At 37.5% G+C, this 57,671-nt stretch carries 51 protein-coding genes (1 of these 51 running past the window's edge); 13 read left to right on the plus strand and 38 right to left on the minus strand.

From position 1 onward, the window contains the following. Nucleotides 1-59: 59 nt before the first annotated feature. The 10 genes from hisIE to ICG50_RS02075 all read right to left on the minus strand — a co-directional run bounded on the left by hisIE (nt 60) and on the right by ICG50_RS02075 (nt 10,385). Nucleotides 60-653 carry a bifunctional phosphoribosyl-AMP cyclohydrolase/phosphoribosyl-ATP diphosphatase HisIE gene (hisIE, locus tag ICG50_RS02030; protein WP_187659243.1) on the minus strand — a complete coding sequence of 198 codons (594 nt, stop codon included), beginning with the start codon at nt 651-653 and terminating at the stop codon, nt 60-62. Beyond that, nucleotides 650-1,402 (minus strand): imidazole glycerol phosphate synthase subunit HisF, encoded by a 753-nt coding sequence (gene hisF, locus ICG50_RS02035; protein ID WP_187659244.1) that lies wholly within the window; start codon nt 1,400-1,402, stop codon nt 650-652. The genes hisIE and hisF overlap by 4 nt, the downstream gene beginning before the upstream one ends. Continuing rightward, a complete protein-coding gene (gene hisA, locus ICG50_RS02040) occupies nt 1,396-2,109 on the minus strand; it encodes a 1-(5-phosphoribosyl)-5-[(5-phosphoribosylamino)methylideneamino]imidazole-4-carboxamide isomerase (protein WP_187659245.1) in 714 nt (237 codons plus the stop codon). The genes hisF and hisA overlap by 7 nt, the downstream gene beginning before the upstream one ends. Continuing rightward, nucleotides 2,106-2,684: an imidazole glycerol phosphate synthase subunit HisH gene (gene hisH / locus ICG50_RS02045; protein ID WP_187659246.1), complete on the minus strand. Its 579-nt coding sequence runs from the start codon at nt 2,682-2,684 to the stop codon at nt 2,106-2,108. Before hisH ends, hisA begins: the two co-directional genes overlap by 4 nt. Beyond that, on the minus strand, nt 2,681-3,772 hold the full coding sequence (hisB, locus tag ICG50_RS02050) for a bifunctional histidinol-phosphatase/imidazoleglycerol-phosphate dehydratase HisB (RefSeq protein WP_187659247.1): 1,092 nt from the start codon (nt 3,770-3,772) through the stop codon (nt 2,681-2,683). The genes hisH and hisB overlap by 4 nt, the downstream gene beginning before the upstream one ends. Next, nucleotides 3,769-4,782 (minus strand): histidinol-phosphate transaminase, encoded by a 1,014-nt coding sequence (gene hisC / locus ICG50_RS02055; RefSeq protein ID WP_187659248.1) that lies wholly within the window; start codon nt 4,780-4,782, stop codon nt 3,769-3,771. The genes hisB and hisC overlap by 4 nt, the downstream gene beginning before the upstream one ends. Continuing rightward, nucleotides 4,775-6,064, minus strand: coding sequence for a histidinol dehydrogenase (hisD, locus tag ICG50_RS02060; protein ID WP_187659249.1), 1,290 nt, complete (start codon nt 6,062-6,064; stop codon nt 4,775-4,777). Before hisD ends, hisC begins: the two co-directional genes overlap by 8 nt. A gap of 15 nt (nt 6,065-6,079) precedes the next feature. Next, the gene (hisG, locus tag ICG50_RS02065) at nt 6,080-6,937 is read right to left on the minus strand and encodes an ATP phosphoribosyltransferase (protein WP_187659250.1); all 858 of its coding nucleotides are present in this window, start codon (nt 6,935-6,937) and stop codon (nt 6,080-6,082) included. Between the two features lie 260 nt (nt 6,938-7,197). Beyond that, nucleotides 7,198-8,337 carry a lycopene cyclase family protein gene (locus tag ICG50_RS02070; protein WP_187659251.1) on the minus strand — a complete coding sequence of 380 codons (1,140 nt, stop codon included), beginning with the start codon at nt 8,335-8,337 and terminating at the stop codon, nt 7,198-7,200. Further along, nucleotides 8,337-10,385, minus strand: a complete 2,049-nt coding sequence (locus tag ICG50_RS02075) for a TonB-dependent receptor plug domain-containing protein (RefSeq protein ID WP_187659252.1) — start codon at nt 10,383-10,385, stop codon at nt 8,337-8,339. The genes ICG50_RS02070 and ICG50_RS02075 overlap by 1 nt, the downstream gene beginning before the upstream one ends. Nucleotides 10,386-10,469: 84 nt before the next feature. Here ICG50_RS02075 and ICG50_RS02080 point away from each other — a divergent pair, with 84 nt between their 5' ends. Then, on the plus strand, nt 10,470-11,117 hold the full coding sequence (locus tag ICG50_RS02080) for a metal-dependent transcriptional regulator (protein ID WP_187659253.1): 648 nt from the start codon (nt 10,470-10,472) through the stop codon (nt 11,115-11,117). A 2-nt stretch (nt 11,118-11,119) separates the two neighbouring features. After that, complete coding sequence (locus tag ICG50_RS02085; RefSeq protein WP_187659254.1) at nt 11,120-11,938, plus strand: ZIP family metal transporter; 819 nt, start codon at nt 11,120-11,122, stop codon at nt 11,936-11,938. Here the strand turns inward: ICG50_RS02085 and ICG50_RS02090 are convergent. From ICG50_RS02090 to ICG50_RS02110, 5 genes are all read right to left on the minus strand, one after another. Continuing rightward, nucleotides 11,935-12,060: a FeoB-associated Cys-rich membrane protein gene (locus ICG50_RS02090; protein WP_187659255.1), complete on the minus strand. Its 126-nt coding sequence runs from the start codon at nt 12,058-12,060 to the stop codon at nt 11,935-11,937. The two genes, ICG50_RS02085 and ICG50_RS02090, sit on opposite strands and share 4 nt — an antisense overlap. A gap of 45 nt (nt 12,061-12,105) precedes the next feature. Continuing rightward, entirely contained in the window at nt 12,106-14,340 is a 2,235-nt protein-coding gene (locus ICG50_RS02095; RefSeq protein WP_187659256.1) for a TonB-dependent receptor family protein, read from the minus strand. Between the two features lie 84 nt (nt 14,341-14,424). Continuing rightward, a complete protein-coding gene (gene feoB / locus ICG50_RS02100) occupies nt 14,425-16,530 on the minus strand; it encodes a ferrous iron transport protein B (RefSeq protein ID WP_187659257.1) in 2,106 nt (701 codons plus the stop codon). Between the two features lie 6 nt (nt 16,531-16,536). Next, nucleotides 16,537-16,773, minus strand: a complete 237-nt coding sequence (locus ICG50_RS02105) for a FeoA family protein (protein ID WP_187659258.1) — start codon at nt 16,771-16,773, stop codon at nt 16,537-16,539. A 74-nt stretch (nt 16,774-16,847) separates the two neighbouring features. Next, a complete protein-coding gene (locus ICG50_RS02110; RefSeq protein WP_187659259.1) occupies nt 16,848-17,522 on the minus strand; it encodes an SCO family protein in 675 nt (224 codons plus the stop codon). A 140-nt stretch (nt 17,523-17,662) separates the two neighbouring features. Here ICG50_RS02110 and ICG50_RS02115 point away from each other — a divergent pair, with 140 nt between their 5' ends. Continuing rightward, a complete protein-coding gene (locus ICG50_RS02115) occupies nt 17,663-19,714 on the plus strand; it encodes a M13 family metallopeptidase (protein ID WP_187659260.1) in 2,052 nt (683 codons plus the stop codon). Nucleotides 19,715-19,735: 21 nt separating this feature from the next. On the opposite strand, the gene ICG50_RS02120 is transcribed toward ICG50_RS02115, so the two are convergent. Genes ICG50_RS02120 through ICG50_RS02135 form a run of 4 tightly spaced genes read right to left on the minus strand, consistent with a single transcriptional unit; the run spans nt 19,736 to nt 23,565 of the window. Beyond that, nucleotides 19,736-19,981, minus strand: a complete 246-nt coding sequence (locus ICG50_RS02120; RefSeq protein WP_187659261.1) for a CBU_0592 family membrane protein — start codon at nt 19,979-19,981, stop codon at nt 19,736-19,738. Further along, the gene (locus ICG50_RS02125; protein WP_187659262.1) at nt 19,978-20,781 is read right to left on the minus strand and encodes a Rossmann-fold NAD(P)-binding domain-containing protein; all 804 of its coding nucleotides are present in this window, start codon (nt 20,779-20,781) and stop codon (nt 19,978-19,980) included. The genes ICG50_RS02120 and ICG50_RS02125 overlap by 4 nt, the downstream gene beginning before the upstream one ends. Further along, nucleotides 20,781-23,162, minus strand: a complete 2,382-nt coding sequence (locus ICG50_RS02130) for a M28 family peptidase (protein WP_246448707.1) — start codon at nt 23,160-23,162, stop codon at nt 20,781-20,783. The genes ICG50_RS02125 and ICG50_RS02130 overlap by 1 nt, the downstream gene beginning before the upstream one ends. Nucleotides 23,163-23,214: 52 nt before the next feature. After that, entirely contained in the window at nt 23,215-23,565 is a 351-nt protein-coding gene (locus ICG50_RS02135) for a hypothetical protein (RefSeq protein ID WP_187659263.1), read from the minus strand. 362 nt (nt 23,566-23,927) lie between these two features. Between ICG50_RS02135 and ICG50_RS02140 the strand changes: the two genes are divergently transcribed. The 3 genes from ICG50_RS02140 (at nt 23,928) to ICG50_RS02150 (ending at nt 25,414) form a co-directional block, all read left to right on the plus strand. After that, nucleotides 23,928-24,260, plus strand: coding sequence for a single-stranded DNA-binding protein (locus ICG50_RS02140; protein WP_187659264.1), 333 nt, complete (start codon nt 23,928-23,930; stop codon nt 24,258-24,260). Between the two features lie 83 nt (nt 24,261-24,343). Then, nucleotides 24,344-24,784 (plus strand): HRDC domain-containing protein, encoded by a 441-nt coding sequence (locus tag ICG50_RS02145; protein ID WP_187659265.1) that lies wholly within the window; start codon nt 24,344-24,346, stop codon nt 24,782-24,784. A gap of 201 nt (nt 24,785-24,985) precedes the next feature. Continuing rightward, complete coding sequence (locus ICG50_RS02150; protein WP_187659266.1) at nt 24,986-25,414, plus strand: hypothetical protein; 429 nt, start codon at nt 24,986-24,988, stop codon at nt 25,412-25,414. 251 nt (nt 25,415-25,665) lie between these two features. On the opposite strand, the gene ICG50_RS02155 is transcribed toward ICG50_RS02150, so the two are convergent. The 4 genes from ICG50_RS02155 to metG are packed head-to-tail and all read right to left on the minus strand — an operon-like array spanning nt 25,666 to nt 29,599. Further along, nucleotides 25,666-26,187, minus strand: coding sequence for a ferritin (locus tag ICG50_RS02155; RefSeq protein ID WP_187659267.1), 522 nt, complete (start codon nt 26,185-26,187; stop codon nt 25,666-25,668). A gap of 29 nt (nt 26,188-26,216) precedes the next feature. Continuing rightward, complete coding sequence (locus tag ICG50_RS02160; RefSeq protein ID WP_187659268.1) at nt 26,217-26,840, minus strand: CatA-like O-acetyltransferase; 624 nt, start codon at nt 26,838-26,840, stop codon at nt 26,217-26,219. Nucleotides 26,841-26,844: 4 nt separating this feature from the next. Then, on the minus strand, nt 26,845-27,531 hold the full coding sequence (locus ICG50_RS02165) for an HAD family hydrolase (RefSeq protein ID WP_171221139.1): 687 nt from the start codon (nt 27,529-27,531) through the stop codon (nt 26,845-26,847). A 10-nt stretch (nt 27,532-27,541) separates the two neighbouring features. After that, nucleotides 27,542-29,599, minus strand: coding sequence for a methionine--tRNA ligase (gene metG, locus ICG50_RS02170; protein ID WP_187659611.1), 2,058 nt, complete (start codon nt 29,597-29,599; stop codon nt 27,542-27,544). 166 nt (nt 29,600-29,765) lie between these two features. Between metG and ICG50_RS02175 the strand changes: the two genes are divergently transcribed. The 3 genes from ICG50_RS02175 (at nt 29,766) to ICG50_RS02185 (ending at nt 33,408) form a co-directional block, all read left to right on the plus strand. Further along, on the plus strand, nt 29,766-30,662 hold the full coding sequence (locus tag ICG50_RS02175) for a S66 peptidase family protein (RefSeq protein ID WP_187659612.1): 897 nt from the start codon (nt 29,766-29,768) through the stop codon (nt 30,660-30,662). Between the two features lie 79 nt (nt 30,663-30,741). Beyond that, complete coding sequence (locus tag ICG50_RS02180; RefSeq protein WP_187659269.1) at nt 30,742-31,101, plus strand: YraN family protein; 360 nt, start codon at nt 30,742-30,744, stop codon at nt 31,099-31,101. Between the two features lie 129 nt (nt 31,102-31,230). Continuing rightward, nucleotides 31,231-33,408, plus strand: coding sequence for a M12 family metallo-peptidase (locus ICG50_RS02185; RefSeq protein WP_187659270.1), 2,178 nt, complete (start codon nt 31,231-31,233; stop codon nt 33,406-33,408). Nucleotides 33,409-33,457: 49 nt separating this feature from the next. On the opposite strand, the gene mfd is transcribed toward ICG50_RS02185, so the two are convergent. After that, complete coding sequence (gene mfd / locus ICG50_RS02190) at nt 33,458-36,820, minus strand: transcription-repair coupling factor (protein WP_187659271.1); 3,363 nt, start codon at nt 36,818-36,820, stop codon at nt 33,458-33,460. Between the two features lie 3 nt (nt 36,821-36,823). Beyond that, nucleotides 36,824-37,450: a hypothetical protein gene (locus ICG50_RS02195; protein WP_187659272.1), complete on the minus strand. Its 627-nt coding sequence runs from the start codon at nt 37,448-37,450 to the stop codon at nt 36,824-36,826. 186 nt (nt 37,451-37,636) lie between these two features. Between ICG50_RS02195 and ICG50_RS02200 the strand changes: the two genes are divergently transcribed. After that, nucleotides 37,637-38,575, plus strand: a complete 939-nt coding sequence (locus tag ICG50_RS02200; RefSeq protein ID WP_187659273.1) for an L-threonine 3-dehydrogenase — start codon at nt 37,637-37,639, stop codon at nt 38,573-38,575. A 53-nt stretch (nt 38,576-38,628) separates the two neighbouring features. Here ICG50_RS02200 and ICG50_RS02205 read toward each other — a convergent pair whose 3' ends face one another. The 3 genes from ICG50_RS02205 to ICG50_RS02215 all read right to left on the minus strand — a co-directional run bounded on the left by ICG50_RS02205 (nt 38,629) and on the right by ICG50_RS02215 (nt 40,526). After that, nucleotides 38,629-39,213 (minus strand): globin family protein, encoded by a 585-nt coding sequence (locus ICG50_RS02205; RefSeq protein WP_187659274.1) that lies wholly within the window; start codon nt 39,211-39,213, stop codon nt 38,629-38,631. 18 nt (nt 39,214-39,231) lie between these two features. After that, entirely contained in the window at nt 39,232-39,660 is a 429-nt protein-coding gene (locus ICG50_RS02210) for a hypothetical protein (RefSeq protein ID WP_187659275.1), read from the minus strand. A gap of 371 nt (nt 39,661-40,031) precedes the next feature. Then, nucleotides 40,032-40,526, minus strand: coding sequence for a nuclear transport factor 2 family protein (locus tag ICG50_RS02215; protein ID WP_187659276.1), 495 nt, complete (start codon nt 40,524-40,526; stop codon nt 40,032-40,034). Between the two features lie 103 nt (nt 40,527-40,629). Between ICG50_RS02215 and ICG50_RS02220 the strand changes: the two genes are divergently transcribed. Beyond that, on the plus strand, nt 40,630-42,213 hold the full coding sequence (locus ICG50_RS02220) for a L,D-transpeptidase family protein (RefSeq protein WP_187659277.1): 1,584 nt from the start codon (nt 40,630-40,632) through the stop codon (nt 42,211-42,213). 164 nt (nt 42,214-42,377) lie between these two features. Here the strand turns inward: ICG50_RS02220 and ICG50_RS02225 are convergent, their stop codons facing one another. Together ICG50_RS02225 and ICG50_RS02230 are read right to left on the minus strand one after the other, a co-directional pair. Then, nucleotides 42,378-43,715 carry an ammonium transporter gene (locus ICG50_RS02225; protein ID WP_171221129.1) on the minus strand — a complete coding sequence of 446 codons (1,338 nt, stop codon included), beginning with the start codon at nt 43,713-43,715 and terminating at the stop codon, nt 42,378-42,380. Between the two features lie 232 nt (nt 43,716-43,947). Then, nucleotides 43,948-44,892: a hypothetical protein gene (locus tag ICG50_RS02230; RefSeq protein WP_187659278.1), complete on the minus strand. Its 945-nt coding sequence runs from the start codon at nt 44,890-44,892 to the stop codon at nt 43,948-43,950. Between the two features lie 332 nt (nt 44,893-45,224). On the opposite strand from ICG50_RS02230, the gene ICG50_RS02235 reads away from it, so the two are divergent. Further along, nucleotides 45,225-45,818, plus strand: coding sequence for a 2OG-Fe(II) oxygenase (locus ICG50_RS02235; protein ID WP_187659279.1), 594 nt, complete (start codon nt 45,225-45,227; stop codon nt 45,816-45,818). 321 nt (nt 45,819-46,139) lie between these two features. Continuing rightward, nucleotides 46,140-46,886 carry a hypothetical protein gene (locus ICG50_RS02240; protein WP_187659280.1) on the plus strand — a complete coding sequence of 249 codons (747 nt, stop codon included), beginning with the start codon at nt 46,140-46,142 and terminating at the stop codon, nt 46,884-46,886. A 38-nt stretch (nt 46,887-46,924) separates the two neighbouring features. Here the strand turns inward: ICG50_RS02240 and ICG50_RS02245 are convergent, their stop codons facing one another. The 8 genes from ICG50_RS02245 to ICG50_RS02280 all read right to left on the minus strand — a co-directional run. Then, a complete protein-coding gene (locus tag ICG50_RS02245; protein ID WP_246448708.1) occupies nt 46,925-47,695 on the minus strand; it encodes an HNH endonuclease in 771 nt (256 codons plus the stop codon). A gap of 24 nt (nt 47,696-47,719) precedes the next feature. Then, nucleotides 47,720-48,628 carry a hypothetical protein gene (locus ICG50_RS02250; protein ID WP_187659282.1) on the minus strand — a complete coding sequence of 303 codons (909 nt, stop codon included), beginning with the start codon at nt 48,626-48,628 and terminating at the stop codon, nt 47,720-47,722. Then, nucleotides 48,625-51,132, minus strand: a complete 2,508-nt coding sequence (locus ICG50_RS02255) for an ATP-binding protein (protein ID WP_187659283.1) — start codon at nt 51,130-51,132, stop codon at nt 48,625-48,627. The genes ICG50_RS02250 and ICG50_RS02255 overlap by 4 nt, the downstream gene beginning before the upstream one ends. Beyond that, entirely contained in the window at nt 51,132-52,349 is a 1,218-nt protein-coding gene (locus ICG50_RS02260; RefSeq protein WP_187659284.1) for a DNA cytosine methyltransferase, read from the minus strand. The genes ICG50_RS02255 and ICG50_RS02260 overlap by 1 nt, the downstream gene beginning before the upstream one ends. A 70-nt stretch (nt 52,350-52,419) precedes the next feature. Then, a complete protein-coding gene (locus ICG50_RS02265) occupies nt 52,420-52,680 on the minus strand; it encodes a hypothetical protein (RefSeq protein WP_187659285.1) in 261 nt (86 codons plus the stop codon). A 337-nt stretch (nt 52,681-53,017) separates the two neighbouring features. Beyond that, the gene (locus ICG50_RS02270) at nt 53,018-55,033 is read right to left on the minus strand and encodes a M13 family metallopeptidase (RefSeq protein ID WP_187659286.1); all 2,016 of its coding nucleotides are present in this window, start codon (nt 55,031-55,033) and stop codon (nt 53,018-53,020) included. 55 nt (nt 55,034-55,088) lie between these two features. Further along, the gene (locus ICG50_RS02275; RefSeq protein WP_187659287.1) at nt 55,089-57,074 is read right to left on the minus strand and encodes a TonB-copper family protein; all 1,986 of its coding nucleotides are present in this window, start codon (nt 57,072-57,074) and stop codon (nt 55,089-55,091) included. Between the two features lie 58 nt (nt 57,075-57,132). After that, nucleotides 57,133-57,671: the 3' portion of a FixH family protein gene (locus ICG50_RS02280; protein WP_187659288.1), read on the minus strand. It continues 316 nt past the right edge of the window; the window shows 539 of its 855 coding nt (coding positions 317-855); its start codon lies off the right edge, out of view; it ends in the stop codon at nt 57,133-57,135.

Raw genomic sequence — 57,671 nt, forward strand, 5'->3', positions numbered from 1 at the left:
AGGTAATTTTTAAAGAAATGATAAAGATTTGTTATTGTTTGATAGTCTGAAAACTGATTTTATTTATTCTTCATTCTGTCTTTTAAAACGGTTTCAACATTTTTCAATCCAAAACCTTTTGCTTTGAGTAATATTAAATAATGAAACAGCAAATCTGCCGCTTCACCTATAAATAAATCGGCATTATCGTCTTTGGCTTCTATGACTAGTTCGACTGCTTCTTCGCCTACTTTTTGAGCAATTTTATTGAGTCCTTTTTGGAAGAGTGAAGCAACATAAGAGTCGGAATTTTGAGTTTTAATTCGATTTTCAATAATTTGTTCCAATTGATTTAAAAACGGAAGTTGGGCTTCTTCCGCAAAACAAGAAGTTGTTCCGTTGTGACACGTTGGTCCGTTTGGAATGACTTGAATGAGTAATGCATCTTGGTCGCAATCTTCTTTAATAGAAACAACTTTTAAAAAATTTCCAGAAGTTTCGCCTTTGGTCCACAACCTTTTTTTGCTGCGGCTGAAGAATGTCACGATGTTTTCTTCTTGAGTTTTTTGCAAAGCTGCTTCGTTCATATAACCTAACATCAACACTTGTTGCGTTTGGTTGTCTTGAATAATCGTTGGAATCAATCCGTTATATTTTGAGAAATCTAAGGTCATCTGATGGGTATGTTTTGGGTTTTTAAAATGTTTTTTAAAGTAGCAATCGGTACTTCATTAAAGTGAAAAATACTCGCTGCTAATCCCGCACTGACTTCGGTTTTGGTGAATAAATCGATAAAGTCCTCTGCATTTCCTGCACCACCGGAAGCAATAACCGGAATGGAAACTGCTTCACTAATAGCGTTTGTAATTTCCAACGCAAAGCCGTTTTTCGAACCATCGTTGTTCATTGAGGTTACTAACAATTCTCCGGCACCGAGTGCTTCTACTTTTTTGCCCCAATCAACCGCTGGAATTCCGGTCGATTCCGTGCCACCTTTGATAAAAACAAACCAGTCATTTCCGATTTTTTTGATATCAATGGCGACGACCAAACTTTGGCTTCCGAATTCATTTGATATTTGAGTAATCAAACTCGGATTTAAAACGGCAGCAGAATTAATACTGACTTTATCCGCACCGGATTGCAACAACAATTTAGCGTCTTCTACCGATTGAATGCCGCCGCCAACGGTGAAGGGGATATTGATTTCTTTAGCCAATTGCGTAACCATTTCGGCCAAGGTTTTTCTTTTTTCCAAAGTCGCGCTGATGTCTAAAAACACCAATTCGTCGGCACCGTTTTTCGAATAAAAAGAAGCCAATTCCACAGGGTTTCCGGCGTCTTTTAGCGATAAAAACTGAACGCCTTTCACGACACGTCCGTCTTTAATATCCAAACACGGAATGATTCTTTTTTTTAACATAATTCGCGTAGATTTTTGATTTTAATAGTGCCTTCATATAAAGCTTTTCCGATGATGGCGCCTTCGCAACCCATATTTTTCAGTAATTCTAAATCGGACAAATAGGTCACACCGCCACTGGCAATTAGATTCACTTTTGTCTTTGATAAAATATCAATGTACAATTTATTAGAAGTGCCTTGAAGCATGCCGTCTTTTGAAATGTCGGTGCAGATTGCGGTCGAAATGCCTTTGGAAACATAGTTAGAAATGTATTCTATAACATCCAGTTCAGACGTTTCCAGCCAACCATTCGTTGCAATTTTTCGGTTGAAACAGTCTGCGCCTAAAATGATTTTATCGTTTCCGAATTCGTTTAACCAACTTAAAAACTCCATTGGATTTTTAACAGCAATACTTCCACCACTAATTTGATTGGCGCCGTTTTCAAAAGCAATTTCAACGTCTTTCCGTTGTTTTAATCCGCCGCCGAAATCTATTTTTAAATTGGTTCTCGAAGCGATTTCATAAAGCACTTTGTGGTTGATAATTTGGCTGGACTTTGCGCCGTCTAAATCGACTAAGTGTAAATATTGAACACCGTTGTCTTCAAAATATTTAGCGACTTCCAAAGGATTTTCATTATAGATTTTTTGCGTGGCATAATCGCCTTTGGTCAAACGGACACATTTGCCGTTGATGAGGTCTATGGCCGGTATGATTCTCATAATTTCAGAAAGTTTAGTAATAATTGTTCGCCCACACTCGAAGATTTTTCGGGGTGGAATTGGGTTGCATAAAAATTATCCTTTTGCATCGAAGCGCTGAACGGCAATATATATTTGCAAATGGCAGATGTTTCTTTACCGATTTCTGCATAATAACTGTGGACAAAATAGAAATTCCCTTCTTTAGAAATTCCTTTGTATAGCACTGAATCTAAACCAAAAATGTTGTTCCAACCCATGTGTGGCACTTTTAATTTGGGCTCAAATTTCTTGACTGTAGCTTCAAAAATACCTAGACATACTGTATTTCCTTCTTCCGAAAATTGACACAATAATTGTTGTCCGAGGCAAATGCCTAAAACGGGTTGCGTGAGGTTTTTGATGACTTCATCCAAGCCTTTTTCTTTGAGGTATTGCATAGCGGAACTTGCTTCGCCAACACCGGGAAAAATTACTTTTTCGGCTTGTTGTAAAAGCGTTTTTTCATCGGTTACGATACACGAATAACCCAATCTTTCGATGGCATTTTTGACCGAAGTGATGTTGCCTGCGTTGTATTTTACTATCGCTATCATAAGATTCCTTTGGTGCTTGGGATATTGTTTGTGCCGTCTTTTTGAACCGCCATTTTTATCGCTTTGGCAAAGGCTTTGAAAATCGATTCTATTTTGTGGTGTTCATTTTCTCCTTCTGCTTTGATGTTTAGATTGCATTTGGCGCCATCGCAAAACGATTTGAAAAAGTGGGAGAACATTTCGGTAGGCATTTCACCAATTTTTTCTCTATTGAATTGGGCTTCCCAAACCAACCAGGAACGACCGCCAAAATCTAATGCCACTTGTGCTAAACAATCATCCATGGGCAACAAAAAACCATAGCGATTAATCCCTTTTTTCGAACCTAAAGCTTGGGCAAAAACATCACCCAAAGCAATCCCGACATCTTCAATCGTGTGGTGTTCGTCGACATACAAATCACCTTTGACCTTAATAGTCAAATCGATATTTCCGTGTTTGGCTATTTGGTCGAGCATGTGGTCAAAGAAGCCTAAGCCGGTGTTGAGGTTACTTTTTCCGTTGCCGTCCAAATTGATTTCGACTGAAATTTCGGTTTCTTTTGTGGTTCGAATGAGTTGTGCTGTTCGAGGTTGTGCTTTTAAAAATTGGTAAATGGCTTCCCAAGAAGCAGTAGTCAAAACCGCTTGTTCATTGGCTTCAGTCGAAATATAAATCGCCTGACTGCCTAAGTTTTGGGCCAATTGGATATCAGTCATTCGATCACCAATAACAAAAGAGTTTTTCAAGTCATAATTGCCTTTTACATATTGTTGTAACAATGCCGTTCCGGGTTTTCGCGTGGGCAAATTTTGCTCCGGAAAGGAAACATCAATAATCACATCCGAAAATCGAATCCCTTCGTTTTCAAAGGCTTTGAGCATTTTGTTATGCGCCGGCCAAAAAGTGTTTTCAGGAAATGAATCCGTTCCCATACCGTCTTGGTTGGTAACCATCACTAACTCGTAATCGAGTTCTTTGGCAATACGCGATAAGTATTGAAAAACTTGAGGATAAAACTCCAGTTTTTCCAAAGAATCGACTTGAAAATCAATCGGTGGCTCGAGGATTAACGTGCCGTCTCGGTCTATAAATAATACTTTTTTCATGACATTACTAAATTTAAAGCATACAATAATTGTTGGTTTTCTCTCGGTGTTCCAATGGTAATTCGAATAGTGTTTTGAACCACCGAGCTTCGGTTACGCGTGATGATTTGTTGTTCGATTAAACTGTTGTAAATGGCGGTGGCATTTTCCATTTCGACTAATAAAAAATTGGCTTCCGACGGATAAATTTTGGTTACAAAATCTAATGCTAAAAGTGATTCTTTAAGCAATTCCCGTTCGGATTTTATCAGTTGTACGTTTGATTTGAAATTGGCTTCATCGGCTAGTGATTTTACTGCAGCTTCTTGGTTTAACTGACTCACATTGTAAGGCGGTTTTACTTTATTCATGATCGAAATGATGGTTTCATTCGCATAAGCAGTTCCAACGCGAACCGCTGCTAAACCTCGGGCTTTGCTAAAGGTTTGAGATACAATTAAATTGGGATATTGTTTAATCTTGGAAACCAAAGAAGGTTGTTCGCTAAAGTCGATGTAAGCTTCGTCTAAAAAGACAATTCCTTTAAAGTTTTCGATAATGTACTCCAGATTTTCTATGGAATTTCCGGTTGGATTGTTGGGTGAACATATGTATAACACTTTGGCATTTTGGGCTAAAATGGCTTCAGTATCCAACTGAAAATTTTCAGTGAGCGGAATTGAAATAATTTCCAGGTTATTGATGTTCGCATACACTTCATACATGCCATACGTTGGCGGACAAATGATGATTTTATCTTCGTTGGGTTCGCAAAATACCCGTTGCACTAAATCAATGATTTCGTCACTTCCGTTTCCGATAAGAATATTTTCAAGGCCTACTTTCTTCTGACTACTCAAGATTTGTTTCAAGCGCCCTTGGTAAGGATCGGGATAGCGATTTAAGTTGCCGAACGGATTTTCATTGGCATCCAAAAAGATCCCTTGATTGCTTTTATATTCATCTCTCGCACTCGAATATGGCGTGAGCGAAAGAATGTTTTTCCGAATTAAATAGTTGATATTATCCATTTTGTAATTTTTTTAATCGGATGGAAACCGCGTTTTTGTGAGCGTCTAATTGTTCGGCTGCCGCCATGAGTTCAATCGTTGGCCCAAGGTTTTGTAGACCTTTGGAAGCCAGTTTTTGAAACGTGATTTTTTTGACAAAACTGTCTAATGAAACGCCGCTGTAATTCTTGGCATAACCATTGGTTGGTAACGTGTGATTGGTGCCGCTGGCGTAATCTCCGGCGCTTTCACAACTGTAATTGCCAATAAAAACCGAACCGGCATTTTCGATTAAACTGATTTTGTTTTCGGCATCTTCAATGGCTAAAATCAAATGTTCCGGTGCGTAAAAGTTGCTGAACTCGATTCCGGTTTGGATGCTTTGAAAAACCAGTGCCCGACTATTTTCCAAAGCTTTTTCTACAACCGATTGTCGTGGTAAGAATGCTTTTTGTTTTTCGATGGCTGAACTTACTTTTGAGACAATAGCCTCGGAATTGGTGACCAAAATCACCTGACTGTCACCACCATGCTCGGCTTGCGAAAGCAAATCGGAAGCTACAAATTCAGGCTCACAAGTGTCATCGGCAATGACCAATAACTCACTTGGTCCGGCAGGCAAATCGATGGCTAAGCCTAATTGTTGTGAGTATTGTTTGGCCGCAGTGACATATTGATTTCCCGGACCGAAAAGCTTATCGACTTTCGGAATTTCATCGGTTCCCAATGTCATAGCCGCTATGGCTTGGATGCCGCCAACTTTGTAAATTTGAGTTACACCGGTCAATTGCGCCGCATATAAAATTGCCGGATTGATATTGCCGGTTTTGTCTGGTGGCGAACACAAAATGATGTTTTTACAACCTGCAATTTTAGCCGGAATCGCCAACATTAAAACCGAAGAAAAAAGCGGTGCGGTTCCGCCCGGAATGTAGATGCCTACCGTTTCTATGGCGCGACTTTCTCTCCAACAAAATACGCCCGAAGTGGTTTCGATTTTGGTTGGGATTTCCTTTTGGGATTGGTGAAAACGTTTGATGTTTTCGGCTGCGATTTGAATGGCATTTTTTAAGTCAGTTGGAATTTCGGCCACGGCTTTTTCTATTTCAGCTGTTGAAATGGCTACATTTTCAATCGATATACCGTCGAAATAATTGGTATACTTTTTTACGGCAGTAGAACCGTTTTTTTGAATGTCGTTAAAAATGGATTTTACGGTTTCGTTTAAATCGGCTGTAGGAACGGTTTGGCGTTTGGCCAATGCTGACCATTGTTCGGGAGTTGGATTTATGTAAGTTTTCATGTGTTTTGAATTGAATTATCGAATCATTTTTTCTATCGGAATGATGAGAATGCCTTCGGCACCTAGATTTTTGAGTTGTTCTATGATTTCCCAATAATCGTCTTCTCGAATGACCGAATGCAAACTGCTCCAATCTTTGTTGACCAACGGTAAAATGGTAGGCGATTTCATTCCGGGAAGCAAGGAACAAATATTTTCAACAGCTGAATTGGGAGCGTTTAGTAAGATGTATTTGTTTTGTTTGCCTTCGCGAACCGATTGAATTCGGAATAATAATTTGTTGAGAATGGCTTGGATTTCTTGCGTTAGATTTGGATTAGAAATTAAAACGGCTTCGCTTTTAGTAACGGTTTCAACTTCTTTTAAACCATTCATCAACAGTGTACTTCCGGTGCTGACAATGTCGAATACGGCATCGGCTAGACCAATGCTGGTGGCGATTTCGACGCTGCCGCTGATTTCTTCGATGAAAACATTAATGTTCTTTTGGGCAAAAAAATCAATTAGGATTTTAGGATAACTGGTGGCGATTCGTTTGCCTTGGAAATAACTTAAATCGGTATAGATTTCGTCTTTCGGAATGGCTAAGGACATGCGGCAACCCGCAAAACCTAGTTGCTGAATCACTTTTACTTCTTTGCCTTTTTCCCAGACTTCATTTTCGCCTAAAATGCCAATATCGGCAACGCCTTGTTCTACGTATTGTGGAATGTCATCATCGCGCAGGAATAGGATTTCGACCGGGAAATTTTGGGCAACGGCTTTGAGTTTTCGTTCGCCATTGGAAATTTTGATACCGCATTCTTCGAGCAGTTGAAGCGACTTTTCACTTAATCGGCCACTTTTTTGAATCGCAATTTTTAAAGTACTCATTTTTTAATTGGGAATAAAATCTGAGTATATCGCGAAGTGTATAAATACAAAAAACCCGTCTTGATATACTCAGACGGGTTTTTAATTATGTTTTTGGATTAGCTACAATACATCATTAACTCGCCTGGTTGCAAGAATGATGATGATGTAATTGTGCTATAATCGTGTTCATTATTATTTATTTGATGTGACAAAACTAAAGAGAACTTTTGGAACCTGCGTTGTTTTTTATAAAGTTTAACATTTGTTCAGTAGAGAGATTACCGCATAATTCTGCGGAGCAATGCTTTAATGAAAAGCATTTTCGGGCATTTCCAAATGACTTGTAAATCTTCCCAAAAAGAGGTTTCCTCATCTAAAAACTTAAAGATAACCGTGGCATTTCCTTTTTCAAACATCGCCGAAAAAATGGTTGAACCTAGATGGTTTTTTTGGTCTAAAATATCTAAAAGAAGCAAATCATAAAACCAAAATTTATCGGCTTTGTGAAATTTAGTCAAGTTGGTTTCTTTAGACAAAAATTGAACCAAAGCTTGTGATTTTTTGACCGTATTTTTAAAAGTATAACCTGTACTGGCTTTCGTCCAACCGCCGGCTGAACCAATATTGAGCATGTTTTTCGAATTGTGTTGCCAAAACGGATAACATGTCATCGGGATATTGCCTTGTTCTTTTTCGATGATTTCGTAATCGGTTATACCGAGTTTTTGGATGTAGTTTTGGATTTCGGTTTCGTACTCGACTTTTGACAACAAATCTTTCGAGAACAAAGTGTATTCCAACAAAGCTTCGGTTTCGGATGTTGGCAAGACGTACATAAATCGAGTATTGCCTTTTTGCTCCACCGAAAAATCCATGAAAGTTGCACAATCGGGATTGAAAACGGCTTCTTTGCTTTTGATAAACCAACCTATAAAATGTTGGTGTAAAAAAGGATATTTGGTTTGAGTTTTAACCAATTCCGGATTGAAAATGGAATTGAAAATTTGGTTACAAGTAAAACTTTCTGAATTTGTTTTGACTACGCAATGATGTCCCAATTCTTGAAAATCGATTACTTTTTGATTTAAAAAAGTGATGTTTTCTTCTTTGGAAATCAGTTCGAAAACACGATTGTAAAAATCCAATCCTTTGACCATTTTGTATTGGTACGGATTTAGATTTAGTTGTCTTTCAAAGTACTCGTTTTTGAACCAAGCGGCGTTCCATTGGGCGGAAGCCAAATCATCATACAGACCTTTATCATCCCAAAAACACCAAGTTCTGTCGTTGGTTTTTTTTGAATTCTCGTCAATTAAAAGAATGGATTTGTCTTTGAATTTTCCGGAAAGGACCATTTCATAAACCGTCATCAAAGCGGATAAACCGGCGCCGGTAAAAATGTAATGGTAGTGTTTCATTAATAAAGTGTATATCTCAATCCCAGAAATCCTCTGATGCCTTGATTGGGTGCGTAAACGTAACTCGGGTCAAAGGTTAGCGCATAAGGATTTGACGGTGTTGCCATCACATTTCCGTTGGCATCGTAATCGACATTTTCGTCAAAAGGATCTTCTGCTCTGGCAATTAGAAACGGATTTCCTTTGTTGGGCGTCCAATTCAATATGTTTTTGATTCCCGCGTAAAGTTCAAAATTACGGAATTTTTTATAAGTAAATTGGATGTTCTGCAAACTCCACGGTTTTGAATAGTCATCTCTTGGATCAAGCGGTCCCAAAAGTGGCAATCGCATCGGGCCATAAAGATTTCCGGTGTAATCAATCGACAAGAACCAATCGGGAATGTCGTAGGTTAAAGCCCAATTCACACTGTACTTTTCGGTTAAAACCGGTTGGGTTGCGACACCATTTTTTACATTTTTTGGATCTAAAACCGTGAACCCGATTATGGCTTTAAATCCATAAGGTGTAACCAAATCAACATTGCCGCTGATACCAAAGGCTTCTGAGTAACCATTCAGGTTTTGGTAAATAATTTGGTTCGGATTAGTGTCATAATCCGGGATGATTTGATTGGTGAAATAAGTGTACCAAGTGGATAACTCAATTCCCAGGAAAGTGGCGTTGTCAAACCTGAATTTTTTTAGGTAATTGAAATTGACGTTATACGACTTTTCGGGAGCTAAGTTTTCGGTAATTACTACTTCTCTCGAACCGGTCAAAGCGGCGTGTTCTTCGGTAAATAAATTGACAATTCTAAATCCGGTTCCGGCATTGATTCTGAAAACGTCATTCTTGGTCGGATTCCATTTGTAGGCGATGCGTGGCGTGAAAATGTGCCCGTGATTGTTGTTGTAATCATATCTTGCACCCAAAAGCAAATGGTGTTTTTCGGCTAATTTTATTTCGTCTTGCAAAAATGCACTGTAAATATTAGTCTTTTCGGCAGTAATTGTTGCGGTTGTATTGTCGTTATAATATTGGTGTCGAATGGCTGCGCCTAATAATAAATTGTGATTTTTCAATTTTTTGTCCCAAAGGTATTGTCCGAAAGCAATTTTTTGCTGCGCCAAATACAAAGTCGTTCCGTAAACCGAATTCTGGTCATGCGACGTAGCCGAAAAAGTTAAAAACATATCTTCCTTGGTTGGCAATTGGTATTTGCTCAACAACTCAAATCTTGTCGTATAAATGCTTTCTCCATAAACTTCGTTGCCACCGCGGTAACTTTTGTTCCATTGCATTTCGCCACCCCAACGATCTTCGTAAAAAAATCTTCCGGCGATGGTAAATTCTTTTTGATTCTTTCTGTTGAAATTCCATTTGTTAAAAATCGAGATTCTTTCCTGAAGCGTCACATCGGTAAAATTATCGTTGTTGTTATCAATTGGGCTATTGTAATTGTAATAGTTTAGTCCCAATAACGATTCGGCTTTTTGTCCGACATTGGCTTTAAAACCCAAATCGATATTGTTTTCCAACCAAGAAGTCGAGAATACATCAGCTGAAAATAAAGGTGCATTTTTGGTTTTTTTGGTAATGATGTTAATCAATCCGCCAACGGCTTCACTACCGTACAAACTTGAGGCTGGACCTTTTATAATTTCTATTCTGTCAATCATTGAATTCGGAATTCCGGATAAGCCGTAAACGGTTGAAAGAGCACTTACGATGGGCATTCCGTCAATAGTTACCATGGTGTACGGACCTTCTAATCCATTAATATGAATGTCACCGGTACTGCAAATGTTACAGTTCAATTGTGGTCGAACGCCATTCACATTTTGTAGCGCTTCAAATACATTGGAAGTTGGATTTTTCTTTAGAAATGTCGTCGTATAAATTTCCACGGGAACCGGAGTTTCCAATCTTGAAACCGGTTTTAATGTTCCCGAAACGACAACTTCATCCAAGGTTTCGGATTTTGAATTTTCAGGAATCGTATCTTTTACTTGAGCTATCAAGTAATTGAAGCTAAAGACAATCGTTAGTAAAACAAACTTTTTCATTAAGCAAAATAAAAATTTAGACAAAACTAAAAATTAATTTTTATTTATATTAAAAAAATAAAATATATTTGTAAAAAAGCAAGTATGACCATATCCGAAGAAAATTATATTAAGGTTATTTATCATCTGTCATTGGTTTCTCCAAAAGGCGTAAATACTAACGCTATTGCCGGAATGTTAGAAACCAAAGCATCTTCGGTTACGGATATGTTGAAGAAGCTGTCTGAAAAGGATTTGGTTTCGTATCAAAAATACCAGGGCGTAAGTTTGACTGAAAACGGTCTGCTTTCGGCCAAAATGATAGTGAGAAAGCATCGTTTGTGGGAAGTTTTTTTGGTGGAGAAATTGGCTTTCAATTGGGATGAGGTGCATGAAATTGCCGAAGAATTGGAACACATCAAGTCGGAAGCTTTGATTAATAAATTAGATGCTTTTCTAGGATTTCCGGCGTTTGACCCGCATGGTGATCCCATTCCGAATGAAAAAGGGGTGATTCAAAAAGTCAATAAATTATTGCTTTCTGAGGCCGAATTGAACCGAGAATATTTTTGCATCGGTGTGAAAGATTCTTCTTCGGAGTTTTTAAAATATTTAGACAAACAAAAAATTGCTTTGGGCTCTACTTTTAAAGTAATCGAAAAAGAAAGTTTTGATGATACTTTGACGGTCGAAGTCAATTCACAAGAGAAAATTATCTCGAATAAAATTGCTAATAACTTATACGTTCAATAATTATGTACCAATCAGTAATAGACTATTTTGAAAGTATTGACCCGATTTTGGCCGCTTTTTATGCCACTATGTTCACTTGGTTTTTGACGGCGCTTGGTGCTTCGTTTGTGTTTTTTTTTAAGAATATGAATCGCGTAGTACTTGATGGAATGCTGGGTTTTACAGGCGGTGTGATGGTGGCGGCGAGTTTTTGGAGTTTGTTGGCACCAGCCATTGAAATGAGTGAAGGCGAAGGATTTGTAAAAGTTATTCCGGCTTCGGTTGGATTTTTAATGGGCGCTTTATTTATTTTTGGTTTAGACAAAATTCTACCGCATTTGCACATAAACTTCAAAGAAACCGAAGGGATAAAATCGCCATGGCAGCGAACTACTTTATTGGTTCTAGCCATAACTTTACACAATATTCCTGAAGGCTTGGCTGTTGGAGTGCTTTTTGGCGGAGTAGCCGCAGGAATTCCGGAAGCCTCAATTGCCGGAGCGGTTACTTTAGCGATTGGAATCGGAATTCAAAATTTTCCTGAAGGAATTGCAGTTTCGATGCCGTTACGTCGAATGGGTATGAGCCGTTGGAAGAGTTTTATGTACGGACAATCTTCAGCTATCGTAGAACCCATTGCGGGAGTTTTAGGCGCAGTTGCGGTTATCTTTTTTATACCAATTTTGCCTTATGCTTTGGCTTTTGCAGCCGGTGCAATGATATTTGTTGTAGTAGAAGAAGTGATTCCGGAGACACAGCAAGATAAAAATACAGACATTGCCACCTTAGGATTTATAGGAGGATTTATCGTGATGATGACTTTAGACGTTGCTTTGGGCTAATGACAACCACAGTCATCATTTCCACAGTTTTTCTTTGACTTGGGTTTCCAAATATATTTTCTAACCAGAAAGCCAACAGCAAGTAGAACAACAATATAAACTCCTATTTCTTGAAAATCCATCGTACAAAAGTATAAGGTTCTCTGTTTATGGAGAACCTTTTTAAGTTAAAATTTAGCACCTATTGAAATGTAAATTGTTCTGCCTTCTCCGGGTAATATTCCGGGACCAGGGTAACCTCCGGCTCTTCGTGTGGCATATTCATTATCGAACAAATTATTGATACCGGTACGAAGGTTATAGTTTTTCAAGAATTTGTATTCTGCGGAAAAATCTAATACGTTGTAATCTTCTAACAAACCGGTTACACCATTAGCTGAAGGTGTTTTTGTATTGTTTGCGTCTGTGAATATTTTACCGGACATTCTGTATTGTATGGTAGTGGAAATATTATTATTTCCCCATGAAAGACCAAAGTTGTGTATGTACCTAGGAGCATTTTCTACTCTATTTCCCGACAAATTACTTTCAGTTATCGTTACGTTGGGTGCTGTTCCTGAGGCTGAAGAGATTTTAAAATCCGTATAACGACTATCAATAAAACTTACTGACGCAAAGAAATCAAGGTTACCATAGGGTTTCTCAATTTCGAAGAAACGGGTAATATTAACGTTAAAAAAGCCCTCAATACCTTTGTTTACTGTAGCGCCTAAATTTGTTCTGTAAAGATAAGTACCTTGTGTAGGGTCATTATTTACAAATTGTCTTATGCCGCCAATTCTATTATTGTAGCTCAAATAAAACAAACTAAAATCAAAATTTAAGTAGTTTTTGTAGGTTCCCCGGAATCCAAAATCAGTGTTATAACCATTTGCGTCTTCTAAATTCGGATCAATCACATCAGTAACTGCCGGTGGGGTTAAATCTGAAAACAAAACCGGTCGGTAGGCCTGAGTAATGTTTGCATATATATTAGTAGTTCTAAACTTGTATTCTATTCCTAAACCAAATAATGGTTGATTTCTGGATATTGTTTTGTTGGGTAGCGTAATCTCATTCCCTGCATTGAATCCAAAACGGCCATCAGCGGTTGAATTTATGTTTTCATAACGTATCCCCGGAGTTACACTAAATTGCTCACTTATTTTAAATTGATTTTCAGCAAAAACAGCTACATTTCTTGTGGTAAAATCCAAATCACGTGCAAATTCACCATCAATGGTTAAGTCAAAATCAGAACCGGTTGTTCCTCTACCTTCTTGGACGCGATTGGTATTTGCTTGGTACAAACGGACACCAAAGGCGAGATTGTTTTTTGTTTGGCCCAATTTATATTGGTAAATATTTCGGTTTTCTACCCCAAAGTTTTTGTAATAATCACGGTCTACTCTTCTGTTGGCATAGTCATTGGTTGCCGGATTTATGACATCTTCAACGTTAGGAGTTGCGGTAAAACCAACACTGTTTCGTTCGCCAATTAAACCAAAAAAGGTAGTGTTAGACGATAATTTGTCGTTTATTTTAGTGTCTAATTGTAAAGAGAAAACGTTCCATGGAGTGCCAAACCAATTTCGGTCTCTAAAAGACTGTCTAGGATTGTCATTAAATTGTTCATCAGTTAAGCCACCCGCTTGTTGCATTTGATAATCCATATTAGTGTACTCTGCGGATAGTTTAGTTTTGTCATTAAATCTGTATTCAACAAAAGCATGAGTATTGCGAACAGTGTATTCGCTATTTTCTCGCCATCCTTCGGCACTTCTCGAATGATTATACAGATAATATGAAAACTTTTTGAACTTTCCACCGATAGCATTATAGCTACTCATCAAACCATAGCTTCCTATGGTGTTTTGAGTTTCAAAAGAGAATTTCTTTTTCGTTTCTCTTTTCAAGATGTAATTCAACATTCCGCCAAATTGCGGGCCAAATTGTAATGAAGCGCCACCGCGAACTAATGCTATGGTTTCAACTGCTTCTAAAGGAGGATTGTAATAAGCTTCGGGATAACCAAAAACATCCGAGGAAATATCATAACCGTTTTGGCGTGTGTTTAACTCCCAACTTCTATTAGGACTTAACCCTCTAACGCCTACGTTGATTTGTATTCCGGAGCCTTCGTTTTCCCATATGGTTACACCGGGAATTCTGGCGAAAATTTCACGAGCATTATTATTCGTTAAGTTTCCGTTGATATTAGACAGTTTTAAAACTTCATTTTTTTTGCCTGAATAAATGACGTTGTCTTTGATTTCAGCCATTCTTTCTGGACTTTGTTGCTTGGCTATGATAACAACCGGTGCTAAGGTTTTGACAGTGTCATTTTCTATTTTATACTGATCTTGGGCGTTTGCATTTGCAATTATAAGCCAAGAAAAAAAGAGAAGAGATATTGGGCGCATTTTTATTTAGATTGATTCTATGCAGCAAAAATAATGTATATATTTATTTAGACAAAATAAAAATAATGATTTTTTAAAGAAAATTTATTTCAAGAATTGATAGGCAATAAGCGCTGTTAAGTAAGCAAAACCACTCATGAAAACCAATTGGATTATCGGCCATTTCCAACTGTTGGTTTCTTTTTTCACAATCGCCAAAGTACTGATACACTGCATTGCGAAAGCATAAAAAAGTAATAGCGAAATTCCTGTAGCAAAGTTGAAAACCTTCCTACCATCAGGATGAACTTCAGCATTCATGCGGTTTTTGATGGTGGTTTCTTCATCGCCGTGACTTCCAACGCTGTAAATGGTTGCCAAGGTTCCGACAAAAACTTCACGAGCGGCAAACGAACTTACTACTGCAATTCCTATTTTCCAATCATAACCCAAAGGTTCAATTATAGGTTCAATAGATTTTCCCATGATACCTATATAGGAATTCTCAAGTTTATAAGAGCTGATTTGATTGTTTACATAGTCAGCATCATCCAAGCGATTTTCCATTTTCACTTTCTTAATAATGATACTTTCTGCATTATCAAACCCTTTTTTGGGTCCGTGAGAACCTAAAAACCAGAGGATAATTGACAAGGCTAAAATGATTTTTCCGGCACCAAAAACAAACGCTTTGGTTTTCTCAATTACGTTAATCGCTACGTTTTTGAATAGCGGTAATTTGTAATTAGGCATTTCTACTACGAAATACGATTTGGCTTTCAGTTTTAATATTTTATTCAATATGTAAGCTGAGAATATAGCCATTCCAAAACCCAAAAGATACAGTACCATTAAAGTAGCTCCTTGTAAACTGAAAAAACCAAACAATCTTTTTTCGGGAATGATTAAGGCAATTAAAATTGCATAAACCGGTAAACGAGCCGAACAAGTTATGAAAGGTGTGACCAATATCGTAATCAATCGTTCTTTCCAGTTTTCAATATTTCGCGCACTCATAATTGCCGGAATTGCACAGGCTGTTCCTGAAATTAAAGGCACAACACTTTTACCGGAAAGTCCGTAACGGCGCATGATTTTGTCCATCAAAAAAACTACACGACTCATATAGCCGCTTTCTTCGAGCACCGAAATAAATAGAAATAAAAAAGCAATTTGTGGAATGAAAATCACAATACCGCCAATTCCGGGAATAATTCCTTCACAGATTAAATTGGTAAATTCACCCGAAGGAAGATTGTTTTTAGCATAATTCGCCAAATTGGCAAAAGTGCTGTCAATAAATTCCATCGGTATGCTAGACCAATCAAAAATAGATTGGAAAATCAGCAACAGTATTCCAAAGAAAATGGCATAACCGAAAATCTTATGCGTCAAAATTTTGTCCAATTTTGAACGCAAATCAGTAGCTTTTGCAGAATCTATTTGTTGCCCGATTTTTAAAGTATCGTTGATGAATTGATAACGCTTGATGGTTTCTTTTTGTTGCAAACGTTTTAGCTCCGAATGCGATTTGGCAAAAGAGCTTTGAATTTCCTTTCGCTCCAAATTCAGAAAATTAACATCCTGAGTAATCACTAACCAAAGTTTATACAACAGTTGGTTTGGGAAAGCATTTCTTAATTTGTTAAAATAGTCAATATCAATGCTGGAAGCATTTAAACAAGGTTCTGTAGAAAGATTTTTATAATCAACTATGGTGTTTTTTAATTCGTCTATGCCTACCTCTTTTCGGGTACTGACCAAAACGATTTTAGTTTTTAATTGTTCTTCCAGATAAGGAATATCCAACGTAATTCCTTTCGGTTTCATTCGGTCTGACATGTTAATGACCAAAATGGTTGGAATTTCTAAGTCCTTTATTTGGGTAAAAAGCAACAAGTTTCTTTTTAGGTTTTCAACATCGGTTACCACGACAGCTACATCCGGAAAAAGCTTGTCATTTTTGTTGAGCAATAATTCAATAACTACATTTTCATCAATCGAACTGGCATTCAAACTATAAGTTCCGGGTAAGTCGAGAATATTGGCTTTGATGTTGTTGGGTAATTTACAAAAACCAAGTTTTTTATCTACCGTGATCCCGGGATAATTTCCAACCTGTTGATTCAATCCGGTAAGTTGATTGAACACCGAAGTTTTTCCGGTATTTGGATTTCCAATAAGCGCAACGGTGATGTTTTGGAGACTCATTTTTGATTATTTGTCAAGGATTTCAACTTTAATTTCATGAGCCGTTTCTTTTCTTATGGCTAAATGTGAACCGTTGTTAACATTGATGTAAATGGGATCGCCAAGCGGTGCAATTTGAATAATTTCGATGTCATTATCAGGCAAACAACCCATTTCTAACAGTTTTAGTGGGATTTTATCTAAATCAACATAAGTGATGACAGCTTTGTCTCCAATTTTTAATAAATCAACAGTAGTTTTCAATGCTTATTTAGATTGAATTAAGATTACAAAAGTAGGGATAAAAAAAGAAAACCGAATGATAATTGTCAGTTTAACTAATTTTTATCGTCTTCCAACAACCAATTAATGTCGGCTATTAATTTTTGAATGTCTTCTTTTTTAGTGCCGTCATAAAATCCGCGAACCCTTTTTTGGGCATCAACCAAGACAAAATTTTCGGTGTGAACCATATCATAAAGTTCTTCGGGTTTGCCCAATTTTACTGCCAGATAAGATTTACGTGCCATAGCATAAATTTCCTTTTTGTCACCGGTAACTAAATTCCATTTAGCATCATCGACACCATGTTTTATTGCATATTTCTTTAAAATGGGAACACTGTCAATCTCAGGTGTTACACTGTGTGACAACAGCATTACTTTTGGGTTATTCAAAAATGCTTTTTGCACATCAATCATGTTTTTACTCATTACAGGGCAAATAGAGCCACAAGTCGTAAAGAAAAAATCGGCTACATATATTTTACCTTCATAATCTTTTTGAGTAATGGTTTCCCCATTTTGATTGGTAAAGGAAAAGTCAGCTATTTTATGGTATTTCTCAACATATTGCACGGTGCTGTCCACCAATTCCGGATTCACATCGGCCGGATTGAATATCGGAAGTCTTTTGCTTGGTTTTAAAACATGGTAAAAAAGCGAAACTGTTATGATAGAGAAGATGACGAAAGTGCCAATAAAGATTCGGTATTTTTTAATAAAATCAAGCATTCTTTTTTTAGCAAAAATACAAAAGCTATGTCAATCAAACTTGTTTTTAAAACTAATCAACACTTATAATTTTGTTAAATATGCATTTCTAAAATGATATTCGATAAATTTGTAAAAACTAACAAAAAAATTCAATTTCTATGAAAAAAAATACCACATCAAGAGCATTACTGGCTACCGTTATGTTGGCTAGCTTTATTCAAATCAATGCGCAAGAGAAAAAGCCCGGAATTGATTTGTCATTGATGGATAAATCAGTTAGACCCAATGATAATTTTTTCAATTTTGTTAACGGTACTTGGGTTAAAAACACTGAAATTCCGGCTGACCGAGTTCGATGGGGCAGTTTTGATGAGTTGCGACAAAAAACCGATATTGATGCCTTAGCCATTTTGGAAGAGGCTTCAAAAAATCCGGCCTATAAATCAAATACCGATCAAGGAAAAGCCATCAATCTTTACAAATCGATTATGGATACCGTGGCTCGAAATAAAGCCGGGATAAAACCTTTGAAACCTTATTTGGACAAAATCAATGCGGTAAAAAATGTGGCCGATTTGCAAAAGTTGATGATTGAAATGGCCTCCAAAGGCGGGATAGGATTTTTTGGTGTTGGTGTAGGAACCGATGCTAAAAACAGCAACAGAAATGTGGTTAATGTCGGACCGGGTTCTTTAGGATTACCTGACAGAGATTATTATGTTTCCGAAGATGCTGATTCTAAAGGGAAAAGAGATAAATATGTTGATCACTTAGTTAAAATGCTTCAACTCATTGGAGACAAACCGGTAGATGCCAAGAAAAATGCTGTAAAAATACTAGACTTGGAAATCACTATGTCGAAACCAAGATTAGACCGTGTAGAAAGAAGAGATCGAAGAAAAACGTACAACCCAATGACGGTGGCCGATTTGCAAAAATTAACACCAGCGATTAATTGGGATGCATACATCACTGGTATCGGATTGCCAAAAACAGATTCTGTTATTGTTGCCCAACCAAGATACATGGAAGCTTTACAAGAAATTCTCTCCCAAAATAAAGTAGAAGATTGGAAAGCCTACATGCGTTGGACGTTGCTAAATGATGCAGCAAGCAAGTTATCGACTACAATTGAAAAAGCCAATTGGGATTTTTACAGCAAAACCCTGAGTGGCGCTGTGAAACAAAGACCGTTGAATGAAAGAGCGCTTCAAGTAATTAATGGCGCTACCGGAGAAGCATTGGGTAAACTATACGTAGAGAAAATGTTTCCGGCTGAAGCCAAAACAAAAGCGGAAAGAATGATTAGAAATGTCATTACAGCTTATGAAAACAGAATTAATAATTTAACTTGGATGTCGCCACAAACCAAAATCAACGCTATAGAAAAGTTGAATAAAATGACGATCAAAATTGGTTATCCCGACAAGTGGAAAGACTATACGGCATTGACCATAAAAGGTGTGGATGAAGGCGGAACTTATTTTGACAATGCCATGAGCATTACCAATTGGAATTTCAAGAGAAACCTAGAAAAATTAGGCAAACCGGTAGACAAAACTGAATGGGGAATGTCGCCTCAAACGGTAAATGCGTATTTCAATCCGTCTAATAACGAAATTGTTTTTCCTGCAGCTATTTTGCAACCCCCATTTTATGATTACAAAGCCGACGAAGCGGTGAATTATGGCGGTATTGGCGCGGTCATTGGTCATGAGATTTCACACGGATTTGACGATTCGGGTTCCAGATATAATGCTGATGGGAACTTGGTGAATTGGTGGACAGACGAAGATTTGAAACAATTTACTGCCTTAGGAAATGCTTTGGCAGATCAGTATTCTGCTTTAGAACCACTTCCGGGAATCCGCGTAGATGGTAAATTTACTTTAGGAGAAAACATCGGAGATTTAGGTGGCATAAATGCAGCTTATGACGGATTGCAATTGTATTTAAAAGAAAATGGGAATCCGGGATTAATTGACGGTTACACACCGGAGCAAAGGTTGTTTATTTCTTGGGCTACCATTTGGAGAAGTAAAATGAGAGACGAAGCTATAAAAAATCAAGTGAAAACCGATCCGCATTCACCGGGAATGTACAGGGCTTATGTGCCGTTGTTGAACTTGGAAACTTTTTACCAAGCTTTCGATATCAAACCGGGTGATGGTATGTACGTTGAGCCGGATAAACGAGTTAAAATCTGGTAAGAAAAATTAAAGACCTCAAGTTTATTCTTGAGGTTTTTTTATGGTTTTTAGTAAGCCAATGACACTTACAATTGCCCAAGTTCCTTCGAGAATTATGAAGGGCCAAAAACGGATTAAAACCGAAGCATAACAAGCGATACTTGCCCCAATTATATTCAGTACAAAAAACAAAACACCGTCTTTTTTAATCCAAGAAAAGATGTTTAAAAAATAGGCGATAAGAATTAATCCAACACCAATTGTTCCAATGATATCGTTTGTGTTCATAAGATTTTGTTTTGAAATTCGTAATTCAAAACCCCTTCAATTTTATCACTCAAAATAGTTTTTCCCAAAGAAGATTTACTTTCGTCAAACTTAGGCAAAGCTAAGTTGAATGCTATTGCTTTTTGAATGTAATAGTCTTTTCGCGTTGGGTGAAATGGCGTTACAGCATTAAAGGTTTCGCCAAAACAATCTTCTTTAATAACACGTTCAATAATGCCGACACAATCTATTTGATGAATCAAATTAATAGGTGCTTCCGGATTTTCCAGGTTTTGTCTTCCGGCTAAAAAATGAATCGGATGCCGGTCTTCGCCAAGTAAGCCGCCGAAACGAATTACTGTGGTTTTGAAGTTCGGATTGCTTTGTAAAATGAGTTCAACTTCTACTAATTGTTTTCCGCTTTCGGAATCCGGTTGCAGTTTTGTATCTTCTGTGATGATGGAATTATCATCGGGATAAACCGAAGTCGAACTCACAAAAAGCACTTTCTTTACTTTGGTTTTTTCAATAAACGGAATTAGCAGTTGAATTTTAGCCACAAAATTTCCCCGTGAATTTCCTCTTACTTTAGGCGGAATGTCTATAATTAAAATTTCGGAATTGGATAAAAAAGAGTCTATGTCACCACTGATTTCGTTTTCGGATAAAACAACTTGGAAAGCGTTAATTCCGGTGTTCTGCAATACAGAAATTTTATCTAATGAAGTCGTCGAACCTTTCACCGAAAACCCTTTTGTCAATAAAGATTTCGCTAAAGGTAAACCCAGCCAACCGCAACCTAAAATGCTGATGTTTTTCATTATCGTATACTGTCAACCACAACGGTTAGACTGTCTTTTTGTGTTGCCCTACGAAAGACAGGTTTAGCCTCAAGGCTTTTGGGAGAAGCTTTAACTTTTTGTCGAATAATAACGGCGTCATTTAAAACAAATGGTGTTGGTATCATCCATGATCTTCTTGGAGTTATGTTAAATAATGAATTGGTCATCAAATCAAACGAACTTTCCACCAAATTTAAATCCAGTTTTTTATCGGCAGGAATCGAAAAACTCAATTCTAAGGGAAGATTATCAACCACATAATAACTCAACAATTTCCCACTGGTTTTGCTTGAAATATTGCTTTTAAAGTTGATAGATTTTACACCATTGGCTATAAAGTTATTAATGGTGATGTTGTTATTATTGAAAAGATCGTAACGATTTACCTTTCGGTTTGGTGTGATTCTGATTCGATACAAACGTTGGTTGCCTTGCAAAGTATCTCGTAAGAATTCTATGGTTGGTTTGGCGATGTTTTTAACTGGTGCTGACGCCATAAAGGTATATTGCGAACCATATTTACTGTACAATTTGTTGGTGTTTAAAGTTGCACCACTTTTCGGTTTTTCGCCTAAATACCCTTTCGTCCATTCGTCTAAATTGACATCATAAGTAGCCCAATGTGCTTTTTTGTCATCGGCATCTAAAATGTAAACCAAGCTGTTTGGTTTGGCTTTCCCATAAGCATAATCCGAACCTTGATGTGCTTTGATGAATAAACCAAGCGATAACAAAAAGAAAACCAGAGACCAAATGCCTTTTCGGGCAAACGAACCAAAAATCGGCAGCAATAATGTGAAAGCTAAGACGGTTAGTATGGCAGTGCCAAATAAAATTTTTAATCCCAATCCTATCGGAAACATTTGGATAAAAGGAACGATGATAAATAAGGTCGGAATAGCCAATAAACCATTGATAAACCAATTAGACTTTTGCGTCAATACAAAAATGCCTAACATCAAAGCGCTCGAAAGCACAGGAATAATTAAAAATCCGGCTCCCGGTAATTGTAAAGCGATAGCGATATTGATTAGCAACCATAAAAATAAGGGCGCAATCATTTGGTTCATTTCGGGATTGCGTTTGCCGTTATTTTGGTAGAATAAAAAGCAAATGGCTAACGTCAAACTCACAAAAGCATAGATGTAATCGTGACCGTTATAAGTAAATCCGTGAAGGATGTCTTGGTATTCAGGATAGAAATTGAGTAATAATTTCCAACCCACATAGGTTACTAAACCGGCAGAAATTAAGGAACCTAATAACGGTACAAACCCTTTAATGACCTCATCCATCCGCAAAACATGTTTGCCCATTCCAATAAATAAAAACAGTAAAACCAATCCGAATCCGATAATGACCATAGGTAAAATCCAGCCAAAAGGATAACTCAAAAAGCCAAAAGGAACACTAAAGTAAACCTTATCATCACTTGAATTCAGGTTTTTCAAATCGGCATTCGCAAAATGTTTCAATAACGGAAACAAATAAGTGCCTTGATGTGCTAAGGATTTTGGGTCTAAGTGCTCCAATTTATCTTGTGAAGTATGGTAGTCATAATGGCCATCAATAAAGGCAAAATTGAATCCTTGAATTTTTCCTTCTTCTCTGAAAACGGTTAAATCAGTATCGTTCGGCAACATTTTATAAATGCTGTACATCAGTGAATTCGAAACCGGATATTGGGCTTTGCCATCGCAGAAAGCTTCTACCATTTTGGCATTTCCTTGATTGGTTTCCATTAACATATAACTTGGTCCGGACGAACCGCGCGCTTCGAAATTCAACACCAAACCCACTTCCTTTGCCCAACGGTGTTGCGTTACAAAAAGAGCGGCACCGTTTAACCCCAATTCTTCTGCATCACTGAAAAGAATAATGATGTCGTTTTTATGAGGCGTTTTATTGTGCAAAAAAGCACGAACATTTTCTATAATGGTGGCCACACCTGAAGCATCGTCACTAGCGCCATGTGAAAAGGAATGCGGCGCACTGTCGTAATGGGAAAGCAGTAACAAAGATTTAGTATTGGCAGTTCCTTTAATTTTGGCCAAAATGTTTTTCGATTGCACCAAAGTGCCTTTTTCGGTCATCGTAAATCCTTCTTGTAGCGAAGTTTCTATGCCTAAATTTTGCAATTCCTTTTGCAGGTATTGCGCCACCGCTTCATGATTTTTGGAACCAACATAGTGGGGTTTTACGGTCATCGCTTTAACGGTTTGCAAAGCTCTTGTTGTAGAAAATTCAGAGAGTGGCGCTTCTGTTTTGTCGTAATCTTGCGGCATCATAAAGTAAAAGACACCGAAAATAACGGCTACTACAAACAGAAAACTTAAAAGTGAAGGTTGGTTGTTTTTCATTCTTGGTTGGTTGTTTGTGCTTTGTATGCAAACAAAGGACTTGGTAAATTTACTAAATATCTTTTTTAACTAATACATAAAAATCATGGTCCAATGGCATATACCCTTGGTCATACACAAAATAGTATGTATTTCCCGTTTTTGTACTTAAAATAGTGGTCAGATATTCAAAGTCAAATCCTTTACTCAGTAGTTTGGTTTTTGTAGTTTTCGATTTGCCTTCCCCATTCAACTCCGAAAGGATGCGGTAATTTTTGCGCAACTTGTTGTTGATGTTTCGCATGTAATTAGTGCTGTCCTTGTTAATTTTGTTGTTGTAGGCATTGCGACAACCATCGCTACAGAACTTTTTGTCCTCGCGGCCTACAATTTTTTCACTACATTCTAAACAGGTTTTATCCATGGTTTTATAATTTATTTTATCGCTGTCCTAAAGTTCATCCGAAGGTTTAGAAGCGAATGGTTCGGGCATTCTTGGTTACTATATTCCTGCTTTTCGTTCTATCTTTTATACCTAATAGGTATAAAAGGATGCCACTACAATCAGGGCTAGATTGGTTTTGTCTTTTGTGCCTTAAAAGGTTTAATTTCAATCAAATATAAGAAAAGTTTTCTGTTTACAAACGGTTACAAACAATTACAACCGAAAGTAAACGGTAAGAAACCGACTATTTTTTTCCAACGGTAACAACTTTGCCTCGTTGATTGGAAACAACAGTCAACACGAAAAATAATTTTAACAATAACTTTTAAATTTTAAACGCCATGAATGCCATGAAAAACAGAGTACAATTAATCGGTCACGTTGGACAAGAACCGGAAGTAAAAACCTTTGACGGAGGAAAAAAAGTAGCTAATATTACTATCGCTACCAATGATTATTACACCAACGATAAAGGGGAAAAAGTAGAAAACACCGAATGGCATAAAGTAGTCGCTTGGGGAAAAACTGCCGAAATTATCGAAAAGTATGTCACCAAAGGTAAAGAGATAGCCATCGATGGTAAGTTAACCCACAGAAGTTATGACGATAAAGACGGCACTAAGCGCTACGTTACCGAAGTGGTTATCAACGACATTTTGTTATTAGGTAAATAAAATGCGTTTCCAAAGAATTCCTCATTTTGTGATTCAGGATGGGGAATTTCAATGGGTTATTGTTCCTACTAAAATCGATTGAGATGAATATTAAAGTATTTAATATCCGATTGGCAAAAGAGTTTTGCCAAGATGATCAGGCCAAGATGAACACGTTTTTGGATAGTGTTGAGGTAAAATTAACTTCCACTAATTTTGTCACCACAAATGCTGCCGATTATTGGTCAGCAGTTGTTTTTTATTCTCCAAAAGAGAAGGAAAAAGACAAATCACTTAGCAAACCTTCACAAGAAAAATTATCTCCGCAAGAAACTAAAATCTTCAATGCCTTAAGAATATGGCGAAACGACTTGGCCCAAAAGTTAGATTGGTCTTCTTTCCGGATTTGTCATAATGCTCATTTAATAGCATTAGCCCAATCCAATCCGAAGACATTGGAAGATTTAGAACAAGTTAGTGGTTTTGGCAAAGCCAGAACGGAGAAATATGGGGATGATATTATAGCGATTTTGAACGCTCTTTAAAAAAATTATATTTTTATTTTTTCAACGGCAAGGACAACTCTTTGCCTTTTTTTATTTTAGATTTCGTAATTTATTAACTCAAAAAATAGAAAGTTGTCAACACGAAAACGTTTTCGGTAACGATTTGAAAATTAGGAACTAATGTTTAAACAATAATTTAATTACATTTATTTCGGTTAATCTGTCAAATAGACCAAAAACATGCAAAAATTAAAATTTATAGTGATTTTAATTCCGGCTCTATTGTCCGTCAATTTTGGTTTGGCTCAAGTGGGTATAAATACTACTCAACCATTAAGTACTTTGGATATTAACGGTAATTTGTCGGTTAAAACGATTACACTCGTAGGAAGTGGTTCGGCGACCGATATCAATGATGGAGTGTACATTTCTATCAATCCGCAAGCTACTAATCAAGAGTTTAGATTACCAAGTGCTGTTACTTATCCCGGCAGAGTTTATATTATCAGGAACATTAATAATACTACAACTGCAATGTTAACTTCAACGGCAGGCTTGTTATTTCCAAAAGGTTCTACCACCGGTAGCGCTCAAGTATATATGTATGAAGGAAATAGAAGAAGTGTCATTGTAATCAGTGATGGTTCGAATTGGACTTACTTCGACTAAATAAAAAAACCTTCAATTAGTGAAGGCTTTTTATTTTATTTAGTTTTTTCAGCAAATCAAACATCGGACACCTTTTACATCGTTTGTCTTCATCTTTTTTGAATTTCTCACAACATTCCGACTTACAGTTTTCGGCTATCTTATGGGTTTTAAGGAGTAGTTTTTTATGCTTTTTTTCCTTGTCTTTGGTCTTATTTTTTTCTTTCTTGCTCACCTGGCATCATTTATCAATAAGTACGTAGTAACCCAATTTAAGGTTTTGTGTTCAAAGAAACAGAGCTTGTTACCACCAATTGTTGAATGTCGCGGTCAAATAAATACAAACCACCTCGGTCTTCACCTATCAAATTGATTTTATCCAAAATGGTTTTGGCTTGTGCTTCTTCTTCTATTTGCTCAGCCACATACCATTGCAAGAAATTGTGCGTAGCATAATCTTTTTCACCCAAAGTAATATGCACCAATTCGTTGATGGAATTGGAAACAAACAACTCGTGTTGGTACAATTCTTCAAACATTTCTTTGAAGGTTCCAAATTTTGTTTTTGGCGCTTTTAATTCAGTTATGTTGGCATGTGAACCTCTTTCGTTTACATATTTAACCAACTTTAACATGTGTTGGCGTTCCTCATCAGATTGCGCAAACATAAATTGGGCAACACCTTCCAATCCTTGTACTTCGGCCCAACAAGCCATTGAAAGATAAATTTGTGACGATTCTGCTTCAATGCGAATTTGATTATTAAGGGCTTTTTCAATATTAGTTTGTAACATAGTTTTTCTTTTTGGGTAAAGTTAAAAAATTATTCGTTTAACAACTCTTGGAGTAAAGTTAAAAATTGCCCAACATGATAGCCGTCAACCAATCCGTGGTGAACGTGAACTGAAATCGCCATGGTTTTTTGACCGTTTTCTTCAACTATTTTGCCATAAGATATTTTCGGACAACTATCCGGCCAGCTAAAACTTCTTGCATGCGAATAAGACGAAAAATCTATCCATGGAACTGCTGAAAAATGAATCAAATTGATTTCGAAATCTCGAGTAATTAACCCGGAAGTATTTTGTATTCGAGCAATTTCTTGACGGGTAATTTCGGCAAAAGCAGTCAGGGTGTCATCATATTCCATCAAAGAAAATCCAAAGGTTTTGTCCTCACGTAAAATAGTAGCCGAAGCGTCAATTCGGTCAAAAACATACACTTCATCATCAATTATTCGGTAACGGAAATTCTCCACCGCATTGACTGCCGTTAAGGTTTTGTGTAAATAATAAGTAAAAAATGAAACGCCCAATTCTTTCGATTTTGCATAAGCTTTGCTACAATCTACTCGGGCAGTAATACCAAAAAACGGCTCTTCCATTTGCTTGAAAAACAGGAAATGTTCCTTTCTGTTCCAAGTGTCCAAATCTAATTTATGCTTCACTTTTTTATAGTAAAATAGGTAAAACTTCGGTGATTTTTTCCAAAGCTTTGAAGTTAGGATGTTCTACTTTGTGGCTGATTTTTTCGTGCTCCCAAGTCGTATGAAAAGGAATATGTACCGCATGACCACCAATGTTCAACACCGGTAATACATCGGATTTTAAAGAATTGCCAATCATAAAAAACTCTTCGGCTTTGATTTCCAAACGCTTCAGCAAATCTTCATAATCTTTTTCTTTTTTGTCCGACATCACTTCGATATGGTGAAAATAATGGCCTAATCCGGAATTGTGTAATTTCCTTCTTTGGTCCAATAAATCGCCTTTAGTGGCCACAACTAATTTATATTTTCCGTTCAAGGCTGCTAAAGTTTCTTCTACACCATCCAATAATTCAATGGGTTTTTGAAGCAATTCTTTGCCGTATTCCGTAATCTTTTCGATGGTTTCGATGGAAATGGTATTATTAGAAATCTTCATCGCAGCTTCTATCATCGAAAGGATGTAGCCTTTGATTCCGTAACCGTAAAGTTCTAAATTGGCAATCTCGGTTTTAAATAATTCCTGCGATAAGCCTTGGTGAGACAAATAATCACTCATCAAAGCACAAAACTTCTCTTCCGTTTCCTGAAAATACGGCTCGTTGACAAACAAAGTGTCATCGGCATCGAAAGCGATTACTTTTAAATTCATTTGTTTCAATTTAACTAATCAAAGCACCATTCTCCACGTCATCCGCATCCGGATTTACGAAAACTAATTTGCCTTCTTTGTCGTTGGTCATCAAAATCATCCCCTGACTTTCCACACCGCGCAAAGCTCTTGGTGCCAAATTCACTAAAACGGTAACGCGTTTTCCAATCACTTCTTCCGGTGAAAAATGCTCAGCAATTCCCGAAACTATGGTGCGAACGTCAATTCCGGTATCGACTTTTAGAACCAAAAGTTTGTTGGCTTTCGGCATTTTTTCAGCTTCCAAAATCGTTCCCACACGCAAATCTAATTTGGCAAAATCTTCAAAGGTTGACGTTGGTTTTTGTGGTTCAGTTACTTGGTTTTCCATGACATTGGCTTTTTTAGTCGCTTCGAGTTTGTCTATTTGTTTTTGGATTTCGGCATCTTCAATTTGGGCAAATAAAATTTCGGCTTCGCCAATTTGGTGACCGGCAGGAATTAATTCAGAAGTTTCGGTAACCGAATTCCAGCTTAAGCTATTCAATTTTAAAATCTTCGATAATTTACCCGATGTAAATGGTAAAAAGGGTTCGGCCAAAACTTGTAAAGCGGCCGCAATTTGCAACGCCACATACATTTGCGTCTGAACTCTTTCCGGATTGGTTTTCACCATTTTCCAAGGTTCTTCGTCGGCTAAATATTTGTTTCCTAAACGCGCTACATTCATTAATTCACCTTGTGCTTCTCTGAATCTATATCTTTCAATGGAACTCGAAATCACCGCAGGATACGCTTTTAATTCGGCTAAAGTTTGCTCGTCAACCTCAGAGAATTCATTTGGTGAAGGAACAATACCGTTGTAATATTTATTGGTTAAAACGACGACACGATTGATGAAGTTTCCAAAAATTGCCGCTAATTCGTTATTATTTCTCGCCTGAAAATCTTTCCAGGTAAAGTCGTTGTCTTTGGTTTCGGGTGCATTTGCAGTTAATGCGTAACGCAACACATCTTGTTTTTCAGGGAAGTCGATTAAATATTCATGCAACCAAACGGCCCAGTTTTTAGAAGTCGACAATTTATTGCCTTCCAAATTCAGGAATTCATTCGCCGGAACGTTATCCGGTAAAATAAAACTACCTTCTGCTTTCAACATCGCCGGGAAAATGATGCAATGGAAAACGATATTGTCTTTTCCTATAAAATGTACCAGTTTGGTATCGTCTTTTTTCCAATAATCTTCCCAATTTTTGCCTTCGCGGGCAGCCCATTCTTTGGTAGATGATATGTAGCCAATCGGAGCGTCAAACCAAACATATAGCTTTTTGCCTTCCGCACCTTCAACGGGAACATCGATTCCCCAATCTAAGTCACGAGTAACCGCACGAGGTTTTAAACCATCGTCTAACCATGATTTTACTTGTCCCAATACATTGGTTTTCCAATCTTTGGCATGACCAACCAAGATCCATTCTTTTAAGAAATCATCATAACGATCCAAAGGTAAAAACCAGTGTTTGGTCGATTTTAAAATGGGTGTTTCACCGGTAATCGTTGATTTCGGATTGATTAAATCTGTTGCGTTTAAAGTTGAGCCACAGCGTTCACATTGGTCGCCATAAGCTTCCGGATTTTCACATTTCGGACAAGTTCCGGTTACGAAACGATCGGCTAAAAATTGATCCGCTTTGGCATCGTATAATTGTTCGGTTACTTCTTCAATGAAGTCGCCGTTGTCGTATAATTTTCTAAAAAATTCAGAAGCAGTATCGTGGTGAATCTTAGAGGATGTTCTAGAATAATTGTCGAATGAAATTCCGAAATCAATAAAAGACTTGCGAATAATACCATCGTATTTGTCAATGACTTGCTGCGGTGTGATGCCTTCTTTTTTGGCTTTCATAGAGATCGCCACACCGTGTTCGTCGCTTCCGCAAATAAAAGCCACGTCTTTTCCTTGTAATCTTAAATAACGCGAATAAATATCTGAAGGCACATAAACTCCGGCCAAATGACCGATGTGAATGGGTCCATTAGTATAGGGCAAAGCCGCGGTAATGGTATATCTTTTTGGATTTTCTAACATAATCATTGAAATAGAGAGCAAAAATAACTTTTTAGCCACGAAATCCCGAATTAATTTTGGGATTTGTTTACTTTTGGTACAGCCAATTTACAATCATTTTTGATTCATGCGAATCCTTTTAATTTTAGTTTCACTAATTACCATTTCCTCTTATTCCCAAAAAAAGATGATTACACCACCATATCTCCAAAAAGGCGACACGATTGCCATCGTTTCAACCGCACGAAAAAACATAGACGACAATTTAAAACCCACGATTGACATGCTCGAAGGTTGGGGTTTGAAAGTCAAAATAGGTAACACTATTGGTTTAGATTATTACCAATTGGCCGGAACTACCGAACAGCGCACAGCTGATTTTCAGGAGCAAATGGACAATCCGAATATCAAAGCCATTTGGTGTGTTCGCGGCGGTTATGGTACCGTAAAGATTATTGATAATTTAGATTTTACTAAGTTCAAGCAAAACCCAAAATGGATTATAGGTTTTAGCGATGTAACGGTTTTACACAGTCATTTGAACCGAATGGGGATTGAATCGTTGCATGCGATTATGCCGGTGAGTGTAGCCAGAGCAACCGATGAAGCGAAAAATTCATTATGCACAGCATTGTTTGGCGAAAAATTGCAATACACTTTAGATTGTGATGCGCTGAATCACATAGGCAAAGCCAAAGGCGAACTGGTTGGCGGAAACCTTTCGATTTTATACAGTTTATTGGGTTCAGAATCTGCGATTGATTGTAATGATAAAATCCTTTTTATAGAAGATTTAGACGAATATTTATACCACATCGACCGCATGATGATGAATTTAAAACGCAACGGTTGTTTAAGTAGTTTAAAAGGCATCATCGTTGGTGGTATGACCGATATGAAAGACAACGATATTCCATGGGGAAGAAATGCTTTAGAAATCATCGAAGACACTGTTGAAGGATTAAATATTCCCATCATTTATAATTTTCCGGCTGGTCATATCCGAGACAATCGCACTTTGATTTTTGGGCGACAAGTTTCTATAGAAGTTACGGCTGAGACAAGCAAAGTGGTTTTTGAGTAGACAACTTAGACTTCTTAGAAGGTTAGATTGTTAGAAAATCTAAGAAGTCTAACTTTCTAAAAATCTGAAAATCTGAAAAATGGCAGAACACAACAAACTAGGTAAATTTGGAGAAGAATTGGCAGTAGATTTTCTGCAACAGAACGGCTATACTATTTTGGAAACCAATTGGATTTTTCAAAAAGCCGAGATTGACATCATTGCCCAAAAAGAAAATACGCTGGCGATTATTGAGGTTAAAACGCGTTCCTCAATTGAATTTGGTTTGCCACAAGATTTTGTAAAACCCAAGAAAATCCAATTGTTAGTCAAAGCCGTAAATGAATATGTAACGTCAAATGATTTGGAGACAGACGTTCGATTTGATATTGTAGCCATTTTTAAAGAAAATGGCGATTATAAAATTAAGCATATTGAAGATGCTTTTTATTTTTTTTAGTTAGAATAACTTCTTTTTGTTATTTATTTAAGTGTGTGAATAACAATAAACAAATACTAAATTTTACAATAAAAAATAGTTTTGAACTGAATTTCAATAACTTTACAAAAAAACTATACTTACTAAGCTATGAAAAATGTTTTATTCTTTGCTGCTTTTTTGCTTTCCATTTCGATGATGGCACAAAATAAGGTAGCGGAAAAAGTAACCAATTTGCAAAAATCAAACGCAGATTTTAAAGTAGTTTCTGTTTTGTTGTCAACCCAAAACGCCATTAATCCGGAAGTGAATAAAGTGGTTGATGACGCAACATTAGCTACCTTAGATTTGACTAAAGTCAATCAAGTGGTGAGCAATAGATACGGCACAATCGAATTAGAAATTCCGTATCAAAACCAAATCATTTCCGTTTTGTTATACCAATCCAATCCCTTTGTGGAAGGATTTCACGTTGACACCGACAAAGGCAAAAATATTCCATACGAAAAAGGAGTGCATTACCGCGGAATTATCAAAGGAAATACGAATTCAGTTTCGGCCTTTAATTTTTTTAACGGGGAGTTTAACGGAATTATTTCGAGTGCTGAGTTAGGCAATTTGGTGGTTGGGAAATTAGACATCCCTAACAATCAAACCAATTATATTGTTTATTCGGATGCTAAAATGAAGGTGTTGAATCAGTTTGATTGCGGAGTAAAAGACGAAGATGCATTTGAAATCAATAGCGGTAATGCGAATAGAGATGTAAATACCGAGAAATGTGTTGCCTTTTATTATGAAGTAGATAACAATTTGTATGTCAATAATGGTAGTAATGTTACCACAACTACCAACTGGATGACTTCTGTTTCCAATAATGTTCAAACCTTATTTGAATTAGACGGCATTTCAACCGCACTGAAATCTCTTTTTATTTGGACAGAGTTAGATCCTTATAATGGTGTTGGCACATCTTCAGGACCTTATCTAAGTACTTTCCGTGATACCCGAACCGTTTTTGATGGTGATGTAGCTCATTTAATTGGGGTTGATCCCGGAGGACTAGGTGGTGTTGCTTATTTAAATACTTTATGTACACAAAATAATTATGCTTATTCGGATGTCAATTTTACTTATTCAACGGTTCCTACTTATTCTTGGACAGTACAAGTAATTACCCATGAATTTGGACATTCGCTTGGATCACCGCATACCCATAGGTGTTTTTGGAATGGAAATGGTACAGCGATTGACGGATGCGGTCAACAAGCTGGATATTATGAACCAAATCAAAACGCTTGTCCTTTGGGACCAATTCCAGCACCGGAAGAAAAAGGAACCATCATGAGCTATTGTCACTTGATCTCGGGTGTTGGGATTAGTTTTAATAATGGTTTCGGACCGCAACCGGCAGAATTGTTAGTGAATAACATCGACAGTAAATCGTGTTTAAGCGTAGATTGTATCAACACTTGTATCAATACCATTACCGAGATAATGGTTACCAACATCACAACAGATTCGGCTTTAATATCTTGGATTGATATAGGTTCTAATACTACTTGGCAAATTTCTGTTACGCCATCATCAGCAACAGCTGTATGGAATACTGTGCTAACCAACAGTTACAGCGTTTCAGGGTTAAGTCCTAATGCCTACTACAGAGTAAGAATCAGACCATTGTGTACGGATGTTACCCCGGCAAGTAGAGAACAAGTATTTGCTACCAGAGCACCCGATTATTGTAACAATGTTACCTTTACTGATTCAGGCGGCGTTTCCGGAAACTATACAAACAATGAGTCTTGGACCAGAACGATGGTGCCATCCAATCCCGGATTGAAATTAAGAGCTACTTTCACTAGTTTTAACCTAGAACAAGATTGGGATTTCTTGTACATTTATAATGGTCCGGATGAAACTTTTGGAGATTTAAGTTTGGGTGGCTTAACCGGTTCAGCGTTACCAAATCCTTTCAATTCTACTGCATCTGATGGTTCATTGACCTTTAAATTTTATGCCGATCAAGGTGTGGTTGCTTCCGGTTGGAATGCTACAATCACTTGCACCGGAACTTTGGGAGAAGTAGAAGCAGATTTTATCGATTATAGTTATTATCCAAATCCAACCAACGGGAATTTGACTATTAATTCTAAAGACCCAATTTCTGAAGTATTGGTTTATAATGTTCAAGGCCAATTGTTATTCCATCAGAAAATGAACGAAATGACGACTAATGTAGATATGTCATCTTTTGCTAATGGTACGTATTTCTTCAAATTGAAAATCAATGGTGTTGAGGCCAATTTCAAAATTTTGAAAATGTAGTCACAACAATTAGTTATAAAAAGAAAGCCACTCAATCCGAGTGGCTTTTTTATTTCTTCATCAGCTCCATAAACTCCAGCGCTCGGGAAATGGATTTTACGTTTTCAAATGTGAGCAATAAGCGCAATCCATTTTTAGTTTCTTTCTCTTTCATTTTACAAAGGTTACCGTGTTGTTGCACAAACTGTAACATGTGTCGGAATTGCTTCGAATTGTAATAGGCCGATTGCTGATCGGATACAAAATACCCAATCAGTTTGCCTTGTTTCATGACGATTCTTTCGATACCTACATGCGTGGCAATCCATTTGATTCTGATGCTGTTTAACAATGCTTTGGCTTCTTTTGGTAAGGCTCCAAAACGGTCAATCAGTTTATTTTCGTAAGCAATTAATCCGGCTTCGTCTTTTATGGTTCCTAATTCATTATACAAATTCAAACGTTCCGAAATGTTGTTGATGTATTCGTCAGGGAAGAGTAATTCAAAGTCGGTATCAATCTGTAAATCTTTTACATATTCTTTGTTCTCGTCTTCGTTTTCTTCTTGGTACAAGTCTTTGAATTCGTTTTCTTTCAACTCTTCAATGGCTTCGTTCATGATTTTTTGATAGGTTTCAAAACCAATTTCGTTAATGAAACCACTTTGTTCGCCACCTAGTAAATCTCCGGCACCGCGAATCTCTAAATCTTTCATGGCAATATTGAAACCACTACCTAATTCGCTGAATTGTTCCAAAGCCTGAATCCTTTTTCGAGCATCATCCGTCATCGCAGAATATGGTGGGCAAATAAAATAACAGAACGCTTTTTTATTGCTACGCCCAACTCTTCCTCGCATTTGATGCAAATCAGACAACCCAAAATTATTAGCGTTGTTGATGAAAATCGTGTTGGCATTCGGCACATCCAAACCACTTTCAATAATGGTTGTTGCGACTAGTACATCAAAATCACCATTCATAAACCCAAGCATTAGTTCTTCCAACTTCGTGCCTTCCATTTGACCGTGACCAATACCCACGCGAGCATCAGGTACCAATCGTTGAATCATACCGGCAATTTCTTTGATGTTTTCAATTCGGTTATTGATAAAAAACACTTGCCCGTTTCGTTGAATTTCATACGAAATGGCATCGCGAATCAACTCTTCGTTAAACCCAACGACTTGCGATTCGATTGGATACCGATTCGGTGGCGCAGTTGTAATTACGGATAAATCTCGCGCGGCCATTAAGGAAAACTGCAAAGTTCTCGGAATCGGCGTGGCGGTTAAAGTTAAGGTATCTACATTCGCAGCAATCGTTTTGAGTTTGTCTTTGACGTTGACACCAAACTTTTGTTCTTCGTCTACAATCAGCAAACCTAAATCTTTAAAGACTACATTTTTGTTGACCAATTGGTGCGTTCCAATGATAATATCCAATTTTCCGGAAGCTAGTTCTTCCAGCGTTTGTGCTTTTTGTTTGGCGGTTCGGAATCGGTTTAAGTAACCCACGCGAACCGGCATTTCTTTTAATCTTTCGGTAAAAGTTCGGTAATGTTGGTAAGCCAAAATGGTTGTCGGTACCAAAACAGCGACTTGTTTGCTATTATCTACCGCTTTGAAAGCCGCACGAATAGCGACTTCCGTTTTTCCGAAACCTACGTCGCCACAAACCAGTCGGTCCATTGGGCGGTCTTTTTCCATATCGGCTTTGACGTCTTGCGTTGCCGTGATTTGATCGGGTGTATCTTCGTAAATGAACGAGCTTTCCAATTCTTTTTGCAAATAACTATCGGACGCAAACTGGAATCCTTTTTCCAATCTTCGCTTGGCGTATAATTGAATTAAATTGAAGGCAATGTGTTTGACACGCGCTTTGGTCTTTTGTTTTAAAACTTTCCAAGCATTCGATCCGAGTTTGTATATCTTCGGTGGCGTGCCGTCTTTGCCGTTGTATTTCGAGATTTTATGAAGCGAATGGATACTGACGTAAACAATGTCGTTATCGGCATAAACGAGTTTTATTGCTTCCTGTGTTCTGCCTTCGACTTGAATTTTTTGCAAACCGCCAAACTTCCCGATGCCGTGGTCAATGTGGGTTACATAATCGCCAACCGATAATGAATTGAGTTCTTTTAAAGTCAGCGTTTGCTTTTTAGAATACCCGTTTTTGATGGTGAATTTGTGGTAACGCTCAAAAATCTGATGGTCAGTGTAGCAAGCGATTTGGTTTTCTTCATCGATGAAACCTTGGTACAAAGAGGAAACTATCGTGTGGTATTGCTTGCGGATGTTCTCGTGGTTTTCTTCGTCTAAACTTTCAAAGATATCGTGAAAACGGTTGGCCTGACCTTCATTGGCACAGTACAAATAATTGGTGTAGCCGTTGAAATGATTGTCGCTCAAATTGTTCAACAACAAATCAAATTGCTTGTTAAACGAAGGTTGAGGTTGTATGTGAAACTCGAAAGTTTTAGTGGTTTTGAATAAAGGTTTGTTAGACAATTCTATAATGGAAAAATCTAACGCTTTGCGTAAAAACCCTTCTTGGTTTAAGAATAAATGCTCGGGTGAAGCATGTTTAACGTCTTTAGAAAGTTTGTCAAATGTTTCGATGGCTTTGCCAAAAAGTTTGTCCAATTGGGATGTCAGAAACTCAGTATTTTCAATACACAATACGGTTTTATCGCTGATGTAATCGAGGAAACTTTCGCGGTTTTCTTTGATGAATTTATTTTCTAAATTAGGGATGATGGTAATCTTGGTTTGCTTTTCTACCGACAATTGGGTAGCGACATCAAAGGTTCTAATACTATCAACTTCATTGCCGAAAAATTCTATACGATACGGATTGTCATTGGAAAACGAAAACACATCCAAAATACCGCCACGAACAGAAAACTCTCCCGGTTCGGTGATAAAATCTACGCGTTTGAATTCGTATTCAAATAAAACTTCGTTGATAAAATCGATGGAAACATTATCGCCATCCGCTACTTTTAAAGTGTTTTTATCGAGTTCTTTTCGAGTGACTACTTTTTCAAAAAGTGCTTCGGGATACGTGACAATGACAGCCGGTTTTTTACGGGAATTGATTCGGTTTAAGACTTCGGAGCGCAATAAAACATTGGCGTTGTCGGTTTCTTCTATTTGGTAAGGACGGCGATACGAACTTGGGTAAAACAGTACGTCATGGGCGCCAATCATTTGCTCCAAATCGTTTAAATAATAAGCGGCTTCTTCTTTTTCATTCAGAATAAGCAGAAAAGGTTTTTCACTTTTCTTAAAAATAGCCTGAAAAACAAAGGATAGCGACGAACCCAAAAGTCCTTTTAACTGAATTTTAGCCAAAGGAGCTTCAAGACTGTCCGCTATTTGTTTGACTTTCGCCGAATGGAAATAACTGTTATATAAAGAGTTTTGACTCAAAGCTTATTGACGTGGTTTTAAATTCGGGTCCGGAGTAGAAGGAATGGCTCTGCTGGTATCCAGCATGCGCAACATATCATTTTCGCCGTCTTCAATTTTGATATTGCTCTTGCGGGTAATTTCGTCGAGTTGAAACTGTAAAGAAGCCACTTCAACATTGATTTCTTGTACTAGTTTTATAATTTTTGCATCCGGAATTTGTTGCAGATTGATGAAAAGATTAATGGAGTTAATTTTGGTATTGATGGTGGCAATTCTGCTCTTGACTTCCGGCACTGCAAACATCACCGGAATGTTGTTGTTCAAATCGGCTGCTTTTTTGGAAAGTGTTTTGGCTTTGGCTTTAAAAGCACCAATACTGCTTTTGGGTTTTTGCCCTAACTCATTTAAAAACACGCGCCATTCTGTCCAACTGGAAGTAAGCGAACGAGCCGTTTCATTGGTAAGTTGGGTGTTGAAATCCCAACCTTTATTAATGTTGTTGAAAATGACTTCTTGTTTCTTAGCTTCTTTTTCCTGTTGCAATAGGCGGATTTTTGGATCTTCCTGACAGGACACGAGCGTCAGCGAACTGGCGAAGCAAACCAAACACAGCAGCATTAAAACCAAAGTAGAAAAACGTATCTTCATTAAAATCAATTTAAGTCGTAAAGGTACAAAGGTAAAAGGAAAGTTCAGTATGAAGTAGTTAAAGCGATTGTAATTTTTTGGAAAACATTTTGTCCGATTAAAAGTAGCGAAAACGTTATCTTTGCAGGACAAAACACCCGAGTCGCAGACGAACTGTATGTAGCGTAGCGGAATAAAACACACTAAATGAGTACTAAAATCCTAATTATTGGTGCTTGCGGACAAATTGGAACCGAGCTTACCAAAAAACTAAGAAGCATTTACGGCGTTGACAATGTCATTGCTTCCGACATTCGAAAACTGAATATTGATATCGTCAACGAAGGCATCTTTGAAGTAGTGAATGCTTTAGATTATAATCAAATTGAGCATTTAATAGAACAATACCAAATCACCGATGTTTATTTGATGGCCGCATTATTGTCGGCAACGGCTGAGAAGAATCCGGCTTTTGCTTGGGATTTGAATATGAATTCGCTTTTCCACGTTTTAAATTTGGCTAAAGCCAAAAAAATAAAAAAGATATTTTGGCCTTCCAGTATTGCGGTTTTCGGACCTACAACGCCAAGAATCAACACACCACAATACACCATCATGGAACCGACGACGGTTTACGGCATCAGCAAACAAACCGGGGAAAGATGGTGTGAATACTATCATAATATTTACGGTGTTGATGTGCGAAGCATTCGTTATCCGGGTTTAATCAGTTGGTCAACTGAACCTGGTGGAGGAACCACGGATTATGCGGTAGACATCTACCACAAAGCATTGAAAGACGGTAAATATGAATGCTTCCTTTCAGAAGATACTGCTTTGCCGATGATGTATATGGATGACGCGATTCGGGCAACGATAGAAATTATGCAAGCGCCGAGTGAAAACATTAAGATTCGCTCTTCGTATAACTTGGCCGGAGTAAGCTTTACTCCTAATGAAATCGCCGCCGAGATCAAAAACCACATTCCTGATTTTACCATTTCCTATAAACCTGATTTCCGACAAAAGATTGCCGACAGTTGGCCCGCTTCTATTGATGACACTGCAGCGCAAAAGGATTGGAATTGGAAACATAAATTCGACTTAGCTTCCATGACGGTTGAGATGTTAGAGAATCTTAAATAATAAAAAAACGCTACTCAAAAAAGTAGCGTTTTTTATTTGAAGTGGGTTTGCCATTACTGAACAATCGGATCTCTTAAAGATTCTAATACCACTACGATATCAGCATACAATTGGGTATTAGCCGCTACACCATTTTGATTGGCTGCTGCACCAACATAACCCACAAACTTCGTATAATTAGCATCGGTAGAAGTGGTGCCCATTCTTGGGTTTAAAGACGGGTTGTGTGCCGTTACCATATCCAAACCTGAGTAGGTATTTACCGCATTAGTTCCTCCGGTGTTGAAAGAGAAGAAGTCGGTTAGGTTGTCTACCAATATGGCTAAGTTGGTTGTGTTTCCAGCCGTTACTTCGCCTAAAATTGGGGCAAAGTGTGCGCCTAAATTGCCTGAAGCACCGGCTTGTACATCTGCTACGATTAAGCCTACGGTTGTGTTAACGACTTTGCGGTAACTTAAACGACCTTGTTCAATCATTTGTCCCGGATTATCAGGATCGGCTACCATGGTTGTTCCGCCTAATCTTTCATAGATGGAAGGAGTTGCTGGCGGTGTTGAATCATCATCACTGCTACAAGAAGTGAAGACCATCGCTCCGAAGACTAAAGCACTTAGTGCTAATTTTGAATACTTTTTCATAATGATATAATTTGAAGATTAATTAAAAATTCCTTGAATAAATTTGCTGAATTTGTATTTGTAGCTGTCTTTTTCCATCACAGGACAAACTTGTTTCGCAGCCAAACTCGGTGGTAAAATAAAGCGTTCAGCTTTGAAATTGCCTTTGCTCATTAATTCGTCGTAGACTTTTTTAGAGTCGGCGATGGTGTTGTCGTGAAAATAGACCACTACATTATTTTTAACGATAATGTCACTTTTAACGCCTTTAATGCTGTGAAGTTTTTGCTTGATGGCAACAGTGCTAAGGGAATCAAAGGGTTGGTCAAAATCGATGCGGCTGATTTGTATCGTGGCATTTTCAACAGGTTTGGCATTGGCGATATGATAAACCAAGATGCCAAATAGCAGAACGACTATACTAAGTACGCTCCAGGCTATCTTTTTTATGGTTTTGTTAATTTTCATATACTCATTGTTTTTTGTTTCCCTCATTTACGAAGTGATTTCATTTATGGTTTTTTCAAAGCGAAAAAAAAATCAAAAAGCGCTACATATGGCAGTAGCGCTTTTCTTAAAAAAAAACAAAAACAAAACGAACCTAATGTCTAGTGTAGTAGGTTGTTGTCTTTAGCTTGATTAGTACAAACTATTTTTTGATACGGGAGCAAAGAGGGCTAGGTAAGTAGCCAAAAAAAGCAGCATAATGAGTACCAAGAATGCAATTGTCCCGAACAGTACGTTGATTTTTTTGTTGTGGTCCATAATCATAGAATTGGGGTTCTTGTTCTCATGTACGAGAAAAGAAAGATCATGGATTTGAAGGAGTTAGAAAAAAATTATCTTTTTTCTTTCAGAGTGGAAATGAGTTTGTCTTCGATAGGTGCTTTTGCTTTTAAGACTTCCTCTATGTTGTCATTAGGAATGGTCATGGAAAGGACATAATGTTTGATTTTCCATTGGCCATTGATTAAAACCATCACACCCGAACCGCGACAGATTTTCATTTGCGTATTCAATAACTCATCAAACCAAGCGATTTTTTTATCGTCACTGAAGTAAATGTTTCTCTCTAAAGCCGTAAAGTTCCATGCTTTTCCTTTATCGAAATAAGGTTTGGCAAAGGCTTTGAAATCGGTTTTGTTCCAATTCTCGGTGGCATCCGTGCCTATGAAAATAGATTCTTCGGCCATGGCGTCAAAATAGTTGTTGAAATTGGCTTCCGAAGCGGCTTTGTGCCAGGCGTCTAAAATAGTAGATATTTGTTCTTTCTCTTGTGCATTTGACACTGAGAAACTGAAAAGAGAGACCAAAAGAAGCAAGATATTTTTCATTGTAGCGTGTTTTAGACCGTTGTAATCAAAAGTAAATATACGATTTAGTGTTTATTTAGCCGATTACTTTTTGTAATTTTATAAGATGAATAAAGAGCTAGATATGAAAAACAAACAGTGGTTAGGAGTGCTTCTTGTGGTATTGGCACTTGGTTTTTCTTTAACCAGTTGGTATTGCGCTAAAAAAGAAGAGAAAGCAGTACTGACAAAAAGTAAGTTTAAAACGGAAGATTTTGCTTTGTCCTTCGACAGTACGCAAGTAGCCGTTTTTTATGCCAAATACCCAAAGTTGGTTTTATATAAAAAACAAACCATTACCCTTTATCGCAATAACCAATACAACTTTATTTGGTATGACAAAAAAGGCCGAAAAGAAACCGCCGAGGTCATTTATAATAAGATGAACAATTTGTTTGAAGAAGGTGTTCAGGCTAAAGTTCCTTATAAAGACATTTTGGATGGGCTATTCCAAAAGACTACTTCAAAACCCAACTTGGATGTTGAATTATTTCTAACCAATTATTATTTCTATTATACCAATAAAGTACTGCAGGGGATTGATGAAACCAAAGTTGAAGAGTTGGGTTGGTATTTGCCACACAAAAAGCAATCCTATGTTGACTATCTAGATTCTTTGTTGGTTGACCCAAAACTCATTGACAACAAAGAGCAATTGATAGGTCAATATTATAAGTTAAAAAGTGTTTTACAAAAATACCGCACCATTGAAAAGAGCGGTGGTTGGAGTACTATAACAACCCCTGAAGAATTCAAACAATTAAAACCGGGAGACAGTTCTGATTTGGTTTTGCAAATCAGAAGCCGTTTGTTTTTGACTAGTGATATTGAAAGCGATTCTAAAAGTGCGGTTTATGATGAATCCTTACAACAGGCCGTTTTGAAATACAAACAACGCAACGGGTTTTCCGGCGATAAAATCATTTTGCCTAAACACATTGCCGAAATGAACGTGCCCATCAGTGACCGAATCAAAACGATAATAGTCAACATGGAGCGTTGTCGTTGGATTTCTACTGATTTAACTAAATCCAAAGAGCTTATCGTGGTTAATATTCCTTCTTATCGCCTGACCTATTTTAAAGAAGGAAAAGCGGCTTTGGTTTCTAATGTGGTAGTGGGAACAGCTTTAAACAAGACCGTTATTTTTAGTGGGATGATGAGTTACATTGTTTTTAGTCCGTATTGGAATGTGCCCACGAGCATTAAGAATAAAGAAATTCTTCCGGCGATTAAAAAGAACAAAAACTATTTAGCCAAACACAATATGGAGTGGAAAGGCAATATGATTCGACAAAAACCCGGACCGAATAATTCCTTAGGTTTGGTGAAGTTTTTATTCCCAAATTCGAACAACATCTATCTGCATGATACACCGGCGAAGAGCTTGTTTAGTCAAGAGAAAAGGGCTTTCAGTCATGGCTGTATTCGGGTGGAGAAGCCTAAAGAGTTAGCCAATATGATTTTACAAGACGACCCGAGTTGGTCGCCCGAAAAAATTGATGCTGCTATGAACGGTAAAAAAGAAAAGTGGTATACTTTGAAGAACAAAATCCCGGTGTATATTGGTTATTTTACTGCTTGGGTGGATGATGAAGGCGTGGTTAATTTCTACAAAGACATTTATGATAGGGACAATGCTTTAGCGATGTTGTTGTTGGAGGAGTAAGGGATAAGTAAAAAGGGATAAGAGAAAAGCCCTTCGACAGGCTCAGAGTGACAGCGTGCGTTTGTATTGTTTTTAGTTTTTATAGAAGATTTACTTTATTCAACAAAAACCAATTGATTATGCTGTTGTCAACCTGAGCTTGTCGAAGGGCTTCTGAAGTTTGTTTAAAAAGCCTCGCCGTGTTGTGATAAATCTAAACCCATGTTTTCTGATTCTTCTGAAACGCGTATTGGGATGATGATGTTGGTTAATTTGAACAACAAATAAGCACCGCCAAAGGTAAATACCGAAACCAAAACCAAAGCCAACATGTGATGCCCGAAGATGTTCCAGCCACCGTATAACAAGCTTGCGTTTTCTCCTTTGGCAAAGATGGCCGTTAGTATCATTCCCATAATTCCGCCTACGCCGTGACAGGCGAATACGTCTAAAGTGTCGTCTATTTGTTTTAGCTTTTTCCAGTAGACCATTTTGTTGGAGACTATGGCGCCTATGAATCCGAAGAAAATACTTTGCGGAATGGTTACATAACCAGCCGATGGCGTTATTACTACCAATCCAACCACAGCACCGATACAAGCACCAAGGGCTGATACTTTACGCCCATTCATTCGGTCAAAGAATACCCACGATAACATAGCCGAAGCCGAGCAAATGGTTGTGGTAGCAAAAGCCATAGCTGCCGTAGCATTAGCCGCTAAAGCCGAACCGGCATTGAATCCGAACCAACCGAACCAAAGCATTCCGGTGCCTAACAAAACAAACGGAATGTTGGTGGGAATGTGCTCGCTGTTTTTTCTTTTGCCTAAAACTAAAACACCAGCCAAAGCTGCAAAACCCGCACTCATGTGAACGACTGTTCCACCTGCAAAATCCTTTACGCCGAAAAAGCTGCCCAAGAGACCGTTTGGGTGCCAAATCATGTGGCATAAAGGCGTATAGATACAAAGGGTAAACAAACAAATAAAGAGCAAAAAGGAGATGAAACGGATGCGTTCCGCGAGGGCGCCGGTGATAATGGCCGGTGTTATGACTGCAAATTTCATTTGGAACAAAGCAAATAAAATAAAAGGTATCGAAGAAGCCATGGTCTTGTGCGGGTGCATTTCGACATAGCTAAAGAAAGCAAAATCAAATGGGTTGCCAATGATGCCATAGTGAACGCCGTTGATTGTTGGGCCAATCGGGGCGCCAAAAGAAAGCGAAAAACCAACCGTAACCCAAAGCAAGCTGATTACACCTAAACAAATAAAACTTTTAAGCATGGTGGAAATAACATTCTTTTTCCCGACCATACCGCCGTAAAAGAACGCTAAGCCCGGCGTCATTAATAAAACCAAACAAGAAGCGGTAAGTAACCAAGCCACATCGGCAAAGCTGATGGTGTCAACAGCATTGAATGCGTCGTTGTTTTCGGCTAGTTTTTCGGGCCAAAATAAGCCTGAGATGGCGACTAAAGTAATGATGAGAAAAGAAACTATCCAACGTTTTTCGATTTTCATAAAAAATTCAATTTTAATATGACCCCTGTTTTTGATAGGGCAAATTTATGAAATATTATAAATTTTGAATTATAAATTTTAAATTATTGGGGGTTGTGATGGATTTTTGTGTAAAAATTGAGGAATTGAAGTTGTTTTTGTGGATTTGGAAAATAAAGAGTTTGTTTTTGAGAAAAGTATATTGGGTTCTCGATACATCCCGATTTCATCGGGACACTCGAACTGACGGTTCTTACTTTTTCAGTGTGGCTTTTTGTAACTCTTTTAAATCGCTTGATTTGAAATTGGTGGCAGAGGCGGTATAGGCCGAGTAGATGATTTCCCCGGTTTGGGCGTTGGTTACCGTTACAAATTTCTCTGTGGGTGTTTTAATGAATAACAGATAATAAAACGGCGTGGCGTTAGTTAGGATTTTATCGTTGAGTTCGGCTATTGGCAAAACTTTATACGATTGGGTGATACCGTCGAAGATTTCCTTGTCGGTATACTTTTTGCTTTCGTCGTCGGAGTTTTTGGCGAATTTGGTTAGCACATAGTCAGGAATGAATAGTGTGGATGAGGCCATCTTTTGGAGTGCTTCTTTGTTGGCTACTTCGGTTTTGGCTAGGCAGTCGGTGCCTTTGTTTAGTAGGGTTGTTAGTTGTTGGAGGTAATTGGTTATAACACCGGTGCCCCAGTTTTTGAAATGACCCTCGGCGTCATAGTCCATTTTGTATAGTGCGCTTGGGTTGTTTTGGGCGAAGAAATCGGCGAAGAGTTCTATGGTGGCGATGGATATTTTATCGGCTTGGTTGAAGTGTCTTCTTTTCTTGGGGTCGTAGGTGTATTTGCCGTTGGTGGTCCAAAGTTCGAGATAGATGCGGGTTTCGGTGGAAGCCAAGGTGCTGTTGGACGTAGTCATATTGGCACCAATGGTAACGAAGCTATTGTTAGGGGCAATATTTTTTTCTACATCGGTGTATTTGATGCATTCGACTTTGGTGAGTGTATAGGCTTTTTTGATGGCTTCAACGTATGCTGCTGCTTTGGGTGAAGCAGGATCTTTCATGGCGAAGTAGGTGGTGCCTTGTTTGATTTTGGTTACTTCGGCGGTGTTGGTGATGGTGATTTGGCTGAAGCTGAATAGTGGTGATAAAGCGATGGCTATAAGCGTTATAAAGGTGTGTTTTGGTTTCATAAAGGTTGGATTGGTGAGGTAAAGTTAAAGAAATAATTATTTGGTTGGTGATAATTTGAAAATGGCACACGGATGACACGGATGGGACTGATTGTCACGGATTTTTGGGTTGGTAAAAAAGGAACACAGATGACACAGATTGTCACAGATTTTTGGGTTGGTAAAAAAAGAACACAGATGACACAGATTGTCACAGATTTTTGGGTTGGTAAAAAAGGAACACAGATGACACAGATTGTCACAGATTTTATATGAGTGAGAAGATTAAGCAGTTTAGCCGTATAAATAGCCTACCTTGACGGAGTGCTTGTCAAATCAAGTTGGTGTGTGTGATGGAAGATAGTTTTGAAAGATTGATTAGCAGTTTTATTGAAAACAAAGTGGGGATAGCGGAGGGTTTTTTGAGTGCGGGTTTGTGTCAGCATTTGAAAGAGAACATTCTTGCGTTGCAGGCAAGTCATTTATTGGAAAAGGCCGGCATTGGCAACGACCAAAAGTTGCAACACGATAGTCTAGTGCGGAGCGATGTGATTTATTGGTTGGATAAAAAGCACAACAACATTCATGAGAATGCTTTCTTTGAAAAGATGGATGCGTTTGTACTATATTTAAACGAAAGTTGCTACACCGGAATTACGGGTTATGAGTTTCATTATTCGTTATATGAAGCGGGCGATTTTTATAAAAAGCACTTAGACCAATTTCAGGACAATTCTAACCGACAGTTCTCGATGATTAGTTATTTAAACCCTGATTGGGAAACGAAAGACGGTGGTGAATTACAGATTTACCAAAACCCAACGAACCAAACCATTTCGCCTAATGCGGGGAAAACAGTGTTTTTTAGGAGCAATGAATTGGAGCATGAGGTGTTGGTGACGAATGTGGCGAGGATGAGTGTTACGGGGTGGTTGAAGCGGGGGTGAAAGCCCTTTGACTGCGTTGAGGGGGATGGCACACGGATGAGACGGATGAGACTGATAGTCACGGATTTTTGAGGTGGAATGTTTTTGAGATAGAAATAGTAGGTGGTATTGGCACACAGATGACACGGATTAAACTGATTGACACGGATTTTGTTTGTGAGTGTTAGGGTTAGGTGAGCTTTGGTATGGGTTTGGTATAAGGTAACTATGACGTTACTACGCTATATACACGCTATATATACGCTATATATACGCTATAAATAGGCAATAAATATGGATTATTGTCGTTATAACGTAAGATGAACATAAAGGGATTGTTTTATGGCAGAGCAAAAAGGATTGATAAAACTTACGGGGACAATAGACGGGGTAAGTTTTTATTTTAGGAAAGGAAAGCCGGTGGCTCGGAAAGCGGGTGGCGGTTTTAGTAGTGAAAAAGTTAAGCATAGTCCTGCTATGGTACGAACGCGAGAGAATAGTAGTGAATTTGGTCATGTTTCTAAGTTTAAAAGGCTTTTTAGGTTGGGGTTGTTTCCTTTTTTGAATGGGTTTACGGATTCTACGCTTCATGGGCGGTTGATGTCGTTGTTTCAAACCATTAAGACTTTTGATAGGGTTTCTGTGCGTGGGCAGCGGTCGCTTGGGATAGCTCTTGGGACTCCTGAGGGACAAAGTTTGTTAAAGAAGTTTGTTTTTAGTGAACAAAGTGTGAGCCAGCTATTGCGGAGCCGATTGGTTTTTGATGCCGCGAGTGCGACTTTAACGGTGGCCGATTTTAGTGCCCAAGCCCTGAAATTTCCTCTTGGGAGTAGTGTGGCTGAGGTGCAGTTTGGCGTGTTACGGATAGATTATGCGCAAGCGAAAACGGAATTGTTTATGAGTAACGCCCATTATATAACTCCAACGGATACCGAAACCCAGTTTACTATGACGCCAACGGTTTTACCGACCGGCACGGGTGTTTTTATAGCGGTTGCCGGGGTAAAGTTTTATGAGGTGGTGAATGGGGAGCGGTATTTGGTTAAGAGTTTGGGGGAGCTTGGGGTTGAGGTTTTGGGGGTTTGGTAGCAATGTTGTTTTAGATTATAATATTTTGAAAATCATTTTTATTTCAAAAAGATAGTATCTAAGTGATATTCTAAAAATTCTTTTTTAGGAAGATATTTTAAAGGCTCGATAATTTTTAGGTTTTCAATTGGAGCAAAATGATTTGAATAAAAAGTTGTTTGGGTTTTAACTTTTATTTCTTTGGATAATATTATTTGATAATTTGTATTAATACTAATTAATCCTTTGTCAAAAGCTTTGTCGTAAAGAGGTGAAAGACAAATTCCATTTTCAGGGTTAAGCCTTTCATTTTCATTTTTTGACCATGGAATAATGTGACTGGCAAGTAATAATTGTGGTATGTCTATTCCTGTGATTGCGCATTTTGAAGCATAATTGGCTAATACCATTTCCCTAAAGAAAGATTGATTTACCCTTGTTTTTACTTCCCTTGTTACCGTTTCGCCTTTTAAATCTTTCAAATCAAATAATATATCTTGATATTTCTTTTCAATAGTGGTGTTTTCTTTTTCAGCTCTTATTTTTTCACTCAAAAAAGTAAGTTCTTCTTTGTTTTCGTTGAATTCGTCCCAGATAGGCTTAACTTGATTCATGCCCCCTTTAAGACCACCAACACCTCTTAGGATATGGTAAGGATCTACACTTGCAAAATTACCTAAGCGCATCCCAATTGAACTTGGTGTCCTGCCTAATAGGTTTGCTAGCTCAATAATCTCTGGTGTATTTTTGTGCATTTTGCCAAAGGGTAGCTTTAAATAGAGATTGAAAGCAAGAATGAGTTCTTCGCGTGTCCAGAGGATTTTAGGCATTGACATTTTTATATTCTCGGGGTTTTAATCTTTAAGTTTTATTAGAGCACTCCTGTGTTTAATTAAATCTTCTCTAATCTTTTTAAATGAATCCTCATCAAATTCAAAGTGTTTATCTCCAACAAGTGCTTTTAAAACCTCTTTCCCATCTTCACATGTCAAAACTTGTGCGTGTGCAAATTTGTTTCTAATATCAATTACTTCGTCAAAGTAGGTAGAATTCATTTCAATAAATTCAGATATAAAAATTTTATAATCAATGTTTTTCTTTAAAATTTCTCTTAACATTTTCCATTTTTTGGCAGCATCAATATGAGGGAGAATTGAATGAAAACCTTCAGATTTATATAAATCATCGATCTTAATTTTTCTTTTTTCAAGGTTATTTATAATTTCTTTTTCAACAAACTTTTCAAGATTGAACTTTTCAATAAATGGAGACTTAGTGTAAGTGATTAAATGTTCTTCAATTAAAGCATCAAGTTCTGAAGTTTCACCAACAATGAGACCTCTCATTGAATTTATTTCTTCTATTTTCTTTATTGTAGTTTTAAAAACTTTTTCAAATTTATCTTCTAGTTCTTTTCTGTCGGAATGATAAACACCTTCAAATAAATTTTCTTTGATTGAATCGATAATTGATTGTTTGTCACTTGAATAAAAAATAATATCAGTAAAAACATTACTGTTACGTACATAGTCAATAATAGAATCACCATCTTTTGAATTACGTAGTTTAAAATCAATTAAAAAGATGTCAAATTTTTTTAGGCCAGATTCAATAATTTGATTAACTACGCCATCTAGATTTTTCCTTCTTTCTATAACTGGATTAAATCCATAATCAAATATTGTTTCGCTAAATAATTCAGAAGTGGTTTTAAACCATGAATCATCATCTTCAACCCATAAAACGTAGTAGTTTAATTTCATTTTTTGAAAGTAATTAATAGTTCAAACCCTTTTGAATAATCAGGATTGTATTCTATGCTCGCGTTAAAGTCATTCTCTAATATTCTTTTGACATGACTTAAGCCTAGACCAGCTCCTTTTGTTGAAGTAACCCCTTCCTCAAATATTAATTCTTTTGCAATTGAATTGTCTAATGATTTTCCTATATCTTTAATTGATAAAACAAGATTTCCGTTTTCATTTTCAAAATCAAACATTACTCTTGAAGCGCCTTTCTTTTTGGAATTATTCAAAATGTTATCTAGAACAACCGATAATTCGATTGGTTGAAATTCTTTTTCAAATACAAGTTGATTATTTGAAAACTCATAGCTCATTTCTTTATGTAGTGAGCCATAAATATTTTTCACATAATTTTCAATATATCCAACAATATTTTCTGTAGTTGAAAGCCTAGCTTCTAGAAAGCCCGATTTTGTTGTAAACTTTGTTAGAGTATTAATTTTTTCGTTGACTAGACTAATTTCTTGTAGAAATTCAAAAAATTCATTTTTATCAATGGAGCCTTTTTTATCAATTTTTCTTTTGATAAGTTGAATTTTTTTTGAAATGTCATCTGAATAGACACCTATGATATGGTTTGAGTCTCGCAAGTCTTTATATGTAATAGTTTCTGACGATCTTAATCTATCTAACTGTCTTTTTCGATTTTCAGCTTTTTGTTCAGCATCTTTTGCTTTCTGTTCAGCTTCTTTTCTTTTTATCTCTTCTTCACGTCTTTTTAACTCGTGTTCTTTTGCTTCAAACTCTGCTTTTTTTCTCTTATCCTCTTCTTCTTTTTGCTTTTTTTCAGCTTCTTCCCTTTTTATTTTCTCAAGTTCTGCTATTTTTTCAGCTTCAATACGCTTTTGCCTTTCTTCTTCCTCACGCTTCTCAGCTTCTTCCTTGTCTTTTATGATTTTATTGAAATTTTCTTCAGTTAATTTAACTTGGTTTAATAGTTCTAAATCATTTGTTTTTTCGGCTATCTTTTCAAGATCTGTTATGAATTTTGGCTGAACTTCATCAAGTTTTTCATTAACAAGGTTAACCAATTCTCTGTTGTAATCGAGAATTTGGATGTTCTTATCATCAGTTAAGGTTTTAATTAAATTAACAAAATCAATTTTACTTCCTATGTTATTTAAAGCATCTTCATAAGAATCTTTGTCTTTATCTTCCTTAAGTCCTTCTCTGTGAAAATCCGCTAATTCTTCGTTTAAAAAATATTTCTTTCTTTTAAATGCCTCACCCCATAGAACCCCAGCAACATATCTTTCAAGTCTTAAAAATGCTTTGTCTTTAAAGATTGAGAACAATATTTTTTTGCCTGAAGTTTCTACCAATCCACCCGCTCTACTTGATACTTCTTTAAATTCGTTGAAGTTTTCCGTAATTAAATCTACTTTTCCAAATAAATCTCTCGTCCCAAGAAACCGATTATATCCCTGTTGTTTTCGGTTGTCTAATTCCCAACTATCATCACCTACATTTCCATAAGGCTGAACACGAAATCCATTTTTGAATAAAAACACATTTCCATAATTGACGGGCTCTATATCCATCAGTTTGCCAAAATTAATCTTAGCACTTCTATTTAGAAAGTAAAGATTAATTTCTAAATCATCAATTAAGGAGATATAATTGTTGGACTCTTCTATGTGATAAATTAAAGTACCCCTATCAATAATCTTTGTAGTTATAATTTCATTTTTTAAACTTAAATTAATTTGAGTGGTTTTTAAATCAAGTATTTTTAAAATACTGTTATCAACAATTCCGTTTATTTTGAGATTATTGCTTGAATTATTGTCAACTTCTATAAAGTCTTTTGCTTCAATTTCAATAGTAAAGCTGTTTTCTTTTGAAAATGGATTAATAAGTTTTTCTAAAGACCGTCTCAGTTCTCTAAGTTTATTTTCATTCCAAGTTGAGTTTAAGTCTTTTATTTTTAATATTGTCCCGTGATTTGTATTGTTTGGGAAAGCAGTATTGCTCTCAGAACTTTCAAATGGAATTTTTACAGACCCAAAACTTTGTTGAGCATCCTTTTCAAATTCTCCCCAATCAACATTAACTTTAAATGTTTCATCATTATTTACTTTCGAAGTAATAAGTTCTAATTTGCCACCTAATCTATCACATGAAAAACGACCTACTCCTTTTGCGCCAGCATAAAATCTTCTAGATTTTAAATTATTTAAATGTGAAACTCTAGCTAAATCAGCATCTTCAGTATTGTCTTTTTTTGCAGAGTAGGCAACAGCAAACCATTTCTTTTCTAAATCAAGTTTAGACATTCCTTTACCATTGTCAGCAATTATTATCTCGTCATTATTTAAAGTGATTTTTACATAATCTGCATATGCATCATAAGAGTTTTTAACAAGTTCATATATTGCGATAAAGTCATCGGTGATTAAGTCTCTACCGATAATATTTTTCATTCCTGTTTTGATATCAAAACTTAAAAGACCTTTATCCATTAAATAAGTTGTTTTAAAATAAGTCCACTTTGCTCACTAAATAACGGCGGAATAGCGTTTCCAATTTGGGTATATCTCGGCACTTCTTGTGTTCTGCGTTTTCCGCCAGTGGTGTATTTTCCTTGAAAGATGTACCAATCAGGAAATGATTGTATACGAGCATATTCACGAACGGTTAAAATTCTTGGTTCTTCATAATGAATGTAGTCGTCAGGCAGAGTGGTTATTGTTGGACTTTTGTCTAAACCATTAAGGGGAATAACAGTATGTTTTTTAATATTGAAACGTTCTCTAATTTCTTTGCTTAAGTCTAAATTTCTTCTATCATGGGTTACCGCCAAAATATCTTTAAAGCGTTCAAGAATAATGGGTGAATGTTTTGGGAATCTATGACTGTTTGGGATTTTATCCTCTACCCCTTGACGCATCAATTTTTGATAATTATTCTTTTCTTTTCCATAGATTCCAGAGTCAAACGATAAAGAATCAGGAGTTGGTTTCAAACCATTTTTCTTGAATAAATCAGAAATTGCATCTTGCAAGTTAGTATCAATTGTAAGCCCTTTTTCTTTTAAAAACTCGAATTTGTTTTCTTTGAGTAAAGAGAAAAATGTTTCAACTTTTTCTTGTGATGCATTTTTTAATTCTTTTTGAATGCCCACTAATATGAAGCGTGTTCTTTTTTGCGGCACGCCATATTCGCCAAAGTTTACTAATTGTCCTTTAACATAATAACCTGCATCATCTAGTTTTTGAGTTACAATGGAGGAATAGGCAACACCTTTTTCTTTGTTCTTTTTAAATTCCATTGTAAAACCTTTTACATTTTCAAAGAAAATTATTTTTGGTTTTACGGTTTCAACAAACTTTATATAGGAATCAATCAAAAGGTTTCGTAGGTCATTTTCATTTCGTCTTCCTGCCATAGAGAAGCCTTGGCAAGGCGGTCCGCCAGCTATCATTGTCACTTTTCCTTGAAGTTTGATAAGGTGTTTGTTATGATGAGCTAGGATTTCGTTTATGTCATGTGCTTCTTTTGGTAGCCATTTAGGCCAATCAAAATGATTTTTGTTTTCAATAAGATTGTAGTCTAGAGTTTTGAAAGCATCAGGACTTTTTTCAATTGCAAATAATCCTTTCCAGCCGGCTTGATGTAAGCCAAGAGATAGCCCGCCACAGCCCGCAAATAAGTCTATGTAGGTTAATTTTTTTGACATAAAATAACATTATGAACAAAAATATAGAAAAAAACCTCATAAAATACAAAAAAGTAGTGAAGGGAACAAATTATTTTGTGGTTAGAGTAAAAATGGTTTTAAAATAATTCTCCAGAGCCCTTCTAAATAATTCTGTATCTAACTTCAAAAGTTCTTCTTTTACATTCCATCCCTCAATGTATTCTTCATCTTCTTTGCAGATTTCTTGACCGTTTAGTTTTCGAGTCAAGATATCGCTAAGTAGCACATCATCGCAGCTATAATAAAGTGGATAATGTTTTTCGATGAAATCCCAATATTCAAATCCTGAGTTGTTTTTTTGTTCTTGCATTGCTTTGGTTTTTTGTTTACTAATTTAAGAAATTGAAGTGATTTGTACGCCTTTAATTGTAAGCATAAATCCTGTTTGTTTGCAGAATTTATGAACAATGTTTTAGCCTATGGTAATGACAAAGTGTAGGCTTCTCGATTAGCTTCGCTCTGTTCGGCTAAAGCCTCGGGTCATTTCATATCGTTCGCGAACGATATGAAACACTCGAAGTGACGGCTGCCCTTCGACTCCCGATAAATATCGGGACAGGGTGACAATCGTTATATCAATTGGCTTTAGTGGTAAAACAAAAAACCCCAACGTCTCCGTCAGGGTTTATATATCTTTTGAAATTCTTCTACCAAATCTTCACACGCTTTTCAGGCGCTAAGTACAACGAATCTGTTGGTTTAATATTAAACGCTTCGTAGAACTCCGGGATATTGCGCACTGTACCGTTTACTCTGAATAGGGCTGGTGAGTGAGGGTCGGAGGCAATTTGACTGCGCAGGGCTTCGGCACGGGATTTTTCTAACCATACTTGTCCCCAACCTAGGAATACGCGTTGCATGCCGGTGAAGCCGTCCATTACGGGTGCTTCTTTTCCGTTTAAACTGGCTTTGTAGGCTTTGATGGAAATGCTCAATCCGCCTAAGTCGCCTATGTTTTCCCCTAGGGTAAAGGCACCGTTTACATTCAAATCAGGGAAAGCTTTGAAGCTGCTGTATTGGTCAACCAAAGCGGCAGTTTTCTTTTTGAAAGCGGCTAAGTCTTGTGGTGTCCACCAGTTTTTCATTTCGCCTTTGCCATTAAAAGCACTTCCTTGGTCGTCAAAACCGTGGCCTATTTCGTGACCAATTACGGCTCCGATGCCACCATAGTTTACAGCATCATCAGCATTCAAATCAAAGAAAGGTGGTTTCAAAATCGCGGCCGGGAATACAATCTCGTTTAACGATGGGTTGTAGTAAGCGTTTACCGTTTGTGGGTTCATGCCCCATTCGGTGCGGTCTACCGGTTTACCCAGTTTGGCTAAGTTGCGGTTGTATTCAAATTCGGCAGAGCGTAAACCGTTACCGTATAAATCGTTTTTGTCAATTTTAAGGGCTGAGTAATCTCTCCACTTGTCAGGGTAGCCAATTTTAATCATAAAGTTATCCACCTTTTTCAAGGCTTCTTTTTTGGTCGCCGGACTCATCCAATCTAGTTTTTTGATGCTTTCGGCATAGGCTTTTAATAGGTTTTCAACCATAGTCACCATGCGTTCTTTGGCTTCGGGAGAGAAGTGTTTTTTGACATAGACTTTCCCCACAATTTCGCCCAAACCACCGTTTACAACATCAACGGCACGTTTCCAATCTTCTTGTTGCTTCTCAACGCCATAAAGGGTTTTGCTGTAAAACTCAAATTTTTGGTTGTCTAAGGCAGTGGTTAAACTTTCGCTTGAGTTGTTGATTAAACCCCATTTTAAATAGGTTTTCCAAGTGTCAATTGGGGTGTTTTTGATGATGTTGTTTAGGCTTTTAATATAGTTTACTTGAGTCACTACTAGTTTTTTCTCTTTGTCAACTCCGGCATTTTTGAACATGGCCGTCCAGTTGAAATCGGGCATCAACGTTTTTAAATCTTTCACAGCGTAAGCATTGTATAGTTTTATAATGTCGCGCGTGTCTTCTTTTTTCATGTGCTGGTTAGCTAAAGTAGTTTCCAAAGCCATGATTTTGGTGGCACTTTCAGCAGCATTTGGCATGTTGGTCAGTTGGAACATCTTTTCGATGTAGGCTACATATTTTGTACGGATATCAGCCATCTTAGCGTCGGTAGCCAAATAGTATTCTCTTTCCGGAAGTCCGAGACCGCCTTGCCAAGTGATTAAAGTGTATTTCGTAGGATCTTTAAAATCAGTATAGACCGAAACGTTGAACGGAATGGGCACGCCGTTGCGGTTGGCTTGTCCAAAATAAGCGGCTAAATCGTCATAAGAAGCAATGGCGTCGATGGCTTTTAATTCGGGTTGGATAGGCGCAACACCTTTGGCATCACGTCCTTTTCGGTCCATAAACGAAGCGTAGTAGTCACCGATTTTTTGTTCGTCGGAACCTTCGGTATTACTGCCTTTGGCGGCTTCTTCGATGATGGCTTTGACGTCTTTTTGCGATTGGTCTAATAGCATGTCAAAAGCACCGTAAGAAGCTTTGTCTGCCGGAATTTTGGCGGTTTTCATCCAAGCACCGTTGACATAAGCGGCAAAGTTATCGCCGGGTTTTACCAGCGTGTCCATATTCTTTTTATTGATACCTGAGGTGAGTTCTTTTTGGCTGCAAGCGGTCAGTAAGACGGCAGCCAATAATAAGGTGATTTTTGCGTTCTGCATAGTTTTAGTTTGATGATTAGAACGCTAAAGTAGTCAAAAATATTAGGTTATGGTGTTAAAAGCTATAGTTGAGGTTGAGGAAAATGTTTCTGCCCATGCGTGGGATTTTGTTCCAATCGGAATAAGTGGTGTAATACGCATCGAGTAAATTTTCGACACCGATTTTAGTATACAAACGGCTACCGGAAAACACAAACTTATACCCAAAATGGGCATTGAGTACTGCAAAATCAGCTGTTTTGGTTTCGCCATAAGTGGAACCGATTTTGGTTTGCGCTGCATTGCCTACGCCTTCCAAAGTAGCATTGAAACGCGCTTGGGTAAAAGTAAAAGCGGTTCGGTAGTTCAACGGGTTAATGAGTGGTAAATCATCGTGGTTGCTGTCTTTTCCCAAACTGTAGAGCAAGTTTATATTCCATTTCCAATGTTGGTTTACTATCCATTCCGAATTGAAATCGACATTAAAAATCGTTGCATAATTCAAAGCCGTGTACAACTTTACGCCATTGGCCCCAATGGTCATCGGCACCAAAGTCTCCTCGGGTGTACCAATGATATAATTGTTTATGTGGAAATAGGAGGTTGTGATTTTGGCATTGATTTTTTCTTTTTGGTAACCAAAGAATAGATTGCTTTCCAGAGACTTTTCGTTTTTCAAATTTGGGTTGCCTACATAGTCAAATCGGTCGGAGCTGTTGAACAAATAAAAACCATAACCTTCGGAAACCGACGGTGCTCTTTCGCCATAACCTGCGCCAAAGCCGTAAACCCAGCCGTTTTTGTTGTAGTTGTAATTGGCGGCGATGCTTTTTAAGAAACGCGATTTTTGGGCTTGCATTTCGGGGTAAAAAATCTGCAGACTTTGTAAACCGAAATCACTCGCGACCTCATTGGAATGACTTCCGACTGAAACCGACATTTTCAAACCCGAATGGCAGTTAAAAACCCAATTATCTTCAGCAAACAAACCGGTATAAAAAGTGCGGACATCGGGCCAAGTGTACATGAACATGCTGTTTTCATCCGGATTGGTTGGATACATGGTCATTTCGGCTACGGATTGGTTGTAAAACGAATTCAGATTCGCCAAAAAGTGGTGGTTGTTTTTCACGCCGCTGATTTTAGAATACAGTCCGAAAGTTTTGCTCCAACCCGGCATGTCCATGTGAATAGGAACCGATGGACGAGTCGTGTCATCCATCCTATGGGTGATGGTGTTGAAGTAGATTTTGGTTTCCCAGTTTTTTAGCCAAGGCGATTTTGGGAGCACTACATATTTGACCGAAGTGATTAAGGCTTCCGCCAAAGAAACATCCATAGGCAAAGCCGGATAGCCTACATCGGTAGCTTTGTCGTAAATGACCGAAGCTTCGAGCAGTTTATTTGGGCTAAATTTAAAACCCGAAGTGACAGAGAGATTCAGTTTTCGGAATTGGGAGTACAGGATTTCTTTCTCGTTTCCGGCAACGTAGTTATCGGCTTCGCGAAACATCACATCGGCGTCAAAATAGTAAGTGCTGTCGGCATAATTGACCGATGAACCGATTATTTTTTGACGGTTGTTAGACTCAAAACCGGTGTTTAGGGCGAAGTTCCAATGGGGTTTGCCGAATTTACTTTGGGTGCGTTTTAAATCGATAGCGCCACCAATAGTGGAGCCAAAACAACTGCCTTGTTGCCCTGAATTGACGGTTGCTTCCGAAAGATTAGACACTTCAACATAAGAAGTAATTGGGTCCATTTTATCGGTACAAGCGCCAAAAATGCGCATACCGTCGATGGTAATTAAGGTCCTTTCGGTAGCCATGCTGTTGATAATGGGTTCCCATGCGTAAGCGCCACGTTTGACCAAATCGACTTTGCTTCCTTTGTCTAAAAACTCATCGATGGAAGCTAGAGATTTGGTTAGTTTTTCGTGGATTTGTGTTTTTTTGCCAATGACAATGACTTCTTTTAAATCTTTGGGCACCAAAGAATCTTTTACTTCTTGGGCATACGAAAAGAAGCTACTGAACAACAGCAACAGGATTGTATTTTTCATCACAGTCAGATTTAAAAAGGTCTCACCAGTCTTAAAGCAAGACCTTTTTGAAGTGGATTTAGAATTCGAGTTCGAAGAAAATGCTGCTTTCCAACACGGTGTCGGTGATGGCTTCGCCTTTTAAAACAGTGGCTTCGGCATTCAACAATTGTAGGTTGATTTTCCAATAACCGGTCATGGTTAGGGATAGTTTTCCTTCGTATAAGCCGCCGTTTGCTTTTTGCGTAGCATCAACATTATTCGGTGAACTGTGGTTGCCCATGCTTGGCATTCTCGGGTCGATTTTTAAGGTGTAACCGTCAACCACCGGAAAGTTCATCATGTCTTGCATTTTCCAAACGCCAAAGGTCACATCGTTAATGGCTACTTTTGGATGATGCGGTTCGGCATAAGCTACGATGTATTTGGCACCATCGGTACCGGTAAAAGTATTCACTCTTCTTTTGGCTGAAGCCGGAACATCAAGTACGGAAGTTGCAGAATACGTTGTTCCGTTGATGGTATAATCGATTTTTAAATCCCAGTACTCTGTTGCATTTTGAGCCATTTGGAATACGATGTAACCTTCATACAAAGTGCCGTTGGCGGTTACTTTTT

It is taken from the genome of Flavobacterium buctense (genome assembly GCF_014486695.1).
GTDB classification, from domain to species: Bacteria; Bacteroidota; Bacteroidia; order Flavobacteriales; family Flavobacteriaceae; genus Flavobacterium; species Flavobacterium buctense.

Bases quoted from the DNA above. Each gene is read 5' to 3' on its own strand.
- hisIE (WP_187659243.1), bottom strand. From the start codon at position 653: ATGACCTTAGATTTCTCAAAATATAACGGATTGATTCCAACGATTATT.
- hisF (WP_187659244.1), bottom strand. From the start codon at position 1,402: ATGTTAAAAAAAAGAATCATTCCGTGTTTGGATATTAAAGACGGACGT.
- hisA (WP_187659245.1), bottom strand. From the start codon at position 2,109: ATGAGAATCATACCGGCCATAGACCTCATCAACGGCAAATGTGTCCGT.
- hisH (WP_187659246.1), bottom strand. From the start codon at position 2,684: ATGATAGCGATAGTAAAATACAACGCAGGCAACATCACTTCGGTCAAA.
- hisB (WP_187659247.1), bottom strand. From the start codon at position 3,772: ATGAAAAAAGTATTATTTATAGACCGAGACGGCACGTTAATCCTCGAG.
- hisC (WP_187659248.1), bottom strand. From the start codon at position 4,782: ATGGATAATATCAACTATTTAATTCGGAAAAACATTCTTTCGCTCACG.
- hisD (WP_187659249.1), bottom strand. From the start codon at position 6,064: ATGAAAACTTACATAAATCCAACTCCCGAACAATGGTCAGCATTGGCC.
- hisG (WP_187659250.1), bottom strand. From the start codon at position 6,937: ATGAGTACTTTAAAAATTGCGATTCAAAAAAGTGGCCGATTAAGTGAA.
- ICG50_RS02070 (WP_187659251.1), bottom strand. From the start codon at position 8,337: ATGAAACACTACCATTACATTTTTACCGGCGCCGGTTTATCCGCTTTG.
- ICG50_RS02075 (WP_187659252.1), bottom strand. From the start codon at position 10,385: ATGAAAAAGTTTGTTTTACTAACGATTGTCTTTAGCTTCAATTACTTG.
- ICG50_RS02080 (WP_187659253.1), top strand. From the start codon at position 10,470: ATGACCATATCCGAAGAAAATTATATTAAGGTTATTTATCATCTGTCA.
- ICG50_RS02085 (WP_187659254.1), top strand. From the start codon at position 11,120: ATGTACCAATCAGTAATAGACTATTTTGAAAGTATTGACCCGATTTTG.
- ICG50_RS02090 (WP_187659255.1), bottom strand. From the start codon at position 12,060: ATGGATTTTCAAGAAATAGGAGTTTATATTGTTGTTCTACTTGCTGTT.
- ICG50_RS02095 (WP_187659256.1), bottom strand. From the start codon at position 14,340: ATGCGCCCAATATCTCTTCTCTTTTTTTCTTGGCTTATAATTGCAAAT.
- feoB (WP_187659257.1), bottom strand. From the start codon at position 16,530: ATGAGTCTCCAAAACATCACCGTTGCGCTTATTGGAAATCCAAATACC.
- ICG50_RS02110 (WP_187659259.1), bottom strand. From the start codon at position 17,522: ATGCTTGATTTTATTAAAAAATACCGAATCTTTATTGGCACTTTCGTC.
- ICG50_RS02115 (WP_187659260.1), top strand. From the start codon at position 17,663: ATGAAAAAAAATACCACATCAAGAGCATTACTGGCTACCGTTATGTTG.
- ICG50_RS02120 (WP_187659261.1), bottom strand. From the start codon at position 19,981: ATGAACACAAACGATATCATTGGAACAATTGGTGTTGGATTAATTCTT.
- ICG50_RS02125 (WP_187659262.1), bottom strand. From the start codon at position 20,781: ATGAAAAACATCAGCATTTTAGGTTGCGGTTGGCTGGGTTTACCTTTA.
- ICG50_RS02130 (WP_246448707.1), bottom strand. From the start codon at position 23,162: ATGAAAAACAACCAACCTTCACTTTTAAGTTTTCTGTTTGTAGTAGCC.
- ICG50_RS02135 (WP_187659263.1), bottom strand. From the start codon at position 23,565: ATGGATAAAACCTGTTTAGAATGTAGTGAAAAAATTGTAGGCCGCGAG.
- ICG50_RS02140 (WP_187659264.1), top strand. From the start codon at position 23,928: ATGAATGCCATGAAAAACAGAGTACAATTAATCGGTCACGTTGGACAA.
- ICG50_RS02145 (WP_187659265.1), top strand. From the start codon at position 24,344: ATGAATATTAAAGTATTTAATATCCGATTGGCAAAAGAGTTTTGCCAA.
- ICG50_RS02150 (WP_187659266.1), top strand. From the start codon at position 24,986: ATGCAAAAATTAAAATTTATAGTGATTTTAATTCCGGCTCTATTGTCC.
- ICG50_RS02155 (WP_187659267.1), bottom strand. From the start codon at position 26,187: ATGTTACAAACTAATATTGAAAAAGCCCTTAATAATCAAATTCGCATT.
- ICG50_RS02165 (WP_171221139.1), bottom strand. From the start codon at position 27,531: ATGAATTTAAAAGTAATCGCTTTCGATGCCGATGACACTTTGTTTGTC.
- metG (WP_187659611.1), bottom strand. From the start codon at position 29,599: ATGTTAGAAAATCCAAAAAGATATACCATTACCGCGGCTTTGCCCTAT.
- ICG50_RS02175 (WP_187659612.1), top strand. From the start codon at position 29,766: ATGATTACACCACCATATCTCCAAAAAGGCGACACGATTGCCATCGTT.
- ICG50_RS02180 (WP_187659269.1), top strand. From the start codon at position 30,742: ATGGCAGAACACAACAAACTAGGTAAATTTGGAGAAGAATTGGCAGTA.
- ICG50_RS02185 (WP_187659270.1), top strand. From the start codon at position 31,231: ATGAAAAATGTTTTATTCTTTGCTGCTTTTTTGCTTTCCATTTCGATG.
- ICG50_RS02195 (WP_187659272.1), bottom strand. From the start codon at position 37,450: ATGAAGATACGTTTTTCTACTTTGGTTTTAATGCTGCTGTGTTTGGTT.
- ICG50_RS02200 (WP_187659273.1), top strand. From the start codon at position 37,637: ATGAGTACTAAAATCCTAATTATTGGTGCTTGCGGACAAATTGGAACC.
- ICG50_RS02205 (WP_187659274.1), bottom strand. From the start codon at position 39,213: ATGAAAAAGTATTCAAAATTAGCACTAAGTGCTTTAGTCTTCGGAGCG.
- ICG50_RS02210 (WP_187659275.1), bottom strand. From the start codon at position 39,660: ATGAAAATTAACAAAACCATAAAAAAGATAGCCTGGAGCGTACTTAGT.
- ICG50_RS02215 (WP_187659276.1), bottom strand. From the start codon at position 40,526: ATGAAAAATATCTTGCTTCTTTTGGTCTCTCTTTTCAGTTTCTCAGTG.
- ICG50_RS02220 (WP_187659277.1), top strand. From the start codon at position 40,630: ATGAAAAACAAACAGTGGTTAGGAGTGCTTCTTGTGGTATTGGCACTT.
- ICG50_RS02225 (WP_171221129.1), bottom strand. From the start codon at position 43,715: ATGAAAATCGAAAAACGTTGGATAGTTTCTTTTCTCATCATTACTTTA.
- ICG50_RS02230 (WP_187659278.1), bottom strand. From the start codon at position 44,892: ATGAAACCAAAACACACCTTTATAACGCTTATAGCCATCGCTTTATCA.
- ICG50_RS02235 (WP_187659279.1), top strand. From the start codon at position 45,225: ATGGAAGATAGTTTTGAAAGATTGATTAGCAGTTTTATTGAAAACAAA.
- ICG50_RS02240 (WP_187659280.1), top strand. From the start codon at position 46,140: ATGGCAGAGCAAAAAGGATTGATAAAACTTACGGGGACAATAGACGGG.
- ICG50_RS02245 (WP_246448708.1), bottom strand. From the start codon at position 47,695: ATGCCTAAAATCCTCTGGACACGCGAAGAACTCATTCTTGCTTTCAAT.
- ICG50_RS02250 (WP_187659282.1), bottom strand. From the start codon at position 48,628: ATGAAATTAAACTACTACGTTTTATGGGTTGAAGATGATGATTCATGG.
- ICG50_RS02255 (WP_187659283.1), bottom strand. From the start codon at position 51,132: ATGGATAAAGGTCTTTTAAGTTTTGATATCAAAACAGGAATGAAAAAT.
- ICG50_RS02260 (WP_187659284.1), bottom strand. From the start codon at position 52,349: ATGTCAAAAAAATTAACCTACATAGACTTATTTGCGGGCTGTGGCGGG.
- ICG50_RS02265 (WP_187659285.1), bottom strand. From the start codon at position 52,680: ATGCAAGAACAAAAAAACAACTCAGGATTTGAATATTGGGATTTCATC.
- ICG50_RS02270 (WP_187659286.1), bottom strand. From the start codon at position 55,033: ATGCAGAACGCAAAAATCACCTTATTATTGGCTGCCGTCTTACTGACC.
- ICG50_RS02275 (WP_187659287.1), bottom strand. From the start codon at position 57,074: ATGAAAAATACAATCCTGTTGCTGTTGTTCAGTAGCTTCTTTTCGTAT.